Raw genomic sequence first — 56,272 nt, 5'->3', positions numbered from 1 at the left:
CATTGCCCCGGCCAGCACGCTGATTCCCGGCAGCGCCGGTGACTTCTTCTGGGGCGGCGCGGCCAGCACGTTCTTCTGGGTGGATCCGCAGGAAGACCTGATCGGTCTGTTCCTGACTCAACTGCTGCCGTCGTCCGCCTATCCTGTGCGACGACAGCTGCGGACCCTGGTGTATAGCGCGATCACCGAGCCCGGCGCCGCGCCGCGCTGAAACGGCCGGCGCCCGGCGGGCCGGCGCGATTCGCCGGCCTCCGTCACGACGCTGCGGACAGGCAACGACAGGCAACGACAGGCGACTACAATACCCGCACGGAAAAACCGCACGCCCCCAATCCCTATGAAGCTCAAGACCTCGATCCTCGCCCTGACGGTGGCCGCCACGGCGGCAGCCAGCCCGCTGGCCCACGCCAGTGTGGCGTCGGATGCCCGCGCCTTCAAGGAAGGCGTCAAGGAAGCCGGCAAGAAAACCGGTCATGCCGTGGCGGATGCGGCACGCGCCGTCGGCCATGGCGCCAAGGCGGCGGGTCACGCCGTGGCCGACACCTCAAAGCGCGGCTACTACGCGACGAAAAAGGCCATCAAGGGCGACGACTGACCCGCGCCATGTCATGCGCGAACGGCGAATCGGCTGCACCGCACCGCACCTGCGTACAATGCCGGGCTCAATCAAAGGAATGACGTCGTGAAGAAAACCGACCTGGAAAAGAACAAGGGCCTCAAGATCGCCAACAGCATGAAGCAGAGCGGCGCCAACCGGGGCGGCTCGCTGCCGAAGGCGCAACGCCAGCCGGCCAGCAAGAACGGTCTGCTGGGCAAACTGCTGGGCAAGGCCGTGCCGGCGGAAAAACCCGAAGAATAAGCCGCGCGCGGCTCAGTGCGCGGTGCGCGCCGGCATCGCGCGCGCCACCGGACAGTTCGGATCGATCGCGCGGCATAGCGCATAAAGATCCCGCACGATCAGATGCGGCGCCTGGCCGCGGCGTGCCCATCTCGCGGCGTCCGCGGCGGCGTCGCGCACCACCCACGCGGCCTGCAGGCCTGCCGCCAGCGCCCCCACCACATCGAGATCCGCATCGTCGCCCACGTGCAGCATCTGCTCGGGACGGCAGCCTGCCGCCTGCACCGCAGCGTGAAAGATGGCGGCATCGGGCTTGGCACAGCCCGCACTCTCCGGATTCAGCGCGGCTTGAAAAAAGTGATGCCCACCGGTCACCCTGAGGCTGGCATTGCCGTTCGATACCGCCACCAACGGAAACCGTCGGCTCAGCCATTCCAGCGCCGGAAACGCATCCTCGAAGAAATCGACGCGCTGGCGCGCCGCGAAAAATACGTCGTAGGCGGCCTGCGCCAGCGCCGTATCCTCGTCCGCAAGCTCCAGCGCCATGCGGATCGACCCGAGCCGCAATTCGCGCAGGTTGTGCGCCAGATCGGGACGCGACGCCTGGAAGCGCGCACGCAATTCCCCCAGCACTTGCGGCGATGTCAGCACGGCCGCCGTGCGCGGCGCTTGTTGCAGCAACCAGTCGTGCAGCGTCTGTTCGGCGCGAATCACCGCCGGGCCGAAGGCCCACAGGGTGTCGTCGAGGTCGAGGGAAATTGCCGCGATACTGGCCAGGGAATGCATGAGGGAGGGTGCCGGGATGGGGATAAGCCCGTGGAATTTACCAAGATCCGCGCCAGACGTAAAACCCGATCGCAGCATCGCAGCACATTGCCGGATCACTGCGCCGGATCACAGCTCCGACAGGCCGAAGCGGCGCAGCGCTTCCAGATCGGTCACGCGGATGGTCTGGTAGGACAGACCGACCATGCCTTCCGCTTCCAGCCGGCGCAGCGCCTGATTCACACGCTGACGCGACAAACCGGTCAGCAGCCCGATTTCCTCCTGCGACAGCTCCAGCACGGCGCTGGTGCGCGGATACAGCGCAGGATGAAACAACTGGGCGATGGCCTGTGCCACGCGCGCGTCGGCGCCCAGCAGGCGGTCGTTCTGCACCATGGCGATAAACTGGCCCATGCGCTCGTTGAGCTGGCGCACCACGTATCCGGCAAACGGCAGGCTGTCGGCCAGCAGCGTGTTGAAGACCGGCTCGGGCACCAGCAGCACGCGCGATTCGCGGATCGCGATCACGTCGTAACGGCGCGCCTCGCGCTTGATCACGCTGCCCTCGCCGCACCAGCCGCCCGCCGGCACGCCGCAAAACGTGCATCCACGCCCGTCCGGCGTATAGACGGCCAGCTTGATCAGGCCCGCATCGACGCCGATCCAGTAACGCGAATACTCGCCGCGCCGTGCGATATAACTGTCGGCCGGATAGTTGCGCACGACCGTTTCCGCCGCGGCCAGCGCCTGATGCGCGGGCGAAAGCGCGCGATACCAGTCGTGTTGATCGAGCACAGCGTGGACGTTCATCGGAAGTCGGGGAGCGAGTGAAGCGCACCTCTGTCGTCCAGGCGACAGAGTGAGCAGGCGCCGCAATGATAGCGTGCATGCGACAACACACAACGCATCCGTCAGGATCCATACAGGAGACACCCATCATGCCGACCGATTTCGACACCGGGCTGGCCCGCAATCCCGCCAACTTCGTGCCGCTGACGCCGCTCGACTTCATCGCGCGCGCCGCACAGGTGTACGGTCACCGGCTTGCCATCGCGCACGGACCGGTGCGGCAGAACTGGCGCGACACCTACGCGCGCTGCCGCCGCCTGGCCAGCGCGCTGGCGCGTGCAGGCATCGGGCGCGGCGATACCGTGGCCGCGCTGCTGCCGAATACGCCGGCAATGGTGGAGGCACACTTCGGCGTGCCGATGGCCGGCGCCGTGCTCAACGCGCTCAATATCCGGCTGGACGCCGCCAATCTGGTCTTCATGCTGCGCCATGGCGAGGCGCGCGTGCTGCTGGCCGACACCGAGTTTGCCGATGTGGCCCGCCAGCTTGCGCGCGAGGTGCCGGGATTGAAGGTGATCGCCGTGCACGACGCGCTCGGGCCGGCCATCGACGCGCCGTTCGGCGACACCGACTACGAGCGCTTCCTGGCCGGCGGCGATCCGGAATTCGACTGGCGCACGCCCGGCGACGAATGGGACGCCATTGCGCTGAACTACACGTCCGGCACCACTGGCGACCCGAAGGGCGTGGTCTACCATCATCGCGGTGCGGCGCTCAATGCCATCTCCAACATTTTGGAATGGGACATGGGCAAGCATCCGGTCTACCTCTGGACGCTGCCGATGTTCCACTGCAACGGCTGGTGTTTTCCGTGGACCGTGGCGGCGCGCGCAGGCGTGAACGTATGCCTGCGCAAGTTCGAACCGAAGCTGGTGTTCGATCTGATGCGCGATGAAGGCGTGACCCATTACTGCGCGGCGCCGATCGTGCATACCGCGCTGGTCAGCGCGCCGCCCGCATGGCGCGAGGGTCTGCGCGGACCGGTGCGCGGCATGGTGGCCGGCGCGCCGCCGCCCGCCGCGGTGCTGGCGCAGATGGAGGCCATGGGCTTCGAACTGTCGCACGTGTACGGGCTGACCGAAGTCTATGGGCCCGCCGCTGCGTGCGCGGAGCAGGACGAATGGCGCGCGCTGTCCACCGAGGAACGCGCGGTGCTCAAGGCGCGCCAGGGCGTGCGCTATCACCTGCAAGCGGGCGTCACGGTGCTGGATCCCGACACCATGCAGCCGGTGCCGCGCGATGGCGAGACCATCGGCGAAATCATGTTCCGCGGCAATATCTGCATGAAGGGTTATCTGAAGAACGACCGTGCCACGCGCGAAGCGTTTGCCGGCGGCTGGTTCCATACGGGCGACCTCGGCGTGCTGATGCCGGACGGCTACATCAAGATCAAGGACCGCAGCAAGGACATCATCATCTCCGGCGGCGAGAACATTTCCAGCGTGGAAGTGGAAGATGCGATCTACCGGCATCCGGCCGTGATGGCGGTCGCCGTGGTCGCGCAGCCGGACAGCAAGTGGGGCGAAACGCCGTGCGCCTTCGTCGAACTGAAGGACGGCGCCGACGCCACGGCCGAGCAGATCATTGCGCACTGCCGCACGCTGCTGGCCGGATTCAAGGTGCCTAAGGCGGTCTACTTCGGACCGCTGCCCAAGACGTCGACCGGCAAGATCCAGAAGTTCGAACTGCGCAAGCAACTGAAGTCCAACGCGGCGATCGACGTCTGACGCGACGCCTGATGCGACGACTGGCGCGCGGCGGTGGCGGCTGGCGCGACCGGACTTCGGCAGGAATTTGCCGTGGCGTCCCGCGTCGGTTATCGCCCCGCTTCGACATGCGCAGGGTTTCCCCGCACCGGCCAATGTTGCAATGCAGCGCGACGCGCAGGCCATTCCGCAGGGCGGGTGACTGCGTGCATGCGCCGATTGTCGGGTGCGTGCCTTTGCATTAGGCTCTTGCACGATCCCGTACGGGCCGCGATGGCGTGCTATCGATTTGCCGACGCGACGACCCTGCGGTCAGCCCACTCCCGGCGGAGGTGTCCAAGATGCGCGACGTGCAGCGTTCCTTGCAGTCTTCGGTTTCCGTTTGTGCGAGCAGCTTCGCCGAATGGAGCGAGGCAATCAGCGCCAACTTCCTGCCGCTCGATTGCGCGCGCGACACACGCGGCGATTTTCGGGGCCGTGCCAGCCTGGCCCATTTTGGCGACAGCGTGGTGGGCGATATCGAAGTCGGCGCGCATCGCGTGGTGCGTCGGCGCGCCCATGCCGAAGCCTCGGATGCGGGCTACTTCAAGATCTTCTGGCAGTTGGCCGGCGCCAGCCGGATTGCGCAGCGCGAGCACGAGGCGGTGCTGAATCCGGGCGCGTGGTCCGTCTACGATACGACGCAGCCTTACAGCGTCGAGATGGCCGAAGGCTGCCGCGCACTGGTACTGCTGGTGCCGCAAGCGCGCAGCTTTGGCTGGCAGGAGCCGGCGCGCACGCTGTGCGGGCGCGCGCTGCCCGGCGTAGGCGCGGCGCGCATCGCGGCCGCGGCGCTGGGCGGATTGCTCCATGATGCGATGGGCGGTCACGCGCTCGATCATCGCGCGCAGGGCGTGCTCGAGGATTCGATGGTGGCGCTGGTCGAAACCGCGTTGCAGGCCGCCGCGCCACCGCACGCGCCTGCTGCGCGGCATCGGCTCGGCGATAGCCGCGTGCGCCGCATCGTGGCATATATCGACGCCGAACTGCACGACCCCGACCTGTGTGCGCAGCGCCTGGCCACCGTGTTCAACGTATCGCGCCGCACGCTTTACAACCTGTTTCGCGAATATGGGCAGACGCCCCACGCCTATATCCAGGCAAGACGCCTGCAACGCGCCGCGCAGCAGTTGGCGGCGCGCGACGGCATGGCACCGAGCATCACGGAAGTGGCGTTCGGGCTTGGCTTTGTCGATGCGGCACATTTCAGCCGCGCGTTTCACGAGCGATTCGGCATGAGCCGTCGCAATGGCGTCAGGGCAAGCACCACGCCCCCAGCGATCCCGCAATGCAGCAAATCTGACCCGCGTGGCGTGCACCCAGCGACAAGCACTATGCACGGACAGACAAGCCAGCGCGCGATGGCGTTGCTACCTTCTGTCCTCCACGGACAACGACAGGAGACACGCGTGAACGCCCCGGAACAGCATCCCCATCCCATCCGCAGCGACATGTTGATCGACGGCCAATGGCGCCAGGCCGCATCGGGCGAGACGTTCGCGGTCTTCGATCCCGCCACCGGCCAAACCATCGCGCACGTGCCAAGTGGCGACGCAGCCGACGTCGATGCTGCCGTGGCCAGCGCGCGGCAAGCCTTCCAGAGCGCCGCTTGGCGCGACATGATGCCCGCGCAGCGCGAGAGCCTGCTGCTGAAACTGGCCGATCTGGTAGAGCAGCACGGCGAAGAGCTGGCGCGCCTGGAAACGCTGAACAACGGCAAACTGCTGGCCTTTGCGCATGGACTCGATGTCGGCGGCAGCGCGCAATGGCTGCGCTACATGGCGGGATGGGCCACCAAGATCGACGGCCAGACGTTCGATATCTCGATGCCGCATCCGCCGGGCACACGCTACAGCGCGTCGACGCGCCGCGCGCCGGTGGGCGTGGTGGGCGCCATCGTGCCGTGGAATTTTCCGCTGCTGATGGCGGTGTGGAAAATCGCACCCGCGCTTGCATGCGGCTGCACGGTGGTGCTCAAGCCCGCGGAAGAAACCCCGCTGACCGCGATCCGGCTGGGCGAACTGGCGCTCGAGGCAGGCTTTCCGCCCGGCGTGTTCAACGTGGTGACCGGCGATGGCGTGGCCGGCGCGGCGCTGGTGGCGCACCCCGGCGTGGACAAGATCACCTTCACCGGATCGACCGAAGTGGGCCGCCTGATCGGCGCACGCTGTGGGCAGGATATTCGCCGCGTCTCGCTGGAGTTGGGCGGCAAAAGCCCGGTGGTGGTGCTCGACGACTGCGATCCGGCGGTGGCGATCCAGGGCGCGTCAGCGGCCATCTTCTTCAATCAGGGGCAGGTCTGCACGGCTGGGTCGCGCCTTTATGTATCGCGCCGCCACTATGACCATGTGGTCGAAGGCATTGCGCGCGTGGCCGATGCGATGGTGCTGGGATCGGGGCTCGATCCGGCCAGCCAGATGGGGCCGCTGGTGTCGGCGCGCCATCGCGACAAGGTGGTGGGCATGATCGATACCAGCCGCAGGGAAGGCGCGGAAATCGTCGCGGGCGGCGCGGAGGTGCAGCGCGACGGCTATTTCGTGCGGCCCACGGTGGTGGCCAACACCGGCAGCCGCGATCTGGAAATCGTGCGCGAGGAAGTGTTTGGCCCCGTGGTGGTGGCAATGCCGTTCGACGATCTCGATGCGGTGCTGGCGGCGGCCAACCAGTCCGCCTACGGCCTGGGCGCCAGCGTGTGGAGCAACAACCTCCGCGCGGTGCAGCGGCTGGTCGACGGCATCGATGCGGGCACCGTGTGGGTCAACTGCCATAACGTCATCGATCCCAATATGCCTTTCGGCGGCTACAAGGCCTCCGGCGTGGGGCGCGAACACGGCCGCTCTGCGATCGAATCGTATACGGAACTGAAATCGGTCTGCATGGCGTATTGAGCGGCGGCCCGGAGGTTGTAGCTGGAGAGTTGAGACGAGAGGTTGAAGGTTTGGAGCCTGGCGGTCACGCGGCGACCGTCAGGCGCCGCGACGTGAGCAGGACGAACCGGAAACACATAAAAGCAGGAAGCGCGCCGCACCAGAACAATTCCAGAACAACGATTCGAGGAGACAGAGAAGATGACCCACAACGCGAAACGGCTCCCGTGGTATCGATGCGCGGCCATCGCCATGGCCTGCCTGATGGCCGTGCCGGCGGCGGCGGCGGCGCAGTCGGCTGCACCATCTGCCAGCAAGATCCGCGCGGCCACCAGTAAGGTCGACGGCCAGTTTATCCGCGCCAATGCCGAGAAAACGCCCGACTGGCCCAGCTATGGCCTCGACTACGCGGAAACCCGCTTCAGCCGCCTCGACGCCATCAACAGCAACAACGTGAAGGACCTGGGCCTGGTGTGGTCCTATAACCTCGAATCGACGCGCGGCGTGGAATCGACGCCGCTGGTGGTAGATGGCGTCATGTACGTCACCGCATCGTGGAGCGTGGTGCATGCGGTGGACGTGCGCACCGGCAAGCGGCTGTGGTCGTTCGATCCGAAGGTCGATCGCGCGCTCGGCTATCGCGGCTGCTGCGATGTGGTGAACCGCGGCGTGGCGCTTTATCAGGGCAAGGTCTTCGTTGCATCGTACGACGGCCGCCTGATTGCGCTGGACGCCGCCACGGGCCGCAAGGTCTGGGAGAAGGACACCATCATCGACCGCAAGTATTCGTACACGATCACGGGCGCACCGCGCGTCATCAACGGCAAGGTGATCATCGGCAATGGCGGCGCGGAGTTCGGCGTGCGCGGCTACGTGACCGCGTACGACGCCAACACAGGCGCGCAGAAATGGCGCTGGTTCACCGTGCCGGGCGATCCGTCAAAGCCGTTCGAGGACGAGTCGATGGAACGCGCCGCCAAGACCTGGGACCCTGCCGGCAAATGGTGGGAAGCCGGCGGCGGCGGCACCGCGTGGGATTCGATCACATTCGATCCCGAGCTGAACCTGATGTACGTCGGCACGGGCAATGGATCGCCATGGTCGCGCAGCAAACGCAGCCCCGCAGGCGGCGACAACCTGTACCTGGCGTCGATCGTCGCGCTCGATCCGGACACCGGCAAGTACAAATGGCACTACCAGGAAACGCCGGGCGACAACTGGGACTACACGTCCACCCAGCCGATGATCCTGGCGGACCTGACGATCGACGGCCAGCCCCGCAAGGTCATCCTGCACGCGCCCAAGAACGGATTCTTCTTCGTGATCGACCGCACCAACGGGCAATTTATTTCCGCCAAGAACTTCGTCGATGTGAACTGGGCCACCGGTTACGACAAGAACGGCCGCCCCATCGAAAACCCGGAATCGCGCTCGGCCGACAAACCCTATGACGCGATTCCCGGCCCATACGGCGCGCACAACTGGCACCCGATGTCTTTCAATCCGCAGACCGGTCTGGTGTACCTGCCCGCGCAGAACGTGCCAATCAACCTGATGGACGACAAGGCATGGACCTTCAATGGCGCAAAGCCGATGCAGCCGGGCGGCAACACGGGCTGGAACACCGCCAAGTTTCTGAACGCAGAGCCGCCGAAGTCCAAGCCGTTTGGCCGCCTGCTGGCGTGGGATCCGGTGCGGCAGCAGGTGGCATGGTCGCACGAGCAAGTGTCGCCGTGGAACGGCGGCACGCTGACCACCGCCGGCAATCTGGTCTTCCAGGGCAGCGCCGATGGACGCTTTGCCGCGTATGACGCGAAGTCCGGCGACAAGCTCTGGGAAACGCCCACCGGCACCGGCGTGATCGCCGCGCCGGTGAGCTACCAGGTCGACGGCAAGCAGTACATCTCTGTGGCGGTGGGCTGGGGCGGCGTCTATGGCCTGGCGCAGCGCGCCACCGATCGCCAGGGGCCCGGCACGGTCTACACCTTCGCGTTGGGCGCGAAGGCCAAGCCGCCCGCGTTCGTCCAATATCGCACCGATGGCCTGCTGCAAGGCGTGAAGTACGACGCAGCCAAGGTCAACGACGGCGCAGGGCTCTACGTCAGCAGTTGCGTGATGTGCCACGGCGTGCCCGGCGTGGACCGCGGCGGCAACATTCCCAACCTGGGCTTCGTCAGCCCGGGCGTGATCGAGCATCTGGACAAGATCGTCTTCAAGGGACCGTTCATGGCACGCGGCATGCCCGATTTCACCGGCAAGCTCACCGCCGACGATGTCGAGAAGATCAAGGCCTTTATCCAGGGCACCGCTGATTCGGTGCGGCCGAAGGCGCAGGCGGAACTGAAGTAGCCGCGCCGATGCTGGCGGCCTGCTCGCGCAGGCTGTCAGCCGCCACCGTCGGCCGTCAGGGCGCGTTGGCCTTGCGGCCCGCCATATGGTGCAAATACGCCAGCAGGTCTTGCATTTCGCTGTCGGACAGCGTCTTCTCGTCGATGGCCGACATCTTGGCCGCGGGCCACCAGCGTAGCGATTGCGGATTGCGGATCAACCTGGTCAGCTTGTCGTCGCCCAGGTATTCCACCGGGTTGTACGGCACGTTCAGGTCCGGGCCCAGATGCGCGTCGCCCGCGCGATTCATCGAGTGACAGGAAAAACAGACGCGCTGGAACGTCGCAAAGCCGCGCACGACCGGGCCGTCTGCGGGCAGGTCGGCAGCCGGCCGGATTGCCGCGAAGCGTTCCGCCGCAGTCGCGCCGACGTCGATGCGCACGATCGCATAGGTCCACAGGCTTTCGTTGATGCTGACCGCCGCGTCCCCACGCGCGGCACCGGCAGATGACTTCGGCACCGTCCAGATCAGCCGGAATGGGCCGATGTCCTGCCCTTTGAGCGTCGGCCACGGCCTGGCGGGGTTTTCCACCGCGAGCCACGCGCGTGGCCCATCGGCACGATCGGCCAGCAGCAGAGGCATCGGCAGATGCGACACGTAGCCGTCGCTGGCGGCCGTGGTGGCGCTGCCATCCTTCGCAACCGGCAGTCCCGCCAGCAGCGCCGCCAGCGGAATCGCCTTGAATGTCATGCGGCGCTTCAGGTTGTCGTCGTCGACGGTGACATTGACCAGCCGCCGGTCCTTCAGCAACGCGGCGCGCGTAAAAGTCGTTTGCTGCGCACCGGCCGTAATGGTCAACGTGGCCGCGTCCTTGGGCGGGCTGTCGGCCTGCGCCTGGGCATGTGCCGCACCACCGATGCACGCCATGCCTGCCACCGCGACAGTCAGTGTCGTGGCGATGCTCTGGATCCAGCGAATCATGTTTTGCTCTCGACAGGAATGGGGGGCTGCCGGACCCGCCTTGCGCCCGGCTGCATAACCCTAGCGAATTGTGCCGCCTGCCGCAATCGGTCCGCGCGGCGGCTACGCCATCGAGATAACGCGCCGCACCTCCGGCGGCTGGGCAAGGCCTACTTGCCGCCCCTGTCAGCAGCCAGATGCCGCTCCAGCGCTTCATGCGCGCGACGGCCGTTCTCCGGGCCGACGTGCTCGCGCAGGACCTGTGCGACCTCCCGCAACTGCGCCGCCGTCAGCCCCGCCCAACACTGCCCACAGCACCGCGGCGAGCGCTACCACGCCAAGGTGCCGGACGGCGCGCCCGGCGCGCGCTATACCGTTCATCGGTGAGCTGCTCCATCCACGTGACCGGACGCTGTTTGTCGGGCGGGCACGGGTGAATCGATGGAATCGGAATCTTCAGCGCCGACGCGCGCCATCAGCCATGCGAGTCCGGCGCCGATGAATAGCAGCGCGGCGCTGGCTTCGAGCGTGCTCCGATAGCCGAACGTATCGAACAGGATGCCGCCGACCGTGGATCCCAGCGCGATCGACATCTGGACAATCGCCACCATCAGGCCGCCGCCTGCTTCGGCATGGTGTGGAAACGTGCGCGTGATCCAGCTCCACCATCCCACCGGCGCCGCCGTGGCAACCAGTCCCCAAAGTACCAGAAGCCCCACGACGGCCGCCGTGTTGTGTCCCAGGCCGATCAGCGCAAGCGCTATCACCCCCATCAGCGCCGGGATCGCGACGAGTACGCCATGGAACGCGCGCTTGAGCACCGCGCCAATCAGCATCGTGCCGGCAAAACCGGCCACGCCAATTGCCAGCAGGATCAGCGACAAGCTCGGGGCATCGACATGCGTGACGGTTTCGAGAAATGGGCGGACGTAGGTGAACAGCGTGAACTGTCCGGAGAAGAACACGCCGGCCGCCAGCATGCCCAGCGCAACGACCGGACGCTTCAGGTGGACGAATACATTGCCGCTGCCCTTGGGGCGAGCGGCCACTGGCATCGTTGGCAGGCTGAACCATTGCCAGGCCAGTGCGAGCAACGCCACGGGTACGAGGCAGTAGAACGCCCCGCGCCAGCCGATCAGCGTGCCGAGATAGCTGCCGGCCGGCGCCGCGATGACGGTGGCCAATGCGTTGCCGCTATTGAATATCGCCAACGCGCGCGGCACCTGGTGCGCAGGCACCAGCCGGATGGCAGTGGCCGCGGACATCGACCAGAAGCCGCCGACGACCACGCCGATCAGTGCGCGCCCGAGCATGTAGGCCGTGTAGGTCGGCGCCGCCGCGATGATGGCGCCCGATATCGTCATCACGGCCGTCAAACCCAGCAGCAGCGACTTGCGGTTCGTGTTTCCGGCAATGGCCGCGATGAAGAGGCTCGTGAACACCGCAAACGCGCCCGAGATGGCGATGCCCTGCCCGGTCATGCCTTCCGTGACATGCAGATCGGCGGACATCGGCGTCAGCAAGCTGACAGGCATGAATTCCGAGGCGATCAATGCGAAGACGCAGAGTGTCATCGCGAACACGCCGTTCCAGTGCGCGGGCGGCTGCGACGCGGGCGATTGGGGGCCCGCATGCGGCGCAGAGCGCGGCGCGGAGGTGTTGGGTAATGCGGTGTTTTCCATTGCCCGTATCATCCGCAGATTGGAGCCGGGTGACTACCCGCACAATACTTGTTGCCTTGATGAGCAAGCTTCATGAAAGACATTGATGAATCCACCTCATGAAGGCAATGAGCAGAAGCGTGTAATCAGCGTTCGCGCCATCCGCTACCATGCTGCGGTCCTCCTGCCTCCCCTCCGCCCATGACAACGCTAAACATCAACGGCCAGGTTCACGACGTCGACCTCTCCGCCGACACCCCGCTACTTTGGACGCTACGCGACGCGCTCGGCTTCACCGGCACCAAGTTCGGATGCGGCATGGCGCTTTGCGGCGCGTGTACCGTCCATGTCGACGGCCAGGCCGTGCGGTCCTGTGTCACGCCGATCTCGGCCATCGGCAACAAGCGCGTGCGCACGATCGAATCGATGGAGTCGGATCGCGTCGGGCGGGCTGTCCAGGATGCGTGGGTCGAGCTAGGCGTCGCCCAGTGCGGCTATTGCCAGGCCGGACAGATCATGACGGCCACGGCGTTGCTGAAGGCAAATCCAAAGCCCACGGATGAACAGATCGTCGCCGGCATGAGCGGCAATCTGTGCCGTTGCGGAACCTACACGCGCATCAATGCAGCGGTGAAACTGGCGTCCACAAGGCTCGCCGCCGGCAAGACGGGAGCCCAGGCATGACCCGCACCACGCACAACACGCTCGACACGCTCGACATCCCCCAGCAACCGGCGCGCCGCCGCGTGCTGCAGGCCGGCGCGGTATTCGCGCTGGCGCTCCAGTTTGGCGGCCTGATCTCGAAGGCCGATGCGGCGCAGGCGGAAAAGAAATACGGTGGCGCGGCCATGCCGGGCGGCATCGTGGACGATCCACTGGTGTTCGTGTCGATTGCGCGCGACGGCACCGTGACCATCGTGGCGCATCGCGCCGAGATGGGTACGGGCGTACGAACCAGCCTGCCGATGGTGGTCGCCGACGAAATGGAAGCGGACTGGAGCCGCGTCAGGATCGTGCAGGCGGACGCCAACGAGGCGCGCTACGGCAGCCAGAATGTGGACGGATCGCGCAGCATGCGGCATTTCCTCGCGCCGATGCGCCGGGTCGGGGCGTCAGCGCGCCAGATGCTCGAAGCTGCAGCCGCTGCGCAATGGAAGGTGCCCGTCACCGAGGTGCAGGCGCGCAACCATGAAGTCATTCACGCGGCCACGGGGCGCCGCATCGGATATGGCGATCTGGCCGAAGCCGCCATGCGCCAGCCGGTGCCCACGCATAACCAGTTGCGCCTCAAGCAGCCGGACGCATTCCGCTATATCGGCCGTGGCAAGATCCTTCCGACCGATAGCCGCGATATCGTGCACGGCAAGGCCACCTACGGTATCGACGTGCGACTGCCGGGCATGGTCTACGCGGTGATCGCACGTCCGCCCGTCTATGGCGGCAAGCTGCGCAAGGTCGATAGCGCGGACGCATTGAAGGTGCCCGGCGTGCTGCGCGTCATCGAACTGAAGCCCTACGACGGCCCGCCGCTGTTCAATCCCGTTGGCGGTGTTGCCGTGGTGGCCACCAACACCTGGGCGGCGATGCAGGGCCGCGCGGCACTCAAGCTCGACTGGGACCATGGCGCCAATGCGGGCTACGACTCGGCCGCTTTCCGCCGCACGCTCGAAGCCGGCGCGCGCAAGCCCGGCAAGGCGTTGCGCAGCGATGGCGATGCCGTGGCGGCGCTGTCGGCTGCCGGCGCGCAGCGCAAGGTTTCCGCCGAGTACTACATCCCGCATCTCGCGCATGCCTCGATGGAAACCCCCGTGGCCACCGCGCGCTTTGTCGACGGCAAGTGCGAGATCTGGGCGCCTTCGCAAGCGCCGCAGGGCGCATTGGAAAGCGTGGCGAAGCACCTCGGCATCGACACCCGGGACGTGACGCTGCATCTGACCTTGCTGGGCGGCGGATTTGGGCGCAAGTCGATGGCGGACTTTATCTCCGAAGCCGCGCTGGTATCCAAGGCGATGGACGGCAAGCCGGTCAAGCTGCAGTGGACGCGCGACGACGACATTCATCACGACTACTACCACACGGTGTCGGTCGAGCGCATCGAGGCCGCGCTCGATGCCAGCGGCAAACCGACGGCATGGCTGCACAGGTCGGCAGCGCCCACCATCGCTTCGACGTTCACGGTTGGGGCGATGGGCAAGGCGCCGTTCGAAGCGGGGATGACAGCCATCAACATCCCGTACCAGATCCCGTCGATCCGGCTGGAATCGGCCGACGTGCCCGCGCATACGCGCATTGGCTGGTTCCGTTCGGTGTCGAATATCCCGCATGCGTTCGCGGTGCAGAGCTTCGTTGCGGAACTCGCGCATCAGGCGCGTCGTGACCCGAAGGACTATCTGCTGGAACTGATCGGCCCGCCGCGCAAGATCGACCCCACAACGCTGTCGGACAGCTGGAACTACAACGAATCGCCTGACGTGTATCCACTCGACACCGGCCGCATGCGCCGGGTCATCGAGGAAGCGGCGCGCAGGGCCAATTGGGGCCGCAAGCTGCCGAAGGGGCATGGTCTGGGCATCGCTATGGCTTACAGCTTCGTGACCTATGTGGCCACCGTGGTCGAAGTGGCGGTGGATGCCAAGGGCCAGATCACCATTCCGCGCGTGGACATGGCGATCGATTGCGGGCCGCAGGTCAATCCCGAGCGCATTCGCTCGCAGGTGGAAGGCGGTTGCGTGATGGGCATCGGCCTGGCGATGCTCGGCGAGATCTCTTTCAAGGACGGCCGCGTGCAGCAAAGCAACTTCCACGACTTCGAGATCCTGCGTTCCCACATGGCGCCACGAGCCATCCACACGTGGATGGTGGGCGGCGATTTCGACGTGCCGCCCGGCGGCGTCGGCGAGCCGCCCGTGCCGCCCATCGCGCCCGCGCTGTGCAACGCGATCTTTGCGGCGACCGGAACGCGCATTCGGTCGTTGCCTATCCGTGACCAGCTTTCGCAGGCTTAGACGTCATGCCATCCGGTTTGTACCGGATGGCGTCGATGACGATCTTGAGCGCCCGCGATGACTGCCTGCGGCTTGGATAAAACGCGTGATAGCCGGGGAAGGTGGGACACCAGTCTTCCATGACCTTGACCAGTTTTCCCTTGTCCGCAAAGGGCTGGATGATCGGCAACGGCAGGAACACAAGTCCGAAGCCGTCGAGCGCGGCATTGAGCATCTGATTGACGCCGTTGCACACCACCTGCCCTTCCACGCGCGCCTGCAGCTTCTTGGACCCCTTGGCCAGTTCCCACGCATAAAGCCCGCCGCTGGTGGCCAGCCGCAAGCAGATGCAGCGGTGCGATAGCAGATCGCGCGGCGTCATCGGCTTGTCGCGCCCCTTGAAATATGCGGGCGCCGCCGCGATGGCCATCTTCACGTCGGGACTGATGCGCACGGCGATCATGTCCTTCTCGATTTGATCACCGAATCGCACGCCGATGTCGTAACGATCTCCAACGATATTGGTAAGGCCGTAGTCGACGGTCAGCTCGACATTGAGCTCCGGGTACTGTGGTAGCACCTTGGCCAGACGTGGCCAGATGATGGCGTCGATCGGATGGTCCACCGCCGTGATGCGGATGGTGCCAGCCGGACGATCGCCCAGCTCGGCCACCGCCGAGAGATCGGCTTCGATTTCATCGAACTTCGGCCCGATCGAGCGGATCAGCCTTTCGCCGGCCTCGGTAGTCGACACGCTGCGCGTGGTCCGCGTAAGCAGCCGCACGCCGAGTTTTGTCTCGAGATTGCGGATGGTGTGGCTCAACGCCGATTGCGTGACGTCGAGGCGAGCCGCCGCGCGCGTGAAGCTTCGCTCGCGGGCGACGGTAATCAATGCGAGGAGATCGTTGAGGTTATGACGGGGCATGGTCAGGGCGCGCCGCGTTTGGCGCTATGAATGCATTTCATGAATTTTCGCCCTATTGTTCTGCCTGTCGCGCGCGACGCGCAAGTGTTTTGTCAGGACGCCTCCATGCACCCTTCGCACCCTTCGCAGACTTCAGATCATCCGTTTTGCCTCTTGCCCGGCGCGAACGCTATCGCCACGACTCCGGCGCGCCGCCCAGAGATCACGGTCACGCGCGCCGATGTCCAGCCATCGATGGGAGGGGCAGCCGCCAGCTTTACCGGCAGCGTGCGCATCGACGCGCATTTCCAGGCACCCCTGCCTGCCCGCGTCGGCGGCGCCACCGTCACGTTCGCACCCGGTGCGCGCACTGCATGGCACAGTCACCCGCTCGGGCAGACGCTTCTGGTCGTGGCCGGCACGGGCTTCGTCCAGCAATGGGGCGACTTGGTCCAGACCATCCGGCCGGGCGACATCGTCTGGATTCCACCCAATACCAAACACTGGCACGGCGCGACAGCCCATTCGACCATGGTGCATATCGCGATTGCGGAGGCGCTTGAAGGGAAGGCGGTGGACTGGATGGAGCCCGTGGACGACGAGCAGTACGGCAGCGCGGGGCAGCGGTAGGCGTATGCATCAACAACGCCAGCGCCTTGCCCAGAACCGCTTCGCCCTGCAGAGTCTCGATCGCGGGTTCGGCGTGCCGCACCCGCTTGCCTAGACGCCTGCCGCCTGCAACGTCAAATGCGCGGCAGCGCGCCGGGGTTGCGCCAGCGACGGGCCACTCTGGTGCACGTCGATGCTGAACACCGCCACCGCATCGGACAAGCGCTGCGCCTGCTCTTCGAGCGCGCCTGCCGCGGCGGCGGCCTGTTCCACCAGCGCGGCGTTCTGCTGCGTGACCTCGTCCATTTGCGTGACGGCCTGATTCACCTGATCGATGCCGCTGCTTTGCTCGGCAGCCGCCGCGGCGATTTCGTTCATCAGATCGCTGACCCGGGCGATGGCGTCGACGATTTCGCCCATCGTGCTGCCGGATTGCGCCACCAGGCCTGCGCCCGCTTCCACGCGATTGGCGGACAACTCGATCAGTCCCTTGATTTCCTTGGCTGCGCCCGCGCTGCGCTGCGCCAGCGCGCGCACCTCGGACGCCACCACGGCGAACCCGCGCCCCTGCTCTCCGGCGCGCGCCGCTTCCACGGCTGCATTGAGGGCGAGGATATTGGTCTGGAACGCGATGCTTTCGATCACGCCGACGATGTCGCCAATCTTGTGTGAATCCGCCACGATGTGCTGCATGGTGTCGACCACCTGTTGCGACAGTTCCCCGCCCTGCGCGGCCAGACCCGATGCGCCTTGCGCCAGCCGGCTGGCTTGCGTGGCGTTGTCGGCGGTCTGCTTCACGGTGGACGTCAGTTGTTCCATGCTGGCCGCCGTCTGTTCGAGCGACGCGGCCTGTTCCTCGGTGCGCTGCGAGAGATCGGTATTGCCGCTGGAGATTTCGTGCACGCCGAGGCGGATCGCATCGGTGCCGCCACGCACTGTGCCCACGGTCTCGATCAGCGACGCCTGCATCAGCTGTAGAGCGCTGGTCAGGCGATGCATCTCGCGGCTGCGCGCAATCTGCACGCGCCCGGTCAGATCGCCGCTTGCAATGCGCTGGAATTGCGCGACAGCGGCATCGACAGGCGCGACGATGGCGCGGATCATCGCCACACGCGCCAGCCACGCCAGCAACAGCGCGCCTGCCAGGCCGATCGCCACCGCCCAGACCACGATGCGAAAGCGCGCCTGCGCGTCGTTGTAGCGGCGCTCCCCGTAGGAGACCTGCAGGGTTTCCAGCGCCAGCATCGCTTTCTCGTAGGCACCGTAGAGTGGCGGCAGCTTGTGCGCCTGCAGTTGCAGGAAAGTCTGACGATCCCCGGCCTTCAGCGCGGCCAGCGCGGGATCGACGCCTTCGCGCAGGAATTTGGCGCGCTTGTCCTGCATGTCCTTGAGCAGGCGCTGCTGTTGCTCGTCGCCATTGCCTGTCACGCTCAGATAGTGATCGATGCGCTCGTTGGCGTTGACCAGATATTGGTCGAAACGCTTGAGCACGGCCTTGGCGCCATCCTGATCGCCGAGTTCGGTCAGCGACGCATAGGTGGCCAGCGCCAGACGCAAGCGCAGCAACTGGGCCGCGCTACCCTCCAGATCGGCCACCGCTGGGGTGTCGACGGTGTAGGTCTGCCGCAGCGCATCATTGCCCGCGTGTATCGAATACAGCCCCACAGCGGCGCCGATCACGAGCGCCACACCAAAGAACGCGACCAGCAAGCTCAACGAGCCCCTGATCGACAGTTGCTTCATCATTTCATGTCTCCGTAAGCGTGCGGCGCGGGGTCATTGCCCACTGCGCGGTGATGAAGGTCTGCCGTCCGGCTGCGCCGCTGGTTATCGTTATCGGACGGACCTATTTCGGTCTACGGCTGCGGGGACGCAAAACTTGAGGCGGGATGGCGGCGGCAGCCACGGCCGCGGCCATCCACTTCGCTTAATGCGCCGCGCGAAAAATCTCAATTCCATTCGCCGTTCGCGCCACGCACACTCGCCGGCTGTTCCTGTTTCGTCTCGCGCCAGCCCGCGCGTGCCTGCACATGCCCGCGTCCCACCTTGCGTCCCACCTCGTCGATTGCCGCGCAACGCGGCGGCCGCCACCCTCCGCCCGGCGCCAAGATGTCCGCTGCGCGATGCGTACGCCGCTGGCCGCGACGCTGCTGTGCCTGGCGGCGATAAGCGGCGCCGCCCACGCCGCGCCGGTCGATTTGCCGGGTGAGCTGCCCAACATGGTGGGCCTCGGCATCGGGTCCACCACGCAATACGCGGGCGGCAACGAAAGAATGCTGGGCGTGGTGCCCGGCCTGCGCTACACCACCGAGAGCGGCAAGCTGCTGGAATGGTACGGTCCGTTCGCGCAGTTCAACTTTGGCGGCCTGACCGGCCTGCAATACGGGCCCGCCGTGGGGCTGCGCCTGGGCCGCAAGAACGTCGACGACCCGGTTGTCGCGCGCATCCACGACATCGACACCACGGTGGAGGCCGGCGGATTTATCGGCTACGAATACATCGCCACGGGCGGCGTCCCCTACCGGCTGCGCGGCGGCGTCAATGTGATGACCAATGCGGGAATCGAGTACGGCGGCATGCGCGTCACCGCGTCGGGCACGTTCTGGGCGCCGGTTTCGCCGCGCGTGTTCCTTGGCGCGGGCTTCGGCATGACGTGGGTGAGCCGCAGCTTCAACCAGACCTATTTTGGCGTCACGTCCGGCGACAGCGCGGCCAGCGGCCTGCCGATCTACAGCCCCGGCGGCGGCCTCGAACAATACACGGGCTGGCTGGCGGCGATCTACCAGATCGACAAGCACTGGCATGCGGGCGCGATGATCTACACGCAACGGCTGACCGGGGGCGCCGGCGACAGCCCCATCGTGACCCAGCGCGGCACCCGTAATCAGATCACCTACGGCGCGGGCCTGGCCTACGCTTGGCGCTGAGCGTCCCCAGCGCGGCAGGCGCGTCCATGCAGGCAACGGCCATCGTGGCGCATCCGCAGCCTCAAGGCAAACCAAAGCAAAACATGTCGATCGGGCGGCGTGCGCAAGAAATACTTGCGCGATCCGAAACCTGCCGATAGAATTCGCCCCTCTTCAGGCTCGTAGCTCAGCTGGTTAGAGCACCACCTTGACATGGTGGGGGTCGTTGGTTCGAGTCCAATCGAGCCTACCAACGCACAAACAGGAACGGACGGTCGCCGAAAGGCACCGTCCGTTTTTGTCTTGGTTTTGGGCCGGTATGGCCCGATTTGGGCCCTGTTTTGGCCTTTCCCCGCCGCCAGTCGCCATGACAGCCGCGACATTTTCGGCATCACGCACCACGGAGCGCCCCCATGATTCAGCCCGGCAACGTATTCAAGGACAACCTCGCCCAGCTGCCCGCGATCGACGGCATCGCGCGCATCGATCTGCTCGATGCGCAACGCGTCGTCGCCGCGAGCATCGAAAACATGCCGGGCAAGCAGGGTTCGGTGGCTGTCTACAACTATATTCGGCAGTCATTCGACAAACTCGATGCGCAGGCCGCGGCGCATGCGCTGGAAGTGTTTGCCGAGCACACCGCCGACGCCCGCAACCGGCCCGGCGCGCATCCCAATGTCGACCGCCTGCTGGCCATCGTGGCCGGCGCGCCCGCGCTGCGCATCGAGGTCGTGGCCAAGGGCTGATTGCGCATCTGTCCACGCGCCGCGCCGGCCGCCGCAGGCATCAGTGCGCCGACGCCTGGACCGCGCCGATACCGGTTTCGGAACGCAGTTCCTGCGCCTCGAAGCCTGCCTTGTCCACACGCGCCCGCGCGGACCGGTCGGTGATCGACACCAGCCAGATGCCGACAAAGCCGATCGTCATCGAGAACAGCGCCGGCGACGTGTACGGGAACGGCGCGCTCTTGAAGTGGAACACGTCGACCCATACCGCCTGCGACAGCACGGTCAGCACCACCGCCGACAGCAGGCCGAGGAATCCGCCGACCATCGCGCCGCGCGTGGTGCAGCCCTTCCATAGCACGGACATGAACAGCACCGGGAAGTTGGCCGAAGCCGCCACGGCAAACGCCAGCGACACCATGAACGCGATGTTCTGCTTCTCGAACACGATCCCGAGCACCACGGCGACCAGGCCCAGGACCATCGTCGTGATGCGCGATACGCGCAGCTCCATGGCACTGGAGGCCTTGCCGTGCTTGAACACCGTGGCATAGAGGTCGTGCGATACGGCTGACGCGCCGGCCAGCGTGAGGCCGGCCACCACGGCGAGGATGGTGGCGAACGCCACGGCCGAAATAAAGCCCAGGAAAACGTTGCCGCCCACCGCGCTGGCCAGGTGCACCGCCGCCATGTTCACGCCGCCCAGCAGCTTGCCGCTGCCGTCCTGAAAACTGGCGTTGGTGCTGACCAGCACGATCGCGCCAAAGCCGATGATAAAGGTCAGGATGTAGAAATAGCCGATCCAGGTGGTGGCCCAGAACACCGACTTGCGCGCTTCCTTGGCATTGGGCACGGTGAAGAATCGCATCAGGATATGCGGCAGCCCGGCCGTGCCGAACATCAGCGCGATACCGAACGAAATCGCCGAGATCGGATCCTTGATGAAGTTGCCGGGACTCATGATCGAATCCTTCTTCGCGTGCACCTCCACCGCCTTGGCGAACAGCGCCTCGGGGCTGAAGTGAAACTGCGCCAGCACCATGAAGGCCATGAACGACGCGCCGCCCAGCAGCAGGCAGGCCTTGATGATCTGCACCCATGTGGTGGCCGTCATGCCGCCAAACAGCACGTAGATCATCATCAGCGCACCAACGATGACCACCGCCACCCAGTACTCCAGCCCGAATAGCAGCTTGATCAGTTGCCCCGCGCCAACCATCTGGGCGATCAGGTAGAACGCCACGACGACGAGCGTGCCCGACGCCGCGAAGGCGCGGATCGGCGCCTGCTTGAAGCGATACGCCGCCACGTCCGCAAACGTGAAGCGGCCCAGGTTACGCAGCCGCTCGGCCATCAGGAACGTGATGATCGGCCAGCCCACCAGGAAGCCGATGGAATAGATCAGGCCATCGTAGCCGCTGGTGTACACCGCGGCGGAAATGCCCAGGAACGAAGCCGCCGACATGAAATCGCCAGCAATCGCCAGGCCATTCTGAAAACCCGTGATACCGCCGCCGCCCGTATAGAAGGTGGCCGCCGATGTGGTCCTCTTGGCGGCCCATTTGGTGATGAACAGCGTGCCGATGACGAACACCACGAACATGGCGATGGCCGTCCAGTTGGTGGGCTGCTTGACCGCCTGCCCCAGATCGCCGCCCGCCGCAAACGCGGCCGTGCAGCACAGGCCCAGCAGCGCGCTGGCGCCCATCGCGCGATACGTATTCATGCGACCTCCCGCTTGATCTTCTCGGTCAGGTCGTCATAGACGCCGTTGGCGTGGCGCACATAGAGCCCGGTGATCACCACCGTGAACACGATCACGAACAGCCCGATCGGCATGCCCCACGTCGTCACGCCGTCGCCCACGCGGCGCGCCAGCAGTTCCTTGTCGAACGCAATCAGCAGCACATAGCCGTAGTAGACCACCAGCACCACGGCCGTCAGCAGCCAGCCCAGCCGGCTGCGCCGGCGCACCAGGTCCCGGTAATGCGGGCTGGCCTTCAGTTTCTCGATCAGATCATCGTGCATCGCGTGTCTCCTGCGTATCAGCTTTTGTTTCGACGATGACCGTAAGGTAAAGCGCGCCGCTTACCCGGTTCTTACAGCGTGCGCCGCGCGTTGCCGGGGTAAACGTTAAGCGCCGCGCATCGCACGTGGCGACCGCGTCGCGTTGTGATCGACGATGCGCGTACGCGCCGCGCTTCGAACAGCGCACCAGCGCCGCGGCCTATCGGATGCGCAAGCGAGCGCCATGACATCGCGCGCCACGGTGTGCGATCATCGGGGCCTGTTCGCCCACACGCCCCGCCATGCCCGAACGCATCAGCGAAGACATCACCTTCCGCAAACTCGAAGCGCTGCTCGCTTTCATGGAGACCGGCAATCTGGCGAAGGCGGCCGAAACGCTGGACGTCAGCACCGTCAGCGTGCACCGTGCGCTGCATTCGCTGGAAGAAGGACTGCGCTGCGCACTGTTCCGCCACGAGGGCCGCAACCTGTTGCCGACCGAAGCCGCGCATGTGCTGGCCGATGTGGCGCGCGATGTGATCAAGACCATGGCCGACGGCGTGCGCATGACGCGCGAGGCCGCCGGGTATTCAGCCGACCAGCTCAAGATCGGATCGCTGTATTCGCTGACCATCCGCACCGTGCCGCAGGTGGTCATCGGCATCAAGATGCGCCGCCCGGAACTGCAGACTGAACTGGTGCTCGGCTCCAACGCCGACCTGCTCGACAAGCTGCGCCAGGGCACGATCGACGCCACGCTGATGGGCCTGCCCGAAGCCTCCACCGAGATCGAGTCGATCCCGATGTTCGAGGACGATATCTTCTTCGCCGCGCCGGCCGATTCGCACTACGCCAGCATGGACGCCGTGGATCTGCGCCAATGCCGCGACGAGCCTTTTGTGGCGCTCGGCGATGGCTTCGTGACGTCGAGCGGATTTGCCGAGGCTTTCCGCATCGCCGACTTCACGCCAAACGTGGTCATGAAGGTGGGCGATATTTTCTCGCTGATGAATCTGGTGGGCGGCGGCATCGGCTACTCGCTGCTGCCGGGCCGCGTGCGCGACGTCTTTGCGCGCAACGTTGCCTTCATCCCGCTGACGCCCGATTTCGACATGAAGCAGATCATCGGCCTGAGCTTCCTGCGCCGCCGCGAACGCGATCCCAATCTGCTGGCGCTGGCGGCCGTGTGCCGCATGCTCACCCACTGAACGCTCATCCCCCGACGATCGCCTTGGTCGCCAGATACAGCACCGACGGCCCCAGCAGGCAGCCGAGGCCAGTGTGGAAAGTGGCCACCAGCGCGCCGTATGGCACCAGGCGGCGGTCCGTTGCGGCAAGTCCGGCCGATACGCCACTGACCGTTCCGGCCAGTCCGCCAAACACCATGGCCGCGCGCGGGTTGTTCAAGCCCAGGAAGCCCGCCGCGAACGGCGTGCCGACCATCACGATGATGGCCTTGATCAGCCCCGTTGCGATCGACAGCGCGATGACGTCGGAACTGGCGCCCAGCGCCGCCCCGGTCACCGGGCCGACGATGTACGTCACCGCGCCGGCGCCGATCGTTGTCATGCTGACGGCGTCGTCATAGCCAAAGGCGCGCGCCACACAGGCACCCACCACAAATGGCACCACGGTGCCCAGCAGCAGCGACACCACGCCCACCATGCCGGCCTTGCGCGCCTCGCGCACCTGCACTTCGAAGGCCGTGGCGACGATGGCGAAGTCGCGCAGCATTGCGCCGCCCATCAGGCCGATGCCCGAAAACAGCGCGAAATCGGCCAGGCCCTTGTCCTTGCCCGTGACCACGCCACCGTAGTACGCCAGCGCCAGGCCGATCATGATGGCAATGGCCGACGCATGCAGGCGTCCCTTTGTCAGTTTCCGCGAGATCTGGGACGACACCCACATCACGATGCCAACGGCGGCAAACGCCGTCACGAGGCCGTTGTGCAGCAGTACGTTCTGGGCCATCACGGCCAGCGAAGCAATCGACATGTCAGTCTCCCGGTCTTATTGCGCTGCGGCTTCGGCCGGCAATGGCGGTAGCGGTTCATGGTCGCCGGTGCGGCTCAGCAGCGCGATCAGGCAGGCGCACACGCCGGCCGCCAGCACCGCCGCGATAAGCGCGACCGGCCCGCCGCGCAGCGCTGCCACTACGTTCTGCTGCGCCGCCATCGCCACCACCACGGGGATATACATCGCGCCCCAGAAGCCGACGCCCGCCTCCGTTTCGCGCGGCAGCAGACCGCGGTCATGCAGATACAGCCGGATCGAAATCAGCATCAGCATGGCGATGCCCACGCCGCCCACATTGGCCTTCACGCCGATGGCGACGCCCAGCAGGTCGCCGAGATAGAGCCCTACGAGATGGCAGATCGCCAGCAGGGCGGTTCCGTAGATGATCATGGTTGTCTCCGGTGGTGTTGTCTGTGTGATGTTGCCGGTACGGTGCCGGGCATATACCAACAACTCTAGGAAGCGTGCAGGCGCGTATCAATCAACCTGCCGCGCCGGATCGTTACGGTACGGTTAATCGTGACCGGCACCGGGTACCCGGCACATGGCGCGCGGATCATTTACGCGGGGCGTAACGTTTCGCCGCCGATGTTGATTGTTCGCGAGGTGCGCCCTCCCCTATCTTTGCTGTAACGATCGCAGCACACCGGAGACGCCATGCTGAACCCGATACCGGAACGACAGTGGGACACGCGCCGCGCAGAAAAGCGCCGCCGGCAGGCCCTGGGGGCGAGCATCGCCACAGGCAAGGTCATTCCCACCGGCGACATCGTGGCCTTCCTCGAAACCGTGACCGCGCCGGGCGACCGCGTGGTGCTGGAAGGCAACAACCAGAAGCAGGCGGACTTTCTGTCGCGCGCGCTGGCCGATGCCGATCCCGCGCGCCTGCACGACCTCCATATGATCATCCCCAGCGTTAGCCGCGTGGAGCATCTGGATCTCTTCGAGCGCGGCATCGCACGCAAGCTGGACTTTGCGTATGCGGGCGCGCAGAGCGTGCGCATCTCGCAGTTCCTCGCCGATGGACTGCTCGAAATCGGCGCGATCCATACCTATATCGAACTGTACTCGCGGCTCTATGTCGACCTGACGCCGCACATCGTGCTGACCGCCGGCTACAAGGCCGATCGCCACGGCAACCTCTACACCGGGCCCAGCACCGAGGATTCCCCGGCGCTGGTGGAAGCGGCGGCGTTTCGCGACGGCATCGTGATTGCGCAGGTCAACGAGATCGTCGACGACCCGGCCGACCTGCCGCGCGTGGATATCCCGGGCTCCTGGATCGACTATGTGGTGCAGTCGGACAAGCCGTTCTTCTGCGAGCCGTTGTTCACGCGCGATCCCCGACTGATCAAGCCGGTGCACATCCTGATGGCGATGATGGCGATCCGCGGCATCTACGAACGCCATAACGTGCAGTCGCTCAATCACGGCATCGGCTTCAACACGGCCGCCATCGAGCTGATCCTGCCCACCTATGGCGAGCAACTGGGCCTGAAGGGCAAGATCTGCAAGTACTGGACGCTCAACCCGCATCCCACGCTGATCCCCGCGATCGAATCGGGCTGGGTGGAAAGCGTGCACAGCTTTGGCAGCGAGCTCGGCATGGAAGACTACGTGGCCGCTCGGCCCGATGTGTTCTTCACCGGCGCGGACGGCAGCATGCGTTCCAATCGCGCCCTGTGCCAGTTGGCCGGGCAATACGCGGTGGACCTGTTCATCGGCTCGACGCTGCAGATCGACGGCGACGGGCATTCGTCGACCGTTACGCGCGGACGCCTGTCCGGCTTCGGCGGTGCGCCCAACATGGGCCACAATCCCGGCGGCCGACGCCACGCCACGCCGGCCTGGCTGGACCTGATCGAAAGCGACGACCCGCTCGCGCGCGGGCGCAAACTGGTGGTGCAGATGGTGGAAACCTTCCAGGCGGGCGGCAAACCGACCTTTGTGGAATCGATGGATGCAGTGCAGGTGGCCAAGGACAGCGGCATGCCGTTGGCGCCGGTGATGATCTACGGCGACGACGTGACGCACGTGCTGACCGAAGAAGGCATTGCTTACCTGTACAAGGCGCGCTCGCTGGAAGAACGCCGCAGGATGATCGCGGCCGTGGCGGGCGTGACGCCGATCGGCATGCGCCATGATCCCGCCACCACGCGCCAGATGCGCAGCGACGGGCTGATCGCACTGCCCGAGGATCTCGGCGTGCATCGCGCACAGGCCACGCGGTCGCTGTTGGCCGCCAAGAGCATGGCGGATCTGGTCGAATGGTCGGGCGGCCTCTACAACCCGCCCGCGCGCTTCCGGAGCTGGTGATGGGATTCCCCGCATCGCAGGCAGCCCTGCCCGTCGCGCCCTTGCCTCCCGCACCGCACGCAGCGCACGCCGCGCCGGTTATCGACATGGCGCAGGCCATCGGCGATCTCGCCGTGGGGGTCCTGATCGACGAAGCGACGCTCGCCCCCAAACCCGGACTCGTCGACGCCCGCGGCAACGGCAGCCATCGCGACATGTCGCTGCAACTGATGATCGATTCCGCGCACAGCCTGCGCGACGGCTTTGTCGCGATGGCGCGCGCCGGCCAGCATGCCAGACGCCTCGACGCGGCGCTGCGCGAGCAGCTTGGCGCGCTCGGACGCAGCGCAGAAGCGCAGATGCTGCGCGTCACGGGCGGCGTCAACACGCATCGCGGCGCAATCTGGGCGCTCGGCCTGCTGGCCGGTGCTGCGGGTTGGCTCGGCAGCACGCGCAGCGCGTCGTCGGTGGCGCGCATGGCTGGCGTCATCGCACGCATGCCGGATCGTCATCGGCCTGCGCACACCGGCAACAAGGGTGAATGGGTGCGCGCCACCTACGCCGTGGGCGGCGCGCGCGAACAGGCCGAGGCCGGGTTTCCGCATGTCACCGGCGTGGGCCTGCCCATGCTGCGCGCGTGCCGCGCGCGCGGCGACGCCGAACCGACCGCACAGGTCAACACGCTGCTCGCCATCGTTGCGCAGCTGGACGATACCTGCGTGCTGGCGCGCGCCGGACTGGCGGGACTGGCCGACGTGCAGGCCGGCGCCGAAGCAGTGATCGACGCGGGCGGTATTGGCACGCTGAGCGGGCGACGCCGCCTGCACGATCTCGAGGCCACGATGCGTGCGCACCAGGCATCGCCCGGCGGCGCAGCCGATCTGCTGGCCGCCACGTTATTTCTTGATCGGCTTTGCGCCGTGGGAGAGCCCTGATGGAACAACTCCGATTCGAATATGCCGCCGGCGCGCCGGCATCGCGCCGAGTGCTGGTTGGCGTGGTTGGCTCCGGCGATCTCGAGGTGATGATCGAACCGGGCGAAGCCGGCAGGACATCGATCGACGTCACCACATCGGTCAACGGCTACGGTCGTGTCTGGGATGCGCAACTGACGCGCGTTTTCAGCGCCGAGCCGCGCGCCGCCATGCGCATCCGCATCCACGATTTCGGCGCCACGCCGGGCGTGGTGGGCATGCGGCTGGCCGAAGCGTTCGAAGCGCTGGCACCGCACCCCGATCAGGAGCCGACATGAACCGCGCCGCCCTGTTATCGCGTGAGAGCTTTATCGAACTCGGTGCGCGCGAGCGCGCCCGCGCGCTACTCGACGCAGGCACGCTGCGCGAACTGGCCGGTCCGTTCGACGGCCTGACGTCGCCCTGGCTGGAGCGTCAAGGCGTGGTGCCGCAAGGCGATGACGGCGTGATCGTCGCCAAGGGAAAGATCGACGGCCAGCCGGCGGTGCTGATGGCCATCGAAGGCGCGTTCCAGGGAGGCAGCCTGGGCGAAGTCGGCGGCGCCAAGATTGCGGGCGCGCTCGAACTGGCCGCCGACGACAATCGCAACGGCGTGCCGACGCGCGCGGTGATCCTGTTCGAAACCGGCGGCGTGCGGCTGCAGGAAGCCAATCTGGGCCTCGCTGCGATTGCCGAGATTCACGCGGCCATCGTCGACCTGCGGCGCTACCAGCCGGTGGTCGGCGTGATCGCCGGACAAGTGGGCTGCTTTGGCGGCATGTCGATCGCGGCGGGGCTGTGCTCTGCGCTGGTAGTCACGCGCGAGGCGCGCCTTGGCCTGAATGGTCCTGCCGTGATCGAGCAGGAAGCGGGCATCGCCGAATACGATTCGCGCGATCGGCCGTTTATCTGGGGCCTGACGGGCGGCGAGCAACGCTACGCGACCGGACTGGTTGATCGCTTCGTCGACGACGACGCGCGCGAGATTCGCGAAGCCGTGGCGGCGCTGGCCAATGCCTCGGTGCAACACACGCGCGATGCGGCACTGCGCAGCGAACGGTACGACGATTACCTGCAACGCATCGCCGGCTATGTGGCGCACGGCGCGACGCAGCAGATCGACCCCGCCACGGCACGCAGCATTCTTGGAGAACGGCAATGAGCACGACCAGCGATTCCCATCGCGCGCAGGACATCGCCGGGCGCGGGCAGGCATGGCTCGATGCCTTGAGCGGGCGTGCGGTGCGCAGCGCCGGATATCCGCGCTCGGTACAGCTGGCCGACGTCGAACTGTGGGGACGTGGCACGCGGCTGATCGCGGTGGTGCCGGATCCGGACAACCCTTTTCCGCGCGCCCGGAACGGCGAAGTAGGGCTGCTGGAAGGCTGGTCGCTCGCGCGCGCCGTGCATGAGGTCATCGACGCGGATCGCGACGCATCGATCAAGCGGGCCATCGTCGCCATTGTCGACACGCCAAGCCAGGCCTACGGACGCCGCGAGGAAGCGCTCGGCATTCATCAGGCGCTGGCCAGCGCGGCCGCCGCCTATGCCACGGCGCGTCTGCAAGGGCATCCAGTCATTGCGCTACTGGTGGGCAAGGCGATGTCGGGCGCGTTCCTGGCGCATGGTTATCAGGCCAACCGCATCCTCGCGCTGGCCGATCCGGGCGTGCAGGTGCACGCGATGGGCAAGGAAGCCGCCGCGCGCATTACGCTGCGCAGCGTGGAGGAACTCGAGGCATTCGCCGCGACCGTGCCGCCGATGGCGTACGACATCGACAACTATGCAAGCCTGGGCCTGCTGTGGCGCACGATCGCGGTGGAGAACGCCGCGTCGCCCAATGCCGGCGATGTCGAAGTCGTGATGCGTCATCTGCACGACGCGCTGGCCGACATCGATGCCGATCCCCAGTGCGACCTGCGCGCGCGTCAGCACGGAGAACACCGTGGCGCCACGCGGCGCGTTCGCGCATTGCTGGCCAGCCAGTGGCGCGACTGACGTCTCCCGCCATCGCCATGCGCGCGCAACCACACGATCTGATCTGGCTTCGCGATCCCGCAGCGTTTCTGGCGGCGGGCGACGTGCCCGAGTGGGCCGACGCATCGTGGCTTGCCCAGGCGCCGCTGGTGGTGCGGCGCGATCGCGATGCGAGCGGACGCGGGCGCATTCCCGTCGGCATTCGCGGACGCACGCGCGCGCAGCGCTACGCAACGTGGATCGATGCCGATCAGTGCGCCACCGTCGTCACGCCCGTCGACATCGCACGCGCCGGCTTCTGGCGCCTGCACCCGCGCCGCGACGAGATCCCCGCCTTGCGCGCGCTCGATCCCATCGCCCGCCAGCTTGGCGGGCTGCCGCATGCGTGGGGCGTAACCGGCGCGGTGGGCTTCACACTGGCCGCAGGCATCGACGTGCTCCACGCCGGCAGCGATATCGACCTGCTGCTTCTGGCGCTACAGGCGCTGTCGTCGGCGGAGATCGCCATCCTGCGCGACGTCATCGACCACGGCGCGGCCCGGATCGACATGCAGATCGGCACACCGTACGGCGCCTTTGCGCTGCGCGAGTTTCTGCGCACGCAAGGCCGCGTGCTGCTGAAGACCGACACCGGCCCGCTGCTGTGCGACGATCCCTGGAAGATCGCATGTCAACACTGCTGACGTTCCCCGGACAGGGCTCGCAACGCCCCGGAATGCTGCATGCGCTGCCCTGCCATCCACACGTCCAGCGCACGCTGGCGGAAGCGAGCGAGTCGCTCGGCGACGATATCCTGGTGCACGATGACGCCGCGCATCTGGCCTCCACGGTTTCCGTACAGCTTTGCCTACTGGTGGCTGGCGTCGCCAGCGCGCGCGCGTTGCTCGCCGACGGCGCGCAGGCGCATGCCGTGGCAGGACTGTCGATTGGCGCATTTGCGGCAGCCGTGGTGGCCGGCGTGCTGCCATTTGCCGATGCGGTGCGGCTGGTGGCGATGCGCGGCGCGCTGATGGAGACCGCCTATCCGTCCGGCCACGGCATGACCGCCATCCTGGGTCTCGACGCGGGTCGGCTTGAGGCGATCGTGGCGCGCGTGCATCGCATCGACGCGCCCGTCTACATGGCCAATTACAACGCCGATACGCAAATGGTGATCGCTGGTGCCGATGCGGCCATGGCTCGCGTGGCAGAGCTGGCACTGGCCGCCGGCGCGCGCAGCGCACAGCGGGTGGCTATCGCCGTGCCGTCACACTGCGCCCTGCTCGATGACGCCGCCAACGCCCTGCATCGCGCCTTCACGGAACCATCGCTTGTCCAGTCTCTGAAACGTCCGGCGCTGCGCTACTTCAGCGCCAGCGCCGCGCGCGAACTGCGCGATCCGGCACGCATCGCAGAAGATCTGGCACTCAACATGTCACGGCCGGTGCGCTGGCACGAAACCATGCTGCTGGCCCGCGCGTGCGAGATGCGCCTTGCGGTGGAAATGCCGCCGGGCAATGTGCTGACGCGACTGTGCCAGCCGCTGTTTGCGCAGGCGGTGGCGCTGTCGGACATGCGGGCCGACAGCGTGATGGTGTTGATGCAGCGGGAAGCTACGCGCGAATAAGCCGTCGGCGCGCCGAGGTTTCATCCTGGATTCGTGTCTGTCGTAGCGGAGACTGGAGGGGCGAGCGATGGATGCCGGTGGGAGGGGGAGCGGACGTTTTTGCTAAATTTACGGGCTCAGTAAGTCAGTTCCAGCACGCCGATCAGCGGCACACCGTTTCCTGGCAAGGTCCGGAACCACTTCGTCATCACTTCATCGTCCAATGCGGTGCGCTGCCGAAAAATGCCAATACCTTCTGCGGAATCGTACACGGCGATATCTTTGCCTCTTACCGCCAGCGCCGTGGCATGGAAGTCGCTGGCGAGAATGAACGTCCGCAATCCGGGGCTGCGGCAGCATTCCTTCGCCAGTCGGGTCACACCTTCCGGCGCACGTACACCTTTGTGGATCGGGGTGAATCCCACCCGCGTGCAGTAGGCAATGAGGATGGGACGCCGGACTGCGTCGTCGGGAAGAAAGGCTGAATTGTCCTCAGCGGCTAGCGCCGGATCGACAACACGCAGGACTGGAAATGCGTAGCAACCGAACTGGTTTAGTGCGCCTTCGAAGTCCGTTGGCATGTATTCGAAATCGCCGCCGGCATGCAGATGCCGGATCCAGGCGAGGGCCATGCCCAGACAGGTGCCGGGAGACGTCGTTGGTCCCTTTGGAATGGCCGTACGCCGTTGATAGGTTTGCCCAAAGACGATGGATCCCGACGAGGCACCCTTCAGAAACGTCATCATTTTTTATTGCCCACGCGAACGGTACTTGGCCGCTGTTCCGGCCAAAAAGCGGCAATATACCGGCGACATTTCCGTCCTCATTTACCCCAAATCAAGCGCGAGCCATCGCATTGCCACAGTGCGCCGCGGTGCACAGATGCGAGTGCCGGCTTACCGTCGCGACCTGAGTTCGAGTACGCCAATCCCGCGGTGTGGTGAATCTTCGGGCAGCCCGTTCAGGCATCGCGCCAGCCGCCCATCAGCGAAAGCATCCTCAGCATCGAGTGTGACAATGCCTGTGCTGGGGTCGAACAGTGCGATGCAGTCGTTCTTCCTTGCCAACGCCACCGCATGGCTGGCCGCAACCAGCAGAAAGGTTCTAAGCAGATGCGGCCGGTGTCCCGCATGGAGCAGGTATGAGATCGTGTGGCCCGATTGCTCGCCCCAATCGATGGGTGTCAGATTCAAGCGCTCGCAATGTCGAAGCAAGCCGGGCATCTTTATCGCAAGCCCCGGCGAAAACATCTCGAAGCTGACTCCTTCCGGCCATGGTTGGCCGCGCGCACCGTATTCGAATACATAGCAGCACTGGCCGATGGCCGCTTCCACTTCACTCGGCACATAGCTCATGGGCTTGCCCTCTCGCAAGCGCCGGATCCATGCCATCGAGAATCCGAGGCACAGCCCGGGCGATACGGCGGCCGCCATTGGCACGCAGGTGCCGCGCCGATAGGGAACTCCGAGCGTGGCAAAACTGCGGTTGACCGCGGCGGGATAGAACTTTGGCATCGGATTGACAACGCCCGCGCATATGCTGACGCGGGCAGAAAAATAAGAAGCGTCAATCTACTTGCCCCCGTCGCCGCGACCGTTACCACAGATCAATTGCTGTATCGGATCATTGCCATCCGTGTGCCGCTGATGCGCAGCCGCGTCTGGAAAGTGCGCGGCGCGTTGGCACGGGCAGCAGAGCTGCATCGGCTCGCCGTCACGCAAGCGACTGACGAAAAACAAAGAACGGAGAAATCACTCATTCAAGCGGTTGCGACAGTGGCATTCAAGGCAGAGGCTATCCGGTTCGACAAATCTGCAGCGCCGGAACCTGCAATGACCCCTGTCCTACGACCAGACAAGCTCACCGCAAAGCAGAAGATGATTCTCAAGAGCCTGCGCGATGGGCATCGCGCGAGCCTGCAGTTTTCCGCGGTGACCGGAGAATTTACGGGCAGCGTGCGCGTGTTCGATACGGCCGCGGCGCGCTATGTCCAGGTGCCGTGGTATCGCATCGCCGCGCTGGTCGATCGCGGGCTGGTGCGGCTCGATGGCACATCGATTGCCAACTCGCACTATGTCGTGCTGGTTGCCCGACAACCCAGGTAGTGCTGCATGCCGGATTTCGTCCGAACACGCTTATCGCGCATTGAACCGGCGCGCAAGACCCTTGCTTTGAAAAGCGTCGACGATGAATTCGACGAACACCCGCGTCTTGGACGGCAACAATTTTCGATTCGGGTAATACAGCGCGAGCGGGCCAATATCGGCCGACCAGCCCGGTAACAAACGCACGAGATCGCCGCGTTCGAGCCACGGCGCCGCATGCGGCATCGGCAACAGCGCCACGCCCAGCCCTTGCATCGCGGCGTAGGCCATGGCCTCGGGGTCATCGAAAATCATCCGCGTGCGCGGTTCGGCCAGCGCCTGCTCGCCGACCTGATTGCGCAGGTTCCACACACGCAGCCGCCCGGAAGACACCGAACGCCGCGCGATGCCATCGAACGCGGCCAGATCCGACGGATGCCGCGGCATGGAGCGCCCCTTCATGAACGATGGCGACGCCGTCGCCACCACGTGGCTACGCGCCAGTTCGCGCACGATTAGGCCTTCGGTCAACTCGATGCCGCCGCCGATTGCCACATCGAAGCCGCCCGCGATCAGGTCCACCGTGCGGTTGTCGAAATGCCAGTCCGGCACGATCGCCGGATAGCGGTCGAGGAATTCTCCAAGCAACGGCACCAGATATTCGCGGCCGAAGGCCACGCCCATGCTGACCTTGAGTACGCCCGCAGGTTTGCCATCGTCCTGCGCGGCGCTGGCAAACGCATCGCGCAAGGTAAAGAACGGATCGGACACCTGACGGAAAAACTGCTCGCCACCCATGGTCAGCGTGAGCTTACGGGTGCTGCGCTGGAACAGGCGCAAGCCGAGATGGTTTTCCAGCCGGGCCACATTCTTGCTGACGGCCGCCGGCGTCAGGCCTAGCCGGCGCGCGGCAGCGGAAAAGCTGCCGGTGTCCGCACTATGCACAAAGGATTCGAGCAGGTTCAGGGCTTCCATCGCGTCAGCATATACCAATGGTTGAAAAAGTTACTACCGATTAGATACTACCGGTAGGGGATTCCGCCGGCCATACTTGGGTCACCTTCTCCCGATACAAAGGAATCCATCATGACTTCGCTTTCTAACAAGGTCGCTTTCGTTACCGGTGGCTCGCGCGGCATTGGCGCTGCGATTGTGCGTCGCCTGGCCCGTGACGGCGCCGCCGTGGCTTTCACTTACCAAAGCTCTGGCGCCGGCGCGCAGCAACTGGTTGAATCGATCCAGGCCGCCGGCGGCCGGGCGCACGCCTATCAGGCGGACGCCGCGGACGCGGCCGCTGTCACGCGCGCCATCAACGAGGCCGCGAACCATTTCGGCAGGATCGACATCCTGGTGAACAACGCCGGCGTACTGTTTCTGGGCCCGGTCGACCAGTTTTCACTCGAGGATTTCGACAAGACACTGGCCGTCAACGTGCGCGCCGTGTTTGTCGCATCTAAGGCTGCACTGGCACATATGGGCGAAGGCGGACGCATCATCAACATCGGCAGCACAAACGCGGACCGCATGCCGTTCCCCGGCGGCGCCGCGTATGCGATGAGCAAATCGGCCCTGAAGGGGCTGGTGCAAGGGATGGCGCGCGACCTCGGGCCCAAGGGCATTACCGTCAATAACGTGCAGCCGGGCCCGGTGAATACGGATATGAATCCGGAAACCTCCGACTTCGCGCAATCGCTTCATGGCCTGATGGCATTGCCGCGACATGCACGGCCCGAAGAAATTGCCAGCATGGTGGCGTATCTGGCCGGCCCGGAATCGAGCTTTGTCACCGGTGCAAGCCTGAACGTGGACGGCGGATTCGCGGCCTGACGGCTGGCCAGTCGGAACGAACGCATCAGGGGCGCGGGAGGCATTCACTTCGCCGCGCTCCCGCCATGCCGGCATCGGAACAGCCGGACGGTGGGCCGCCGCGCCAGCCGACGGCATGTCGAGGTGCGGCGATTCAATCGAGTTCAACACATCAACGCATCAATACATCAATATCTCAATTCCATTACGCCAAAGGCCTTGTTGGTACAGTCCGAAACCAAACTGGCGAGATACGCTAAAAGACGTGCCTCATCCGTCTCCTCTCTAACGGAAAATACCGTCGTACCAGTATTGGAGTCGAATATCGCAATGTTTCCGTCTCGGATCGCCATGGCGTGCACATGGAGCTTGGCACAGAGCAGATAAGTCCTCACAGGATCGTTGTTGTACAGGGCCTCGGCAACTAACAGGTGCACATCGTGTGGACCGAGCTCGCCCCGATACAGCCCCTCCAGTCCATGCAAAGCAAGTAGCTCGATAAAAACCGGGTCTTGTGCGTATAGGCCGGGCATGCGGTTATGAGCCACCTCCTCTTGTTCCTCATGTTCGTCATCACTGTCAGGTTCCGCACTGTCTCTGGCCACTGACGGTAAAAAGCCGAACGTGTAGAACTGCTGATTGATCATCGCTTCGATCTCGTCCGGCACGTAACTGAAGCTCCAACCCAACTGCATGCGGCGAATCCACGTGATACTCAAACCCATGCACATCCCCTCGATCACGCAGTGCCCGGCAGGTTTCAAAGAACGCTTCCGATAAAGTTGCTGCAGGCCTATGGCCTTATTGGTCCCAGTGTTATAAAAAATTGGCATGAATAATGGCGTGAGAGTTTCGTTCCGCCACACGAAGAATTGACTACCTGTGGCGCTTTCCAGCGCGTGCACTGTAGCAATTCGCCGCGTGCCACACCCTCAGCAACTACATGCATTCCGGGCTTCTTTGCGTTGGCGCAATTTGCGCCTGAGGGCTCGGCGCGGGTTGGCCCCCGGCCATCGCAAGTCCCCCAAAGGACCGTGCTGCAACAGTAATTGAGGATCACAAACGCTGACCATCGGCGCAACAGGAGACCGATGCAACGCGCCGCTGCCGAAGCGATATGCCCGACGGAGACACGATTTTGGGTGTCCCAAAGGCCGACCCCGTTGGGCTGCGTCCAGCCATATCGCTGTATGAGACAATCGCGACCGGTTTCCGGCCGCAGCCGCGGCGCTCATTACTGCCTTGCCCGTCATGTCCAGCACACCTCGTAGCGCTTCCGCCCCCGTCGAGGGCTCCGACCCCTGGTCGAATCTCGACGAAGCCGGCAACGGCCTGACCGTGAACGACTTTCTCACCACGATGCTGAGCCAGCTGGTGACCGCCCTGCGCAGCAGTGTGACGGAACCGTATGCCACGCAGTTCGACCTTACCGTGCCCGAGTGGCGGATTCTGGCGTTGCTGGCGCATGGCGAGCCGATGTCTTTTGCCGAATTGGTCAAGCAATCCACCTCGGATAAGGCACTGGTCAGCCGCACGCTGCGGCTGCTTGAGGATCGCGGCCTGGTGACGCTGCAGTCCGAAGGCACCACGCCTCGCAAGCGCCTCGCATGCACGATCAGTGAAGCGGGCGCTGCGTTGCATGCGCAGGTCATTCCACTGGCGCGGCGCGGCCAGGCTTCGGTGATTCGCCTGCTCAGCCCGGAAGAGCGGCGTGGGCTCTATACCGGCCTGCGCAAGCTGCACGGCATCTGCACCGGATCGGGCAAAGAGGAATAGGCGATACCGGGGAACAGGCGGCGCCGGCGAGCTGGACCCAGCGCCCCGCCGGCGGTCTACTTGAACGGCGTCTGCAGGATCCCCATGACCGTGCGAATGCCGTCGCGGTAGTTACCCAGCCGCATGTTCTCGTCAAAGCTGTGCTGGTTGTTGTCGGCATTGACCAGCGGAACGATCACAAACGGCGATTTCAGCGCCTGCACCGCCGCGCCCGTCGGCACGGTGCCGCCCATCATGCGGATCTGCACCGGCGGCTTGCCGTAGGTGTCCTGCATCACCGACTGCAGCCACTTGCTGATCGGCGCATTCAGATCGGTGCGTGCAGCCGAACTGGACGCCGAGACCTCGTCGGCACTTAATGCGGCCAGCTTTGCATAGCGCGCGCGTTCTTCGGCCGTTGGTTCGCCGTTCACAAGGTGATAGCCCTGCTTTTCAATATGCGCCCGCAGCATCGCCACAAGGCTTTCGGGCGTAGTTTCGGGAACGGTGCGGATGTCGATGTCGGCTATCGCCACCTCCGGAATGATGGTGCGCGCCTTGGGCCCCACATCGCCGGCAACGATGCCTCGCACATTTAGGCTCGGGTACTGCATCGCCTCCTGATAGTTGGCTCCTACCTTTTCGGTGGTGGCAATGCCCAGCCGGCGCTTGAGCGCCGCCTCGTCATCGGGGACCGCCGCCATGACCTTGCGGGCACGGTCGTCGATCTTCACCGCACTGTAGTAGCCGGGGATGGTCACGCGGCCGCTGTCATCCTTCATCGATGCCAGCAGGCTTGCCATGCGTTGCACGGGATTTGCGGAATAGTTGCCGTAGTGGCCGCTATGCAGCCCCTGAGTGGCGCCAAACACTTTCAGCTGCACCAGCTGGATGCCGCGATTGCCAAACACCAGCGTCGGCTGGTTGCTCTGGTGCATCGGGCCGTCAAAGATGATCATGCCGTCGTTGCGCAGCAGCGCAAGATTTTCTGCGATGACACGGCCCAGTGACGGCGAGCCCTTTTCCTCCTCGGAATCGAGCAGCACCTTGATGTCGACGCCAGGGTCGACGCCGGCTGCCTTGAGCGCATCGAACGCGGCGAGGAACATCACGATGGGGCCCTTGTCGTCCGACGACGAGCGCGCAAACAGGCGCCACTCCGGGTCCACCTGGCCGCCGTACAGCTTCTCGAGCGGCAGCGGCTCCCACTTGCCGTCGGCGCTGCGCGCCTTGAGCGTGGCCTCCCATGGACTCTTCTGCGCCCATTGCGACGACGTGACCGACTGCCCATCCAGGTGCATGTAGAACAGCACGGTCTTGCGCGCTGCGCCGCCTGCCGCGGCCGGCGCACGGTATTCCGCATAGACCATCGGTTTGTCGCCGTTGCCAAGCGTGCGCGCCTGGAAGCCGCGCCGGCCGAACGCCTTCACCAGCCAGTCGGCATTTTTCTGGATATCGGCAGGCACCGTGGCATCGTTGGGAATCGCCAGCAGTTCCACCCATTCGCGATAGCTGGCCGCGGCCGCGCGATCCGCCGCCTGCGCGAGCTGTGCGCTGTCCAGTGCCGCGGCGTGCGCCGCCGCAGTCGCACACAGGACGGCGACAGACGCCGCGAGGGTCGATCGCGCGACGCGCTTGATGCGCGTAGACCAGACGTGGGCAGGCGAAAAATCGGGCATGTTCTCCTCGGGCATGTATTCCTCAATGGGCAGGTTTATCCACCTGCGCATTATGGCCACAGACATCTGAACACCGAAAGCCCTTGTCGCGCAGAACGCCACGGTTTGCACTTTTTAACCTGCTTTGCGAATCGTCTTATCGACGCGCCGTGTCGCTTTGTTCGGTGAGCCGCCGCATGCACATACGGGAGCCGGCTCGCGCCCCGCAACGCCAAATCGCGAAGCCGTCGTCACTGACCCGGAATTACAAAACCGGTAAGTTGCGAAGGCATGCCAATCGCACAAACCTCGCGGGAGGGCTGAAGCTGCGTGGCAAGGCAACTGGTACGAATCATGCGCTGGATCCCTTCCGGGCCCCGGTCGCCCGGTCCATTTCCCCGGGTCGCAACCACGGGCTGCACGTTCCATCGGGTTCACTGACGTGTGCTTGTTCGCGTTCCCTGCTTGCATTTTTCACATTCAGACCATTAGGAGACGGCCATGGCCATTGACGATCCGAACAACATCAACCCGCACGACGCACAGCAGCGCCTGAAGTCCGACACGCGGCAACTGGCGCAGGATCTTGACGATCTGCTGGCGCAACTGCCCAACCTGACCGGCGACGCCATCGAATCGGCCAAGCAGGCTTTCCTGTCGAAGGCAGCAAGCGGACAAGACAAGCTTGCATCGATCAAGACGAGCGTCGCAGACAGCGTGTCGCGCGGGCAGGAATGCGTGACCGAGTACGTTCACCAGCAGCCGATGCGCTCGCTCGGCATGGCGCTTGGACTCGGCGTGGTGCTCGGTGCATTGCTGTGCCGGCCATCGTCGCGCTACGGTCGCGATGATTAGGCCGTGTTCGATCGCGCTTAGTCGACAGGACGACGCCGCAATCTCCGTGGCAGTGGCAACGATGCGGTAGCGACGCACCGCCGACGCAGCCATGATGAGCAAGCTGCGCAACAAAAAAGCCGGAGCGCTGTTATGCGCTCCGGCTTTTTGTACGCTCCGGCCTTGAATGACGACGATCGTCTCAAGGGGCCGTTAGAGGAGCCAGCGCCCCCCCGGTCGTGCCTTCAGTTCGATATCGACGGAGTCAGCCGATCGCCGTTATCGTCGTCGCTACCTTCTTCGTCCGGCCAGTTGCGTCCGACCATCCACTCATAGAGCGTGGGCAGCACGATCAGCGTCAGCAGCGTCGCCGTAATCAGGCCGCCGATGATCACGATCGCCAGCGGGCGTTGCGTTTCCGATCCGATCGCGCGCGAAATGGCCATCGGGAACAGGCCCAGCATTGCCAGCATGGCGGTCATCAGTACCGTACGCAGGCGGTCCATCGATCCGGTCAGCACGGCCTCGCGAACGGACATGCCTTCTTCGCGCAGCTGGTTGAAGTAGGTCACCATCACCACCCCGTTCAGCACGGCCTGGCCAAACAACGCGATAAAGCCGATGGCCGCCGAGACCGAGAGCGGAATGCCGGTCAGGAACAGCGCGAACACGCCGCCGATCAGCGCGAACGGAATGTTCGAGATGATCAGCGCCGCGCTCTTGAACGACTGGAACGCGTTGAACAGCAGCAGGAAGATCAGCAGCACCGACAGCGGCACCACGATCGACAGACGTGCCATGGCGCGCTCCTGGTTCTCGAACTCACCGGACCAGCTGATTTTCACGTCCTCGGCGTTGACGTTCTTCTTCACCAGCGCCTGCATGTCCTTCACCACGCTGCCCATGTCGCGGTCGTGGATGAAGATGCCGATCGACGTGGTGCGCTGCCCGTTTTCGCGGCTGATGTTCATCGCACCCGATGCCGCACGGAACGTCACCAGTTGCGACAACGGCACCTGTGCACCGTCGGCGGTCTGCATGAAGATGTTCGGCAGGTTGGGCAGTTCACGCTCGCCCGGCTTCAGGCGCACCACCACGCTGAAGTGCTTCTCGCCTTCCCACAGTTCCGTGGCGGCCTTGCCAGCCAGCGCGCTTTCCATCAGGTCCTGCACGTCGGCCACGTTGATGCCATAGCGCGCGGCCTGGGCGCGATCGAACTCGAGCACGTACTGCGGCAGTTCGCCATCGCGGTCGATAAACGCGCGCATCACGCCCTTGACCGACTGCACATTGGCCAGGATCTGGTCGGCAACCTTCTTGTTGTGCTCAAGGCTGTCGCTCTGCACCTTGATCACGATCTGGCCCTTGATCTGCGAAATGCTCTCCAGGATGTTGTCGCGCACGGGCTGCGAGAAGTTGGGCTCGATGCCCGGCAACTGCCGCAGGTTGTGGTTGATTTCCTCGATGATGGCGCGCTTGTTGTAGCCGGCGCGCCAGTGCGTGTCGGGCTTGAGGTCGACCAGGATTTCCACGGTGTTGATCAGCTTGGGATCGGTGCCGTCGTCGGGACGGCCCACCTTGGAGATCGTTGTGTTCACTTCCGGCGTCTTGCGGATAACGCTGCGCAGCAGGCGCGCCTGATCGCGCGCCTCATCGAGCGACACCGACGCCGGCAGGTCGAAGCTGACCCACATCGATCCTTCGTCCAGTTCGGGCAGGAATTCGCTGCCCAGGAACTTGCCCACGCCCACCGTCGCCACCAGCAAGCCCAGCGCAACGCCAACCACCTTCTTCTTGTTGTCCAGCGCCCAGCCAAGCATCGGCTCGTAAATGCGCTTGCAATGGCGCACCACAAAATTGTCCTCGTGCGCGATGTTCTTCTTGAGCAGCAGATGACACAGCAATGGCACCACGGTCAGCGACAGGATCAGCGATCCGATCAGCGCACCGGTCACCGTGTAGGCCATCGGCGCGAAGATCTTGCCCTCGTGGCGTTGCAACGTGAAGATCGGAATGTGCGCGGCGATGATGATGATCATCGAGAACACGGTCGGCCGCCCCACTTCCGTGGTGGCCTGCAGGATCGCGTGCAGACGCGCCCGGTTGTCCTTGATCTGCGCTTCCTTCAGTTCCCCCAGCCGCTTGAAGATGTTCTCGACGACGATCACCGCGCCGTCGACGATGATGCCGAAGTCCATCGCGCCCAGCGACAACAGGTTGGCCGGAATGCCGACCCACGTGAGTCCGATGAACGTCGAAAGCAGCGACAGCGGAATCACCAGCGCCACGATGGCTGCGGCGCGCACGTTGGCCAGGAACAGGTAGAGCACGGCCAGCACCAGCAGCGCACCTTCCACCAGATTGCCGAACACCGTGTGCAGCGTCTTGTCGATCAGCGTGGAGCGATCGTAGTACGGCACGATCTTCACGCCCTTGGGCAGGATCTGCGAATCGAGCAGATCTATCTTCTGCTTGAGCGCTTCGAGCACCACCGACGGGTTTTCGCCCTTGCGCATCACCACGATGCCCGAGACGATGTCGTCTTCGTTGTCCTGGCCCATCAGCCCCTGCGGCGGGGCCGAGCCGATCTTAACCTCGGCGATATCCTTGACCAGGATCGGCGTGCCATTGTTTTCCGCCACCACCACGTTGGCGATATCGGCCGACGAACGGAAGCTACCCAGCGAGCGCAGCAGGTACTGTTGCCGGCCATGGGCGACCGCGCCGCCACCGGCATTGGAGTTGCCGCGCTGCAGCGCCGTGAACAGTTGCGACAGCGAAATCTTGGCATCGCGCATGCGGCCAAGGTTGGGGTTCACTTCATATTGCTTGACCGAGCCGCCGATGGTCACCACATCGGCTACGCCCGGCACCTGGCGCAGGTTTTTCTCCACCACCCAGTCCTGCAGCGTGCGCAGTTCCTGCGGCGTATAACCCTTGCCGGTCAGGCGGAAGCGGAAGATCTCGCCGATCGCGGTGGACAGCGGCGCGAGTTCGGGCTGCACGCCATCGGGCAGATCCACGCCACGCAGGCGCTCGATGATCTGCTGGCGCGCAACGATGTCGGTGGCCTTGTCGTTGAAGGTCACCATCATGAACGACAGGCCGAACTGCGTATGCGAGAACACGCGCACCGAATTCGGCGTGCCGGCCAGCGCGGTTTCGATCGGGATCGTGACCTGCCGTTCCACTTCCTCGGCGGCGCGTCCCGGATACAGCGTGATCACGTTGACCTGGATGTCCGAGACATCGGGAAACGCTTCGATCGGCAGGTTCTTGAAGGCGGCCAGGCCGCCCGCGATGAAGATGATCAGGCCCAGCCAGACAAAGAGCTTCTGGTGCAGCGCAAAATTGACGATACGCGAAATCATGTGGCCGCCGTCCTTATTGCTTGGCGGTTGCACGCGCGGCATTGACCGCGGTGGCATCGCGCAGGATGTCCTGCAGATACAGGTTGCCGTCGGTGATCACCACCTCGCCGGCCTTCAGGCCCTCCACCACTTCCGTGGTGCCCGGCAGCGTCACACCCAGCTTGACCTCACGGCGCTCGAAGGTGTTCGGCGCGGTCGCGGTGCGCACGAACACGTAGTTCTTGTTGTCGGCCAGGAACACGGCCTTGGATGGCACCGAGATGCCCTGGAACGACGCGGCCTTGACGCGCGCCGTGACGAACATCTCTGCCTTCAGGCGGCGGTCGGCATTGGGCACCGCAAGCCGCACCTTGACGCTGCGCGAGGCCGGATCGACATAGTCGGCGATCTTGACCACGGTACCCGTGAAGGTTTCGCCCGGATACGCGGCACTGCTCAACTTCACGTCGATGCCGGGCTTGAACAGGCCCAGATCCGCTTCGGCGGCGTCCAGTTGCGCCCACAGCGTGGACGGGTCGGTGATCAGGAACAGCGGCGCAGTGGGCTGCTGATCCGGGCGCACTTCCATGCCCGGATTGATGTTGCGCTCCACCACCAGGCCGTCGATCGGGCTGCGCAGTGCAAAGCGCTGGTTCACCGCGTCGCCGTTGCCGGCGCCGTACATGCGCAGCGCGGCCTGGGTGCGCGCCAGATCGGCGGCGGCACGCGCGCTGTCGGCCTGCGCCTGCTCCAGATCCTTCTGCGCCACGATGCCGGCTTGATACAGCTCGCGCTGGCGGGCCAGCGACTTGGCGGCCACCGCGCTGTCGGCGGCGGCCTTGCGCGCATCGGCCTGGGCCACGCCGTAATCGGGTGAGGTCAGCATGGCCAGCGGCTGGCCGGCCTTCACGGTGGCGCCGGGCTGCACCAGAATTTCCATCACACGGCCCGCAAACGGCGTGGCCACGCGCACGGTCCTGTCTTCATTCCAGACCAGGCGGCCCGGCATGTTGAGCATGCGGTCGCCGCCGCTTTGCACCGGTTGGCCGACGATCCCCGGCAGCACCTTCACGCTGGCCGGATAGGTGATGGTCTGGCCCTTGATCGTCGGATCGTCATTGTTGTCCGACACTTCCTTCTTGCCGCAGGCGGTCAACGCCAATGCGCACAGCGACACAACGGCAGCCATCCGCACGACACCGCTGCGGGTCTGGCGGGATTCAGCGGAGAAAAACGGGATATTAGGGACGCGACGCATCGGTACGGACCTGGGGAAGCTTGTTGATATCGGAATTTGTGGTTTGCAGCGCGGTCAGGTATGCCGACAGCGCCTTGGCGTAGTTGCCTTGCGCCTCGACGGCGTCGACGCGCGTCTGGCGCAGCGCGCGCCGTGCATCGAGCAGATCCAGCACGCCGGAAGCGCCCTTGCTGTAGGCAAACTCGGCGCTGCTGGCGACGCTTTCGGCGGCCGGCAGCACCGACTCGCGCATCTGCTGCAGCGACGCGCGCGCCGCATCGAGCTGCGCCCGCAGGCGGCCGATCTCGTTCTGGGCTTCCAGCAGCACGCGGTTGCGGTCATCGAGCGCGGCGTAGTAGTCCACTTCCGCGCGGCGCGCTTCACCGCCAAAGCTATGCCGCACGAACAGCGGAATCGACACAAACACGCCGTAGCTGTTGCCGCTGCCGGTCGTGTTGGCCTCGGAAACCGGATAGTGCTCGTATTGCGCGCCCACGGTCACGTCGGGGACGCGACCAGCGCGTGCCAGGTCGCGGGCGGATGCCGCGGCGGCCAGGCGCGCTTCGGCGGCCGTCACATCGGGACGGCGCTGCAGCACTTCCGGGTCGAACGCCGGTACGGGCGCGTCGGCGCCGGGCCAGTCGGCCACCAGCCGGTTGTCCATCAGAGTGCCGGGCACGCCCATGGCGGCGGCGAGCGCCGCCTTGTCGCTGGCGTGGTCCGCAATGGCGGCGCGCAGGTCGCTCTGCGCACGCAATGTTTCGAGCTGCAGCTTGGTCACGTCGGCGCGCGATACGTCGCCCGCTTTCAGCCGCGTTTCATTGGCCTGCTGCGTGCGCCCGTAAAGCCCGACTGTCTCGGTCAGCACTTCCACGCGGGTCTGGCTGACCACGGCCTCGTACCACGCCTGGTCGACGGCGCCCAACTGCTGCGCAACCACCGCCTGCACCTGCTCGCCCACGGCGGCGCTGGCCTTGCGGGCCGCATCGGCACGCAAGTTGCCCTTGTTCGCGGTCTCGATGACCTGATCGACGCGCACCGTGGAATCGACGGTCTTGCTGCGCCAGCTGCCGGCGCCAACGCCCAGATGCGGGTTGATGTTGGCCACGCCCAGGCTCAGCACCGGATTGGGACGTTGCGACGCGATCTGGATGTCTGCCTGGCTGGCTTCTTCGCTGCGGCGCGCGGCGATGATGTCGCGATTGCATCGCAGCGCATCCAGCCGCGCCTGCGACAGGGTCAGAGTGGCTTTGGGCGGAGGCGGCACGCAGGGGCCGTCCGGTGGCATGGGCTCGCTGGCGGCGGCGACAGCGCTGGCGGCCAGGGCAAGCAGCGTTGCCGCGGCAGCACGGAAAACGGAAAAATGCACGATCAGTCTGGCTCGAGTCGACTTGCGGTCAGCTGTTAACGACCGTGCGCACTGAACGGTGCACCGGGGAGGCAACTTTATTGATTCTGTTCTGGCCCCGGATCTTGCGTCCTATGTCCTGTTGTCTGGACACGCACGGTCTCCCACGCGCATTTCAACGTAAAGTCATTACAAACGCCTTTCATCCTCCACATAAAATTCGATATTTGCGGCGAACGGCCCGTCAGGGAAAATACCGATTGGCGCTGCAGGCTTCGATATTCTCAGTCAGTGCCTGCTCCATGAAATGTGCAAGCCGCGCCGTTCACGCTTAATAAATCCTTAACAAAGCATTAGTCCGGGGCGGCGGCAGCGATGCGTTGCGCGCGTTCCAGAACGGGCCGATCGACCATCTTGCCGTCTACGGCGATGGCCGCGCCGTTTGCCGCCGCGGCTTGCGCCACCACGCGCCGGGCCCAGGCCACGTCTTCGGCCGAAGGCGCCAGCGCGGCATGCACGCCCGCCACCTGGTTCGGATGGATCAGCAGCTTGGCGCCAAAGCCGAAACGCCGCGCGCGCGCCGTATCGGCCGCCAGCGCCTGGGCGTCGCCGATCGCGGTGCAGACGCCATCGACCGGCGCGGGCAGCCCGGCCGCGCGCGAATGCAGGACCAATTCGCTACGGAAATGATGGAGCGGCGCGTCATCGTCAGCGACGTCGAGATCGAACATGAGATCGATGCTGCCGAACATCAGCCGGATCACACCGGGTGCGCGCGCCACCTCGCGCAGGTCGCGAAACCCTGCCGCCGTTTCCAGCAGCGCGTAGCAGGTAATGTCCGACAAGACCGCCCGCAAGGCTTCCAGGGCGGCGCAATCTGCCTTTGGCAACACAATCGCCGCAACCGCCAGGTCGCGACAAAATGCCAGATCGTCGCCGAAATACGCGGTATCGGCTCCATTGACGCGCACCAGCAGCGTCACGCCGGCCGCGTCGGCCTGTGCCCGCAGCGCCGGCCAGGGCGCGTGCAGGTTGTGGCGCGCCGCGGCTTTGTCGTCGGGCGCCACTGCGTCCTCCAGATCGACAATGACCGCGTCCGCGCCGGCGGCAATGGCCTTGCCGATGCGCTCGGGCCGCGAGCCCGGCACGAACAGATAGCTGCGCGGTGCGCGGGAAATGGGAGTCGTCATCGTCATGGTCGGCGGCCTCACACCACGCCGTCGGCATGCAGCCGCGCGATCTGGTCGGCGCTGCAGCCCGCTTCGGCCAGGATCGCATCGGTGTGCTGGCCCACGGCGGGCACCGGATCCATGCGGGCGTCGGTCAGGCCCGGCGGCAGCAAGGCCGGCACCGGACCTGCCGAGGTCTGCACCTCGCGCCAGCGGTCGCGCGCGCGCAATTGCGGATGCGCCCACACATCGGCCATCGTATTCACGTTGGCATTGGCGATCTTGGCCTCTTCCAGCCGCTGCACCACCTGCTCGGCGCTCAGGTGCCCAAACATCTGCACGATGCGATCGCGCAGCTGCGCGCGGTTGGCGCTGCGCAGGCTGTTGGTGGCAAACGCGGCGTGCGTGGCCAGGTCGGGTTCCTGCAGTACCACCTTGCAGAACACGGCCCATTCGCGCTCGTTCTGCAGACCCAGCATCACGGTCTTGCCGTCCCCGGTCGGAAACGGCCCATACGGGTAGATCGTGGCGTGCGACGCACCGGCGCGCGGCGGCGGTTCGGCGCCGTCGAACGCGTAATACATCGGAAAGCTCATCCATTCGACCATCGATTCGAGCATCGACACGTCGATGCGCTTGCCGCGCCCGGTCTGCCCGCGCTCGATCAGCGCCGCCAGCACGTTACTGTAGGCGTACATGCCCGCGGCGATATCGGCCACTGACGCTCCGGCCTTGACGCCCTCCTCCCGTGTGCCCGTGACCGACACAAAGCCGGACTCGCTTTGCACCAGCAAGTCGTACGCCTTCTTGTCGCGATAGGGACCATCGCCGCCATAGCCGGAGATGTCGCAGACAATCAGGCGCGGATAGGTTTGCGAGAGCGTCTCGTAGTCGAGGCCCAGCCGCGCCGCCGCGCCCGGCGCCAGGTTCTGCACCAGCACGTCGGTCTTTTCGAGCAGGGCGGCCAGCACCGGCGCGGCGGCGGGCGCCTTGACGTCCAGCGTGAGGCTTTCTTTCGAGCGGTTGGTCCAGACGAAGTGCGACGAGAGGCCGCGCACGCGGCTGTCATACGCGCGCGCGAAATCGCCGGGACCGGGGCGTTCGATCTTGATCACGCGCGCGCCCAGGTCCGCCAGTTGGCGGGTGCAGAAAGGCGCGGCAATCGCCTGTTCGAGCGAGAGTACGGTAATGCCTTCGAGGGGTCTTGGCATGGCAGTGTGGGGCGCTTCAGGCGAAGGGATGTGCGGATTGCACGATGGATGCCAATCTACCCGCGCGCCGTGGCCTTGTGAAATAGCAATTGCCGAAGGCACCATAAGTAGAATCAATACCCCCAACCCCCTTGACGCACTGACCGGAAGGAAACCGCTCCCATGGATATTCGCGCCATGCGCTATTTCGTGGCCATCGTCGACCACGGCAGCCTGACCCGCGCCGCCGAAATGGTCTGCGTGGCCCAGCCCGCGCTGTCGCAACAGCTGGCCGCGCTGGAAGACGAATTCGGCGTGCCGCTGGTGCATCGCGGCGCCAAGGGCGTACGCCCCACCGAGGCGGGCAAGACGCTCTACCGCCACGTGCGCAATATCCTGCGCCAGGTGGAGATCGCCGGGGCCGACGTGCGCGTGGCCGGCGCCGAGGTGTCCGGCACGGTTGCCATCGGGCTGCCCACCACGGCCGCCGCAGCCTTTGGCATGCCGCTGGTGCGCGCGGTGCGCCAGCGCTATCCGCAAGTGCGCCTGCAACTGTTTGAAAGCATGAGCGGCTACATCTCCGAGCTGCTGAACCAGAACCGGCTCGACTTTGCGATCCTGTTCCGCGACACCGCGTCGCGCGCGGTGGAGCCGGAGCCGCTGGCGAGCGAGCCGCTCTATCTGATCGGCACGCCGCCCGGCGCGGCCCCGCGCGGCCGCAACGCATCCACCATCGCGCTCAAGGCCATCGACGGGGTACCGCTGGTACTGCCCAGCGGCTCGCAAGGCCTGCGCGAAGTGGTGGAGCGCAGCTTCGCCAAGGCGGGGATCGCGCTGAACGTGGTGGCCGACCTCGATTCGCTGCCGTTCCTGCTGGCGGCCGCGCGCGAGGGGCTGGCGTGCACGATCCTGCCGGCGTCATCGCTGGGCGAGGACGAACGCGGCGATGGCGCGGTGCCGCGTCGCCGCATCGTGCCGGAACTGCGGCGCACGCTGTCGCTGTGCTGGCCGCGCGCACTGCCCAGATCGAATGCCGCCGAGGCGGTGGCCGATGTGCTGCGCGAGATCGTCGAAGCGCGCATCGCCGCGGGCGGATCGCTGGCGCCACCACCGCGGACCTAGCCGCGGCCGGACATCGGCTCACCCGCGCCGTGGCCGGTGGTTGTCCAGACGCTTGCAAGGCATCGGCACATCCCGCATCATCGCCCCATCGCAGACGCTCGCCTTCTACCGGTCAGCCATGGCAACAGCCAGCTACGAGTTCAAGCCGCATGAACGGCCGTCGATTCCGGGGTCGCCCGCCACCCCGGACCATCCCACGCCGCGCCGCGTGGCCTACTTCTGCGTGGGCGTGCTGATCGGCCTGACCGGCGGCTTCGGCAACGCGCTGGTGGTGGCCAACCTCACCAACATCCAGGGCGTGCTGGGCCTGTACAGCGATGAAGGCGCATGGCTGTCAACGGTCTACGTGATGACCAACGTCTGCATGTCGATGCTGGTGATCAAGTTTCGCCAGCAATACGGCCTGCAACGATTCACCAAGGTCTTCCTGCTGTCCTACGCCGTCATCACCGGTGCGCACCTGCTCACGCACACCTTCGGCACGGCGCTGCTGGCGCGCGCCGCCAACGGCATCGCGGCCAGCGGCATGTCGACGCTGGCGCTCTACTACATCATCCAGTCGCTGCCGGCCAAGCACCGCATGCGCGCGGTCGTGATCGGCTTCGGCGTACCGCAGCTTGCCACGCCGCTGGCCCGCACCTTTTCCACTGGCATGCTCGAAGCCGGCAACTGGCAGACGCTCTATCAGTTCGAATTCGGCATGTCGCTGCTGTCGCTGGTGGCGGTGGGATTGCTGCCGCTGCCGCCCAGCGAGCGCATCAAGGCATTCGAGCCGCTCGACTTTCTCACCTTCGCCCTGTTCGCGCCGGGCATGGCGCTGCTGTGCGCCGTGCTGGGCGAGGGCCGCATCCTGTGGTGGACTACGACGCCATGGCTTGGCTATGCGCTGTGCGGCGCTGTGATCCTGATTGCGGCGGCGCTGTGGATCGAACACAACCGCGTCAACCCGCTGCTGAACACGCGCTGGCTCGGCAGCATGGCCATCGTCCGGTTTGCCGTGGTGGCCACTTCGGTGCGCATTTTGCTATCCGAACAGCCGTATGGCGCGGTCGGCCTGCTGACCTCGCTGGGCCTGGTCAACGACCAACTGATTTCGCTCTACATCGTGGTCTCGATCGCGACCGTGGCGGGCATCGCGGCCAGCGCGCTGACGCTGAATCCGCAGAACCTCGGCCGGCCGGTCCGCATCTCGCTGGTACTGATCGCCATCGGCGCTTTTATCGATGCAGGATCGACCAACCTGACGCGGCCGCAGAACATGTACTTCACGCAATCGCTGATCGCGTTCGCGGCCGTGTATTTTCTGGGGCCGACGCTGCTGATCGGCATGGGCAGCGCGCTGCAGCGCGGCATGAGCCATTTCGTCAGCTTTTCAGCGCTGTTCAGCATCACGCAATCGCTGGGTGGACTGATGGGCTCCGCGCTGCTCGGCACGTTCCAGACCTATCGCGAGAAATTCCATTCGCATTCGCTGGTGCAGGGCATCAGTCTGGCCGATCCGCTCGATGCGGCGCGCCTGCAATTGCTTGGCAATATTTACAACCGCGTGGTGAGCGATCCCGTGTTGCGGCAGGCCGAAGGCGTCGCTGCGCTGGCGCAGCAGGTCACGCGCGAAGCGAATGTGCTGGCCTTTAACGATGTGTTCTTGCTGATCGGCATCCTGGCGACGGTCACGTTCGTCTGGTTGCTGGCGCTCTACATTGGCAAGGTGGTCCCCGGCCAGGTGTCGGACAAGAAGCCGCCCACCCCTTCCACGGAGACCCGATCGTGACCGACGCGCCCGATCGCAACGCCCCACCGCCATCCGACGACAAACCCCAACGGCTCGAAGATCCGGTCGAAGTGCACAGCGCCGCCCCAAAGGGCTGGGCGCCGCCGCGCGGATCGTTGCGGCTGACCGTGCTGATCGTGCTGGTCGCGGCGCTCAGCGTGCTGCTCATCCTGTACGCTTGGGGCCTGCCGCCGTTCACGCCGTCGATACAAAGCACGGACAACGCCTACGTGCGCGGGCAAACCACGATCATCAGTCCGCAGGTGAGCGGATACGTGACCGACGTGCCGGTGCATGATTTCGATCTGGTGAAAGCCGGCGAGGTGCTGCTGCGCATCGACGAACGCATCTACAAGCAGCGCGTGCAACAGGCGCGCGCATCGCTGGACACGCAGATCGCCAACCTGGCCAATGCCGACCAAACCCAGCGGGCGCGCGAAGCTACCGTGGCGTCGCAACTGGCGAATGCCGACAACGCCCGCGCCCAGTTGCAACGCGCGCAGGCCGATATGAAACGCGTCGACGAACTGGTGGCCGACGGCTCGGTGTCGCTGCGCGAACGCGACCAGACGCGCGCCGCCCTGCGCCAGGCCGAAGCGGCGCTGGAACAGGCGCGCGCCGCAGTGGAGATCGCGCGCCAGGATGTGCGCGCCGTGATGGTCAGCCGCGACGGGCTCAAAGCCGCCGTCGAACAGGCGCGCGCCGCGCTGCAACTCGCGGAGATCGATCTGTCGAACACCGTGGTGGTGGCGCCGGCCGACGGCCGCCTGAGCCAGATCGGTGCCAGGCTCGGCCAGTACGTGACATCGGGATCGCAACTGATGTTCCTGGTGCCGCCGCAGCGCTGGGTCATCGCCAACTACAAGGAGGCGCAGACCGCCCATATGGCTCCGGGCCAGAAGGCCAGTTTCCGCGTCGATGCGCTGGATAATGCGCGGTTGACCGGGTATGTCGAACGGCTGTCGCCCGCCGCGGGGTCCGAGTTCGCCGTGATCGTGGCGGACAACGCCACCGGTAATTTCGTCAAGGTAGCGCAGCGCATCTCGGTGCGCATCGCCATCGACCCCGACCAGCCGCTGGCCGAGCGCCTGCGCCCCGGCATGTCCGTCCAGGCGCAAGTCGATACCAGCACACACCGGCCGCCCACGCGCTGACCATGCCTGCCCGCCATCCCGCGCTTCCACCTGTGCGTCAGCCTGTGCGCCCCGCACTGCGCCGCGAATTGCGCCATGCTCTGCCGCTGTTGGTCCTTCTGCTGGCAGGCTGCATGGGGCCGCGCCCGCCTGCACCGGAGTCGCTCGCACCGCCCGTGGCGTGGCGCGTGGACGCCGGACCGACCGTGGCGATCGAGCGCGACTGGTGGCGCAGCTATGGCGACCCGGCGCTCAGCGCGGTGGTGGAAACGGCCCTCGCGCAAAACGACGATATCGCGATTGCCCTGACGCGCGTGCGCCAGGCCGACGCCCAGGCGCGCATCGCCCGCGCCGAGCTGTTTCCGACGCTCGACTTCACCGCCGGCGGCACGCGCGCGCGCGCCATCAATGCATTCGGCAACGCCGGCACGGCCAACACGGGACAGCTCACGCTCGATGCCTCGTATGAGATCGACCTGTTCGGCCGCATCGCCGATTCGGTAGGCGCGGCGCGCAACAGCCTCTTGGCCAGCCAGGCCGCGCGCGACACCACGATCCTTTCCGTGTCGGCGGCAGCGGCGCGCAGCTATATCGCATTGCGCGCGCTGGACGCGCAGCTCGACGTGGTACGCCAGACGCTGACATCCCGGGCCGATGCGCTGAAACTGGCGCGCGATCGCGCCCGCGCCGGCTACACCTCGCAACTGGAATACGAACAGGCGCGCGCCGAATACGAATCCACCGCGCAGGCCGTGCCGCAGGCGGAACTGGCCGTGGCGCGCCAGGAAAACGCACTCGGCGTATTGCTCGGCAATCCCGACGCATCGTCGATCGCACGCGGTCTGGCGCTGCAGTCGCTGCAACAGCCCGCGATACCGGCGGGACTGCCATCCGATCTGCTGCGTCGCCGGCCCGACATCGCGCAGGCCGAATACACGCTGGCCGCCAGCGACGCCAGCTTGTCGGCCGCGCGCAAGGCCTATCTGCCGCGCGTGCCGCTGACAGCCACCGGCGGACTGGTCTACGCCACCGGGCTGGCCAATCCGGTGCGCATCTGGACGCTCGGCGGCAGTGTGCTGGCGCCGCTGTTCGAAGGCGGCCGCATCGTGGCCGGGGCCGACGCCGCGGCAGCCCAGCGTGACGAAGCCGCCTTCGCCTATCGACGCGTGGCGCTGACGGCGTTCCGCGAAGTCAACGACAACCTGGCGGCCGTGCAGAAACTCGGCGAACAGGAAGCGCGCCTGCGCGAGCAGCGCGACGCGCTGGCCGCCGCACTGCGGCACGCCACCAACCGCTATCGAGCAGGATATTCGCCATATCTGGAACAACTCGATGCCCAACGCCAGTTGTTCAGCGCGGAGCTGAACCTGATCCAGACCCATGCGGATCGCCTCAACGCCAGCGTGGCGCTGTATCAGGCAATGGGCGGCGGATGGCGCAGCGATCTCGCGACGGCAGACGTCCGATAAGAATTCCTTATGGCAGTAGTCACCGATTGAATTTCTCCTGCGCGCAGGGCTCGGCTAGAGTGGCGCCAACAATAAGCGTGGCCGGCACGATATCCGCGATGGCGCGGCCTGCTTTGAACAGGAGACAACGATGATTGGCACGTTCCGCGCAATCCGCGCAATCCACGCACTGGCCGGCGTGACGCTGGCGCTGGCCGCCATGGGCCCTGCGCAGGCCGACAGCTACCCGTCCAAACCCATCCAGATGATCGTGCCGCAGGCGCCCGGCGGCACCAACGACATCGTTGCGCGGCTGGTTGCCGCCGACCTGTCGCAGCGCCTGGGCCAGCAGGTGGTGGTGGAAAACCGGCCCGGCGCGGGCGGCAATATCGGCACGCAAACTGCGGCGCGCGCCACGCCGGACGGCTACACGCTGCTGATGACCATTAGCAGCACGCAGGCCATCAACCCGTCGCTCTACCGCAGCATTCCGTTCGATCCCATCAAGGATTTCGAGCCGATCTCCGTGGTGGCCACGGTGCCCAATGTGCTGGTGGTCAACCCGGCGTTTCCGGCCAAGTCGATGGCCGAACTGATTGCGATGGCCAAGGCCAAGCCCGATTACTACCGCTTTGCCTCGGCGGGCAACGGCACGCTGAACCACCTGCTTGGCGAGATGCTCAACAGCATGGCCGGCATCAAGCTGGAACACGTGCCTTACAAGGGCGTGGCCCCGGCGCTGAACGACGTGCTCGGCAATCAGGTGCCGATGGCGTTCGCGAGCCTGCCCTCGGTGCTATCGCACATCAAGGCCGGCAAAGTGCGTGCGCTGGGCGTGAGCTCCGCCAAGCGGTCGCCGTTCGCCCCCGATATTCCGACCATCGGCGAAACCGTGCCGGGCTACAGCGGCGACCTCTGGGTTGGCCTGTTCGCGGTGCGTGGCACGCCCAAGGATGTCACGCAAAAGCTTTCCACCACGCTGCAGGCCGCACTGGCGGACAAACCCCTGCGCGACAAGCTGGCCGCACAGGGCGCGGAAGTGCTGAGCAGCACGCCGCAGCAGTTTGCCGCCATGCTGCGCGCCGATATCGACAAGTGGGGCAAGATCGTCAAGCAGTCCGGCGCGCAGGTCGACTGACGGGCAGGCCGGGGCCGGTGGTCGAACGCTGCCCGCGCCACGCGGTGCGCGCGGCAGCCGGCCCGGTCCGATTCATTCCCCGCACGACAGTCATTCCTTTCGGCATTTCCCCAATGTCTGCGCCATGTCTGCGTATCATCGCGGACTTGCCTTGTCGATCACGCCGCCGGATTTTCCATGCCTGACCATTCGTTGTTGTCCGCCCTGCTCATCTTCGGACTTGGAGGGCTACTCGGCGGTGTTGGCGGGCTGTTCGGGATCGGCGGCGGTCTGATTGCGATTCCCGCACTGGGCCTGCTTTACGGCATGGACCAGCAACTGGCGCAAGGCACCTCGCTGGTGATGATCGCCCCGAACGTGGTGATCGGATTCTGGCAATACCGCAAGCGCGCCGATATCGATCTCAAGACTGCCGTGGTGCTGGGACTGTCCGCGGTGGTGTCGACCTATCTATCGGCCAAGCTGGCCACCTCAATCGACGCCGCCCTGCTGCGGCGGATCTTTGCCGTCTTCATGATCGGTCTGGCACTCTACTTTCTCTGGCGTCTGATGCCCGGCCGCGCCAACACGCAGCAACAGGCGCGCGTGGCCCCGGCATGGATTCCCGCGGTGGGCGTGGTGGGCGGCGCGTTTTCGGGCTTCTTCAGCGTGGGCGGCGGCGTGGTGGCCGCACCCGCGCTGGTCGGCCTGTTCGGCATGCGCCAGGCCGCAGCGCAGGGACTGGCGCTGGCCCTGGTCACGCCCGGTGCGGTGGTCGCACTGTTCACCTATGCGCACGCGGGTCATGTGGACTGGTACAGCGGCATTCCACTGTCGTTGGGCGGCATGCTCACGATCTCCTGGGGTGTGGCGCTGGCCCACCGCATGCCCGAACGCCGGCTGCGCGCCGCGTTCGCCGTGTGCCTGATCGCTACCGCACTGGTGATGCTGGTGCGCGGCTGAGCACGATGGCGACGGCGCAGCTTGCGCCGCCATTGAGCGATCGAACGCGGTGCGCGGTGCGCGGCGTGCGGCGCTACAGCCGCGCTTTCCGCGCTATTTCCGCTTGCGAAACACGAGGCTGAAGTTGTTGGCCGGCATCGGCACTGGCGCGTCGCACGCCAGGTCCTGCGCCTCGCCCAGTGCGACGACGGCCTCCATGTCGCGCACGCCCCATTGCGGATCGGCCACGCGCAGTTGCCGGTCGAACGCCTCATTGCTTGGCGCCGTATGCGCGCCGTCGCGTCGGTACGGGCCGTACAGATAGAGCACGCCGCCCGGCGGCAAGCGCCGACCCGCGCCTGCGAACAAGGCCTCGGCAGCCGCCCATGGTGCGATATGGATCATGTTGATGCAGACCATCGCGTCGACGCCATCGATACCCCAGGGTTCACGGGTCACGTCGATGGCCAGCGGCGGTAGCACGTTGGCCGCCTGCGCATGCGCGGTCCAGGCCGCGATCGAGTCGCGATGGGTAGCGTCCGGATCGCTGGGCTGCCATGTGATGCCAGGCAGCGCGGCAGCAAAGTGCACGGCGTGCTGGCCAGTGCCGCTGGCGATTTCGAGCACGGTGCCCGATGCGGGCAAAACATCGCGCAGCACCGCAAGGATCGGCGCACGATTGCGATCGGTGGCGGGCGCCATGCGGCGCGCGATGAGGTCGACGGCGGGCTGGGTCATGAACTCTCCTGTGGCGCTGCGCCCGGGCCTTGCGCCGGGCTTGCAAGGCCACAGGTTAGCAGCCCTGCCGCATTCGCGCCGCTACCGTGGCCGGTACCGGATCGCTCCCGGGGAGCCAGGAATTTTCAGCGCGCCGCGTCGGACAGCATCCGGCGCATGGTGTTTTTCAGTTGGGATGATGTCCTCGACAATATCGGACATCGCAGCGCGTGGGGCGCTCGCACCGCCCGGCGCGCATGCCACGCCGCTTTTTGCGACGATCTCCCGCGAGCGCGGCGCGCCGTCGCCATCGCGCGCCGGAAAGGTTGGCCGGCTGCGCTACACTCGGCGTCCTGCCCGTCAATTTCCGCATCAGTCTTGCCCACCTTCACGCTTGCCGCTCCGGTCCACGCCGAGATCGAAATCCGCAAAAGCCGCTTTATCGCGCTGGCTGTGCCGGTGCCTGACCGTGACGCCGCCATGGCGGTGATCCAGGGCCTGCGCGCGGAGCATCCCACGGCCACCCATGTGTGCTGGGCGCTGCTGGCGGGCGGCCAGTCGGGCATGTCGGACGATGGCGAACCATCGGGCACCGCGGGCCGGCCGATCCTGGAAG

At 65.6% G+C, this 56,272-nt stretch carries 51 protein-coding genes, 1 tRNA gene and 1 pseudogene (2 of these 53 cut by a window edge); 32 read left to right on the top strand and 21 right to left on the bottom strand.

Annotation, left to right across the window (positions count from 1 at the left end; genetic code table 11):
- From AC1RKI_RS13660 to AC1RKI_RS13650, 3 genes are all read left to right on the top strand, one after another.
- Positions 1-211, top strand: partial view of a serine hydrolase domain-containing protein gene (locus AC1RKI_RS13660; protein ID WP_061954694.1) — the final stretch only. Its footprint begins 1,046 nt before the window's first position; 211 of the gene's 1,257 nt are visible here — the last part of the coding sequence; the start codon falls outside the window, past its left edge; it ends in the stop codon at positions 209-211.
- Positions 212-337: 126 nt separating this feature from the next.
- Entirely contained in the window at positions 338-595 is a 258-nt protein-coding gene (locus tag AC1RKI_RS13655; RefSeq protein WP_150980374.1) for a hypothetical protein, read from the top strand.
- An 87-nt stretch (positions 596-682) separates the two neighbouring features.
- Complete coding sequence (locus tag AC1RKI_RS13650; protein WP_157779473.1) at positions 683-859, top strand: hypothetical protein; 177 nt, start codon at positions 683-685, stop codon at positions 857-859.
- A gap of 12 nt (positions 860-871) precedes the next feature.
- Here the strand turns inward: AC1RKI_RS13650 and AC1RKI_RS13645 are convergent, their stop codons facing one another.
- Positions 872-1,624, bottom strand: coding sequence for an HAD family hydrolase (locus AC1RKI_RS13645; protein ID WP_492795720.1), 753 nt, complete (start codon positions 1,622-1,624; stop codon positions 872-874).
- A 108-nt stretch (positions 1,625-1,732) separates the two neighbouring features.
- Positions 1,733-2,413: a Crp/Fnr family transcriptional regulator gene (locus AC1RKI_RS13640; RefSeq protein WP_341248889.1), complete on the bottom strand. Its 681-nt coding sequence runs from the start codon at positions 2,411-2,413 to the stop codon at positions 1,733-1,735.
- Positions 2,414-2,541: 128 nt separating this feature from the next.
- On the opposite strand from AC1RKI_RS13640, the gene AC1RKI_RS13635 reads away from it, so the two are divergent.
- From AC1RKI_RS13635 to AC1RKI_RS13620, 4 genes and pseudogenes are all read left to right on the top strand, one after another.
- The gene (locus AC1RKI_RS13635; protein ID WP_061954623.1) at positions 2,542-4,179 is read left to right on the top strand and encodes an acyl-CoA synthetase; all 1,638 of its coding nucleotides are present in this window, start codon (positions 2,542-2,544) and stop codon (positions 4,177-4,179) included.
- A gap of 320 nt (positions 4,180-4,499) precedes the next feature.
- Positions 4,500-5,426 (top strand): annotated as a pseudogene (locus AC1RKI_RS13630) (AraC-like ligand-binding domain-containing protein); the annotation flags it as partial.
- A gap of 222 nt (positions 5,427-5,648) precedes the next feature.
- Positions 5,649-7,085 carry a phenylacetaldehyde dehydrogenase StyD gene (gene styD / locus AC1RKI_RS13625; RefSeq protein ID WP_492795905.1) on the top strand — a complete coding sequence of 479 codons (1,437 nt, stop codon included), beginning with the start codon at positions 5,649-5,651 and terminating at the stop codon, positions 7,083-7,085.
- A 180-nt stretch (positions 7,086-7,265) separates the two neighbouring features.
- Positions 7,266-9,413 (top strand): PQQ-dependent dehydrogenase, methanol/ethanol family, encoded by a 2,148-nt coding sequence (locus AC1RKI_RS13620; RefSeq protein ID WP_492795717.1) that lies wholly within the window; start codon positions 7,266-7,268, stop codon positions 9,411-9,413.
- Positions 9,414-9,468: 55 nt separating this feature from the next.
- Here AC1RKI_RS13620 and AC1RKI_RS13615 read toward each other — a convergent pair whose 3' ends face one another.
- Together AC1RKI_RS13615 and AC1RKI_RS13610 are read right to left on the bottom strand one after the other, a co-directional pair.
- The gene (locus AC1RKI_RS13615; protein WP_492795904.1) at positions 9,469-10,320 is read right to left on the bottom strand and encodes a cytochrome c; all 852 of its coding nucleotides are present in this window, start codon (positions 10,318-10,320) and stop codon (positions 9,469-9,471) included.
- 410 nt (positions 10,321-10,730) lie between these two features.
- The gene (locus tag AC1RKI_RS13610) at positions 10,731-11,927 is read right to left on the bottom strand and encodes an MFS transporter (RefSeq protein ID WP_492795902.1); all 1,197 of its coding nucleotides are present in this window, start codon (positions 11,925-11,927) and stop codon (positions 10,731-10,733) included.
- A gap of 288 nt (positions 11,928-12,215) precedes the next feature.
- Between AC1RKI_RS13610 and AC1RKI_RS13605 the strand changes: the two genes are divergently transcribed.
- Complete coding sequence (locus tag AC1RKI_RS13605) at positions 12,216-12,698, top strand: (2Fe-2S)-binding protein (protein WP_150980360.1); 483 nt, start codon at positions 12,216-12,218, stop codon at positions 12,696-12,698.
- Positions 12,695-15,019 carry a xanthine dehydrogenase family protein molybdopterin-binding subunit gene (locus tag AC1RKI_RS13600; RefSeq protein ID WP_492795715.1) on the top strand — a complete coding sequence of 775 codons (2,325 nt, stop codon included), beginning with the start codon at positions 12,695-12,697 and terminating at the stop codon, positions 15,017-15,019. The genes AC1RKI_RS13605 and AC1RKI_RS13600 overlap by 4 nt, the downstream gene beginning before the upstream one ends.
- On the opposite strand, the gene AC1RKI_RS13595 is transcribed toward AC1RKI_RS13600, so the two are convergent.
- Positions 14,991-15,923 carry a LysR family transcriptional regulator gene (locus tag AC1RKI_RS13595; RefSeq protein WP_150980354.1) on the bottom strand — a complete coding sequence of 311 codons (933 nt, stop codon included), beginning with the start codon at positions 15,921-15,923 and terminating at the stop codon, positions 14,991-14,993. The two genes, AC1RKI_RS13600 and AC1RKI_RS13595, sit on opposite strands and share 29 nt — an antisense overlap.
- 30 nt (positions 15,924-15,953) lie before the next feature.
- Between AC1RKI_RS13595 and AC1RKI_RS13590 the strand changes: the two genes are divergently transcribed.
- The gene (locus AC1RKI_RS13590) at positions 15,954-16,532 is read left to right on the top strand and encodes a (R)-mandelonitrile lyase (RefSeq protein WP_492795713.1); all 579 of its coding nucleotides are present in this window, start codon (positions 15,954-15,956) and stop codon (positions 16,530-16,532) included.
- 90 nt (positions 16,533-16,622) lie between these two features.
- Here the strand turns inward: AC1RKI_RS13590 and AC1RKI_RS13585 are convergent, their stop codons facing one another.
- The gene (locus AC1RKI_RS13585) at positions 16,623-18,257 is read right to left on the bottom strand and encodes a methyl-accepting chemotaxis protein (protein ID WP_492795711.1); all 1,635 of its coding nucleotides are present in this window, start codon (positions 18,255-18,257) and stop codon (positions 16,623-16,625) included.
- Positions 18,258-18,634: 377 nt separating this feature from the next.
- Between AC1RKI_RS13585 and AC1RKI_RS13580 the strand changes: the two genes are divergently transcribed.
- The 3 genes from AC1RKI_RS13580 (at position 18,635) to AC1RKI_RS13570 (ending at position 20,163) form a co-directional block, all read left to right on the top strand.
- The gene (locus AC1RKI_RS13580) at positions 18,635-19,438 is read left to right on the top strand and encodes a MipA/OmpV family protein (RefSeq protein WP_492795709.1); all 804 of its coding nucleotides are present in this window, start codon (positions 18,635-18,637) and stop codon (positions 19,436-19,438) included.
- 155 nt (positions 19,439-19,593) lie between these two features.
- A tRNA-Val gene (locus tag AC1RKI_RS13575) sits at positions 19,594-19,670 on the top strand.
- Positions 19,671-19,830: 160 nt separating this feature from the next.
- On the top strand, positions 19,831-20,163 hold the full coding sequence (locus tag AC1RKI_RS13570) for a DUF2322 family protein (protein ID WP_492795707.1): 333 nt from the start codon (positions 19,831-19,833) through the stop codon (positions 20,161-20,163).
- A gap of 40 nt (positions 20,164-20,203) precedes the next feature.
- Here the strand turns inward: AC1RKI_RS13570 and AC1RKI_RS13565 are convergent, their stop codons facing one another.
- Together AC1RKI_RS13565 and AC1RKI_RS13560 are read right to left on the bottom strand one after the other, a co-directional pair.
- Entirely contained in the window at positions 20,204-21,868 is a 1,665-nt protein-coding gene (locus AC1RKI_RS13565) for a cation acetate symporter (RefSeq protein WP_222156486.1), read from the bottom strand.
- Entirely contained in the window at positions 21,865-22,170 is a 306-nt protein-coding gene (locus AC1RKI_RS13560) for a DUF485 domain-containing protein (protein ID WP_061954600.1), read from the bottom strand. Before AC1RKI_RS13560 ends, AC1RKI_RS13565 begins: the two co-directional genes overlap by 4 nt.
- Positions 22,171-22,451: 281 nt before the next feature.
- Here AC1RKI_RS13560 and AC1RKI_RS13555 point away from each other — a divergent pair, with 281 nt between their 5' ends.
- A complete protein-coding gene (locus AC1RKI_RS13555; RefSeq protein WP_492795705.1) occupies positions 22,452-23,357 on the top strand; it encodes a LysR family transcriptional regulator in 906 nt (301 codons plus the stop codon).
- Positions 23,358-23,361: 4 nt separating this feature from the next.
- On the opposite strand, the gene madM is transcribed toward AC1RKI_RS13555, so the two are convergent.
- Complete coding sequence (gene madM, locus AC1RKI_RS13550; RefSeq protein ID WP_200898999.1) at positions 23,362-24,144, bottom strand: malonate transporter subunit MadM; 783 nt, start codon at positions 24,142-24,144, stop codon at positions 23,362-23,364.
- A gap of 15 nt (positions 24,145-24,159) precedes the next feature.
- Entirely contained in the window at positions 24,160-24,555 is a 396-nt protein-coding gene (gene madL, locus AC1RKI_RS13545) for a malonate transporter subunit MadL (protein WP_061954597.1), read from the bottom strand.
- Between the two features lie 267 nt (positions 24,556-24,822).
- Here madL and mdcA point away from each other — a divergent pair, with 267 nt between their 5' ends.
- Genes mdcA through mdcH form a run of 7 tightly spaced genes read left to right on the top strand, consistent with a single transcriptional unit; the run spans position 24,823 to position 30,996 of the window.
- Positions 24,823-26,481 carry a malonate decarboxylase subunit alpha gene (gene mdcA / locus AC1RKI_RS13540; RefSeq protein ID WP_492795702.1) on the top strand — a complete coding sequence of 553 codons (1,659 nt, stop codon included), beginning with the start codon at positions 24,823-24,825 and terminating at the stop codon, positions 26,479-26,481.
- Positions 26,481-27,395: a triphosphoribosyl-dephospho-CoA synthase gene (locus tag AC1RKI_RS13535; protein WP_492795700.1), complete on the top strand. Its 915-nt coding sequence runs from the start codon at positions 26,481-26,483 to the stop codon at positions 27,393-27,395. Before mdcA ends, AC1RKI_RS13535 begins: the two co-directional genes overlap by 1 nt.
- Positions 27,395-27,712 carry a malonate decarboxylase subunit delta gene (locus AC1RKI_RS13530; protein ID WP_061954591.1) on the top strand — a complete coding sequence of 106 codons (318 nt, stop codon included), beginning with the start codon at positions 27,395-27,397 and terminating at the stop codon, positions 27,710-27,712. The genes AC1RKI_RS13535 and AC1RKI_RS13530 overlap by 1 nt, the downstream gene beginning before the upstream one ends.
- Positions 27,709-28,575: a biotin-independent malonate decarboxylase subunit beta gene (locus AC1RKI_RS13525; RefSeq protein ID WP_492795699.1), complete on the top strand. Its 867-nt coding sequence runs from the start codon at positions 27,709-27,711 to the stop codon at positions 28,573-28,575. Before AC1RKI_RS13530 ends, AC1RKI_RS13525 begins: the two co-directional genes overlap by 4 nt.
- The gene (mdcE, locus tag AC1RKI_RS13520; protein ID WP_492795697.1) at positions 28,572-29,411 is read left to right on the top strand and encodes a biotin-independent malonate decarboxylase subunit gamma; all 840 of its coding nucleotides are present in this window, start codon (positions 28,572-28,574) and stop codon (positions 29,409-29,411) included. Before AC1RKI_RS13525 ends, mdcE begins: the two co-directional genes overlap by 4 nt.
- 17 nt (positions 29,412-29,428) lie before the next feature.
- On the top strand, positions 29,429-30,073 hold the full coding sequence (locus AC1RKI_RS13515; RefSeq protein ID WP_492795695.1) for a malonate decarboxylase holo-ACP synthase: 645 nt from the start codon (positions 29,429-29,431) through the stop codon (positions 30,071-30,073).
- Positions 30,058-30,996 (top strand): malonate decarboxylase subunit epsilon, encoded by a 939-nt coding sequence (gene mdcH, locus AC1RKI_RS13510; RefSeq protein WP_492795693.1) that lies wholly within the window; start codon positions 30,058-30,060, stop codon positions 30,994-30,996. The genes AC1RKI_RS13515 and mdcH overlap by 16 nt, the downstream gene beginning before the upstream one ends.
- A 116-nt stretch (positions 30,997-31,112) precedes the next feature.
- On the opposite strand, the gene AC1RKI_RS13505 is transcribed toward mdcH, so the two are convergent.
- Both AC1RKI_RS13505 and AC1RKI_RS13500 read right to left on the bottom strand, forming a co-directional pair.
- Positions 31,113-31,721 (bottom strand): hypothetical protein, encoded by a 609-nt coding sequence (locus AC1RKI_RS13505; protein ID WP_227460771.1) that lies wholly within the window; start codon positions 31,719-31,721, stop codon positions 31,113-31,115.
- A gap of 150 nt (positions 31,722-31,871) precedes the next feature.
- Positions 31,872-32,330 carry a hypothetical protein gene (locus tag AC1RKI_RS13500; RefSeq protein ID WP_150980320.1) on the bottom strand — a complete coding sequence of 153 codons (459 nt, stop codon included), beginning with the start codon at positions 32,328-32,330 and terminating at the stop codon, positions 31,872-31,874.
- Between the two features lie 477 nt (positions 32,331-32,807).
- Here AC1RKI_RS13500 and AC1RKI_RS13495 point away from each other — a divergent pair, with 477 nt between their 5' ends.
- Positions 32,808-33,080, top strand: a complete 273-nt coding sequence (locus tag AC1RKI_RS13495) for a hypothetical protein (RefSeq protein WP_492795691.1) — start codon at positions 32,808-32,810, stop codon at positions 33,078-33,080.
- Positions 33,081-33,110: 30 nt separating this feature from the next.
- On the opposite strand, the gene AC1RKI_RS13490 is transcribed toward AC1RKI_RS13495, so the two are convergent.
- Complete coding sequence (locus AC1RKI_RS13490; RefSeq protein WP_492795689.1) at positions 33,111-34,034, bottom strand: LysR family transcriptional regulator; 924 nt, start codon at positions 34,032-34,034, stop codon at positions 33,111-33,113.
- 111 nt (positions 34,035-34,145) lie between these two features.
- Between AC1RKI_RS13490 and AC1RKI_RS13485 the strand changes: the two genes are divergently transcribed.
- Positions 34,146-34,886 (top strand): SDR family oxidoreductase, encoded by a 741-nt coding sequence (locus tag AC1RKI_RS13485; RefSeq protein ID WP_227460768.1) that lies wholly within the window; start codon positions 34,146-34,148, stop codon positions 34,884-34,886.
- Positions 34,887-35,053: 167 nt separating this feature from the next.
- Here AC1RKI_RS13485 and AC1RKI_RS13480 read toward each other — a convergent pair whose 3' ends face one another.
- The gene (locus tag AC1RKI_RS13480) at positions 35,054-35,770 is read right to left on the bottom strand and encodes a hypothetical protein (protein WP_492795686.1); all 717 of its coding nucleotides are present in this window, start codon (positions 35,768-35,770) and stop codon (positions 35,054-35,056) included.
- A gap of 346 nt (positions 35,771-36,116) precedes the next feature.
- Here AC1RKI_RS13480 and AC1RKI_RS13475 point away from each other — a divergent pair, with 346 nt between their 5' ends.
- Positions 36,117-36,641: a MarR family winged helix-turn-helix transcriptional regulator gene (locus tag AC1RKI_RS13475; RefSeq protein ID WP_061954571.1), complete on the top strand. Its 525-nt coding sequence runs from the start codon at positions 36,117-36,119 to the stop codon at positions 36,639-36,641.
- Positions 36,642-36,697: 56 nt separating this feature from the next.
- On the opposite strand, the gene AC1RKI_RS13470 is transcribed toward AC1RKI_RS13475, so the two are convergent.
- Entirely contained in the window at positions 36,698-38,314 is a 1,617-nt protein-coding gene (locus AC1RKI_RS13470) for a M20/M25/M40 family metallo-hydrolase (protein WP_492795684.1), read from the bottom strand.
- A 465-nt stretch (positions 38,315-38,779) separates the two neighbouring features.
- On the opposite strand from AC1RKI_RS13470, the gene AC1RKI_RS13465 reads away from it, so the two are divergent.
- Positions 38,780-39,133 (top strand): ElaB/YgaM/YqjD family protein, encoded by a 354-nt coding sequence (locus tag AC1RKI_RS13465; protein WP_061954569.1) that lies wholly within the window; start codon positions 38,780-38,782, stop codon positions 39,131-39,133.
- A 224-nt stretch (positions 39,134-39,357) separates the two neighbouring features.
- Here the strand turns inward: AC1RKI_RS13465 and AC1RKI_RS13460 are convergent, their stop codons facing one another.
- The 5 genes from AC1RKI_RS13460 to AC1RKI_RS13440 all read right to left on the bottom strand — a co-directional run bounded on the left by AC1RKI_RS13460 (position 39,358) and on the right by AC1RKI_RS13440 (position 47,427).
- Positions 39,358-42,483 carry an efflux RND transporter permease subunit gene (locus AC1RKI_RS13460; RefSeq protein ID WP_244788202.1) on the bottom strand — a complete coding sequence of 1,042 codons (3,126 nt, stop codon included), beginning with the start codon at positions 42,481-42,483 and terminating at the stop codon, positions 39,358-39,360.
- A gap of 13 nt (positions 42,484-42,496) precedes the next feature.
- Positions 42,497-43,651, bottom strand: coding sequence for an efflux RND transporter periplasmic adaptor subunit (locus tag AC1RKI_RS13455; protein WP_223506212.1), 1,155 nt, complete (start codon positions 43,649-43,651; stop codon positions 42,497-42,499).
- A 52-nt stretch (positions 43,652-43,703) separates the two neighbouring features.
- Positions 43,704-44,987, bottom strand: coding sequence for a TolC family protein (locus tag AC1RKI_RS13450; protein ID WP_061954684.1), 1,284 nt, complete (start codon positions 44,985-44,987; stop codon positions 43,704-43,706).
- 413 nt (positions 44,988-45,400) lie between these two features.
- On the bottom strand, positions 45,401-46,237 hold the full coding sequence (locus tag AC1RKI_RS13445; protein WP_492795682.1) for an HpcH/HpaI aldolase/citrate lyase family protein: 837 nt from the start codon (positions 46,235-46,237) through the stop codon (positions 45,401-45,403).
- Between the two features lie 17 nt (positions 46,238-46,254).
- Positions 46,255-47,427 (bottom strand): CaiB/BaiF CoA transferase family protein, encoded by a 1,173-nt coding sequence (locus AC1RKI_RS13440; RefSeq protein ID WP_492795680.1) that lies wholly within the window; start codon positions 47,425-47,427, stop codon positions 46,255-46,257.
- Positions 47,428-47,589: 162 nt separating this feature from the next.
- Here AC1RKI_RS13440 and AC1RKI_RS13435 point away from each other — a divergent pair, with 162 nt between their 5' ends.
- The 6 genes from AC1RKI_RS13435 to AC1RKI_RS13410 all read left to right on the top strand — a co-directional run bounded on the left by AC1RKI_RS13435 (position 47,590) and on the right by AC1RKI_RS13410 (position 54,960).
- On the top strand, positions 47,590-48,528 hold the full coding sequence (locus AC1RKI_RS13435) for a LysR substrate-binding domain-containing protein (RefSeq protein ID WP_492795678.1): 939 nt from the start codon (positions 47,590-47,592) through the stop codon (positions 48,526-48,528).
- A gap of 118 nt (positions 48,529-48,646) precedes the next feature.
- Positions 48,647-50,299, top strand: a complete 1,653-nt coding sequence (locus AC1RKI_RS13430) for an MFS transporter (protein ID WP_492795676.1) — start codon at positions 48,647-48,649, stop codon at positions 50,297-50,299.
- Complete coding sequence (locus AC1RKI_RS13425; protein ID WP_167585428.1) at positions 50,296-51,453, top strand: HlyD family secretion protein; 1,158 nt, start codon at positions 50,296-50,298, stop codon at positions 51,451-51,453. Before AC1RKI_RS13430 ends, AC1RKI_RS13425 begins: the two co-directional genes overlap by 4 nt.
- A gap of 2 nt (positions 51,454-51,455) precedes the next feature.
- On the top strand, positions 51,456-52,901 hold the full coding sequence (locus AC1RKI_RS13420; protein ID WP_492795674.1) for an efflux transporter outer membrane subunit: 1,446 nt from the start codon (positions 51,456-51,458) through the stop codon (positions 52,899-52,901).
- 130 nt (positions 52,902-53,031) lie between these two features.
- Positions 53,032-54,018, top strand: a complete 987-nt coding sequence (locus tag AC1RKI_RS13415; RefSeq protein WP_150980294.1) for a Bug family tripartite tricarboxylate transporter substrate binding protein — start codon at positions 53,032-53,034, stop codon at positions 54,016-54,018.
- Positions 54,019-54,195: 177 nt separating this feature from the next.
- On the top strand, positions 54,196-54,960 hold the full coding sequence (locus AC1RKI_RS13410; RefSeq protein ID WP_492795672.1) for a sulfite exporter TauE/SafE family protein: 765 nt from the start codon (positions 54,196-54,198) through the stop codon (positions 54,958-54,960).
- 93 nt (positions 54,961-55,053) lie between these two features.
- Here AC1RKI_RS13410 and AC1RKI_RS13405 read toward each other — a convergent pair whose 3' ends face one another.
- A complete protein-coding gene (locus tag AC1RKI_RS13405) occupies positions 55,054-55,677 on the bottom strand; it encodes a DUF938 domain-containing protein (RefSeq protein WP_150980289.1) in 624 nt (207 codons plus the stop codon).
- 357 nt (positions 55,678-56,034) lie between these two features.
- Here AC1RKI_RS13405 and AC1RKI_RS13400 point away from each other — a divergent pair, with 357 nt between their 5' ends.
- On the top strand, positions 56,035-56,272 hold the start of the coding sequence (locus AC1RKI_RS13400; protein ID WP_061954554.1) for an IMPACT family protein. The gene runs 368 nt beyond the window's last position; the window shows 238 of its 606 coding nt (coding positions 1-238); it begins with the start codon at positions 56,035-56,037; its stop codon lies beyond the right edge, outside the window.

Source organism: Cupriavidus sp. GW822-FHT06G04 (assembly GCF_058799075.1).
This window is presented reverse-complemented; position numbering and strand designations above follow the sequence as displayed.

Excerpts from the sequence above, each read along its gene's own strand:
- AC1RKI_RS13420 (WP_492795674.1), top strand. The coding sequence starts at position 51,456 with ATGCCTGCCCGCCATCCCGCGCTTCCACCTGTGCGTCAGCCTGTGCGC.
- AC1RKI_RS13485 (WP_227460768.1), top strand. The coding sequence starts at position 34,146 with ATGACTTCGCTTTCTAACAAGGTCGCTTTCGTTACCGGTGGCTCGCGC.
- AC1RKI_RS13405 (WP_150980289.1), bottom strand. The coding sequence starts at position 55,677 with ATGACCCAGCCCGCCGTCGACCTCATCGCGCGCCGCATGGCGCCCGCC.
- AC1RKI_RS13570 (WP_492795707.1), top strand. The coding sequence starts at position 19,831 with ATGATTCAGCCCGGCAACGTATTCAAGGACAACCTCGCCCAGCTGCCC.
- mdcH (WP_492795693.1), top strand. The coding sequence starts at position 30,058 with ATGTCAACACTGCTGACGTTCCCCGGACAGGGCTCGCAACGCCCCGGA.
- AC1RKI_RS13615 (WP_492795904.1), bottom strand. The coding sequence starts at position 10,320 with ATGGCGTGCATCGGTGGTGCGGCACATGCCCAGGCGCAGGCCGACAGC.
- AC1RKI_RS13460 (WP_244788202.1), bottom strand. The coding sequence starts at position 42,483 with ATGATTTCGCGTATCGTCAATTTTGCGCTGCACCAGAAGCTCTTTGTC.
- AC1RKI_RS13475 (WP_061954571.1), top strand. The coding sequence starts at position 36,117 with ATGTCCAGCACACCTCGTAGCGCTTCCGCCCCCGTCGAGGGCTCCGAC.
- mdcE (WP_492795697.1), top strand. The coding sequence starts at position 28,572 with ATGAGCACGACCAGCGATTCCCATCGCGCGCAGGACATCGCCGGGCGC.
- AC1RKI_RS13450 (WP_061954684.1), bottom strand. The coding sequence starts at position 44,987 with ATGCCACCGGACGGCCCCTGCGTGCCGCCTCCGCCCAAAGCCACTCTG.
- AC1RKI_RS13580 (WP_492795709.1), top strand. The coding sequence starts at position 18,635 with ATGCGTACGCCGCTGGCCGCGACGCTGCTGTGCCTGGCGGCGATAAGC.
- mdcA (WP_492795702.1), top strand. The coding sequence starts at position 24,823 with ATGCTGAACCCGATACCGGAACGACAGTGGGACACGCGCCGCGCAGAA.
- AC1RKI_RS13560 (WP_061954600.1), bottom strand. The coding sequence starts at position 22,170 with ATGCACGATGATCTGATCGAGAAACTGAAGGCCAGCCCGCATTACCGG.
- AC1RKI_RS13490 (WP_492795689.1), bottom strand. The coding sequence starts at position 34,034 with ATGGAAGCCCTGAACCTGCTCGAATCCTTTGTGCATAGTGCGGACACC.
- AC1RKI_RS13585 (WP_492795711.1), bottom strand. The coding sequence starts at position 18,257 with ATGATGAAGCAACTGTCGATCAGGGGCTCGTTGAGCTTGCTGGTCGCG.
- AC1RKI_RS13495 (WP_492795691.1), top strand. The coding sequence starts at position 32,808 with ATGACCCCTGTCCTACGACCAGACAAGCTCACCGCAAAGCAGAAGATG.
- AC1RKI_RS13430 (WP_492795676.1), top strand. The coding sequence starts at position 48,647 with ATGGCAACAGCCAGCTACGAGTTCAAGCCGCATGAACGGCCGTCGATT.
- AC1RKI_RS13645 (WP_492795720.1), bottom strand. The coding sequence starts at position 1,624 with ATGCATTCCCTGGCCAGTATCGCGGCAATTTCCCTCGACCTCGACGAC.
- AC1RKI_RS13515 (WP_492795695.1), top strand. The coding sequence starts at position 29,429 with ATGCGCGCGCAACCACACGATCTGATCTGGCTTCGCGATCCCGCAGCG.
- AC1RKI_RS13470 (WP_492795684.1), bottom strand. The coding sequence starts at position 38,314 with ATGCCCGAGGAGAACATGCCCGATTTTTCGCCTGCCCACGTCTGGTCT.
- AC1RKI_RS13465 (WP_061954569.1), top strand. The coding sequence starts at position 38,780 with ATGGCCATTGACGATCCGAACAACATCAACCCGCACGACGCACAGCAG.
- AC1RKI_RS13435 (WP_492795678.1), top strand. The coding sequence starts at position 47,590 with ATGGATATTCGCGCCATGCGCTATTTCGTGGCCATCGTCGACCACGGC.
- AC1RKI_RS13605 (WP_150980360.1), top strand. The coding sequence starts at position 12,216 with ATGACAACGCTAAACATCAACGGCCAGGTTCACGACGTCGACCTCTCC.
- AC1RKI_RS13455 (WP_223506212.1), bottom strand. The coding sequence starts at position 43,651 with ATGGCTGCCGTTGTGTCGCTGTGCGCATTGGCGTTGACCGCCTGCGGC.
- madM (WP_200898999.1), bottom strand. The coding sequence starts at position 24,144 with ATGTCGATTGCTTCGCTGGCCGTGATGGCCCAGAACGTACTGCTGCAC.
- AC1RKI_RS13565 (WP_222156486.1), bottom strand. The coding sequence starts at position 21,868 with ATGAATACGTATCGCGCGATGGGCGCCAGCGCGCTGCTGGGCCTGTGC.
- AC1RKI_RS13635 (WP_061954623.1), top strand. The coding sequence starts at position 2,542 with ATGCCGACCGATTTCGACACCGGGCTGGCCCGCAATCCCGCCAACTTC.
- madL (WP_061954597.1), bottom strand. The coding sequence starts at position 24,555 with ATGATCATCTACGGAACCGCCCTGCTGGCGATCTGCCATCTCGTAGGG.
- AC1RKI_RS13410 (WP_492795672.1), top strand. The coding sequence starts at position 54,196 with ATGCCTGACCATTCGTTGTTGTCCGCCCTGCTCATCTTCGGACTTGGA.
- AC1RKI_RS13415 (WP_150980294.1), top strand. The coding sequence starts at position 53,032 with ATGATTGGCACGTTCCGCGCAATCCGCGCAATCCACGCACTGGCCGGC.
- AC1RKI_RS13640 (WP_341248889.1), bottom strand. The coding sequence starts at position 2,413 with ATGAACGTCCACGCTGTGCTCGATCAACACGACTGGTATCGCGCGCTT.
- AC1RKI_RS13595 (WP_150980354.1), bottom strand. The coding sequence starts at position 15,923 with ATGCCCCGTCATAACCTCAACGATCTCCTCGCATTGATTACCGTCGCC.
- AC1RKI_RS13530 (WP_061954591.1), top strand. The coding sequence starts at position 27,395 with ATGGAACAACTCCGATTCGAATATGCCGCCGGCGCGCCGGCATCGCGC.
- AC1RKI_RS13610 (WP_492795902.1), bottom strand. The coding sequence starts at position 11,927 with ATGACACTCTGCGTCTTCGCATTGATCGCCTCGGAATTCATGCCTGTC.
- AC1RKI_RS13535 (WP_492795700.1), top strand. The coding sequence starts at position 26,481 with ATGGGATTCCCCGCATCGCAGGCAGCCCTGCCCGTCGCGCCCTTGCCT.
- AC1RKI_RS13445 (WP_492795682.1), bottom strand. The coding sequence starts at position 46,237 with ATGACGACTCCCATTTCCCGCGCACCGCGCAGCTATCTGTTCGTGCCG.
- AC1RKI_RS13505 (WP_227460771.1), bottom strand. The coding sequence starts at position 31,721 with ATGATGACGTTTCTGAAGGGTGCCTCGTCGGGATCCATCGTCTTTGGG.
- AC1RKI_RS13525 (WP_492795699.1), top strand. The coding sequence starts at position 27,709 with ATGAACCGCGCCGCCCTGTTATCGCGTGAGAGCTTTATCGAACTCGGT.
- AC1RKI_RS13590 (WP_492795713.1), top strand. The coding sequence starts at position 15,954 with ATGCATTTCATGAATTTTCGCCCTATTGTTCTGCCTGTCGCGCGCGAC.
- AC1RKI_RS13655 (WP_150980374.1), top strand. The coding sequence starts at position 338 with ATGAAGCTCAAGACCTCGATCCTCGCCCTGACGGTGGCCGCCACGGCG.
- AC1RKI_RS13555 (WP_492795705.1), top strand. The coding sequence starts at position 22,452 with ATGCCCGAACGCATCAGCGAAGACATCACCTTCCGCAAACTCGAAGCG.
- AC1RKI_RS13440 (WP_492795680.1), bottom strand. The coding sequence starts at position 47,427 with ATGCCAAGACCCCTCGAAGGCATTACCGTACTCTCGCTCGAACAGGCG.
- AC1RKI_RS13620 (WP_492795717.1), top strand. The coding sequence starts at position 7,266 with ATGACCCACAACGCGAAACGGCTCCCGTGGTATCGATGCGCGGCCATC.
- styD (WP_492795905.1), top strand. The coding sequence starts at position 5,649 with ATGTTGATCGACGGCCAATGGCGCCAGGCCGCATCGGGCGAGACGTTC.
- AC1RKI_RS13600 (WP_492795715.1), top strand. The coding sequence starts at position 12,695 with ATGACCCGCACCACGCACAACACGCTCGACACGCTCGACATCCCCCAG.
- AC1RKI_RS13500 (WP_150980320.1), bottom strand. The coding sequence starts at position 32,330 with ATGAGCTATGTGCCGAGTGAAGTGGAAGCGGCCATCGGCCAGTGCTGC.